Source organism: Paenibacillus sp. 1011MAR3C5 (assembly GCF_003591485.1).
In the GTDB taxonomy this organism is placed as follows: Bacteria; Bacillota; Bacilli; order Paenibacillales; family Paenibacillaceae; genus Pristimantibacillus.
The window spans coordinates 922747-980417 of the sequence record NZ_QZCF01000001.1 but is presented as its reverse complement, the minus strand read 5'-3'; the positions used below and the strand labels follow the sequence as shown (position 1 = coordinate 980417).

The 57671-nt window shown below is 49.3% G+C and carries 46 protein-coding genes (1 of these 46 running past the window's edge); 39 read left to right on the top strand and 7 right to left on the bottom strand.

Annotated elements, in window-relative coordinates; genetic code table 11:
* Positions 1-64 precede the first annotated feature (64 nt).
* From D3P07_RS04450 to D3P07_RS04375, 15 genes are all read left to right on the top strand, one after another.
* Positions 65-6016, top strand: coding sequence for a glycosyl hydrolase family 8 (locus tag D3P07_RS04450; RefSeq protein WP_182914175.1), 5952 nt, complete (start codon positions 65-67; stop codon positions 6014-6016).
* Between the two features lie 954 nt (positions 6017-6970).
* A complete protein-coding gene (locus D3P07_RS04445) occupies positions 6971-7594 on the top strand; it encodes a TetR/AcrR family transcriptional regulator (protein WP_182914174.1) in 624 nt (207 codons plus the stop codon).
* Positions 7595-7640: 46 nt separating this feature from the next.
* On the top strand, positions 7641-8522 hold the full coding sequence (locus tag D3P07_RS04440) for an alpha/beta fold hydrolase (protein ID WP_259391337.1): 882 nt from the start codon (positions 7641-7643) through the stop codon (positions 8520-8522).
* 171 nt (positions 8523-8693) lie between these two features.
* Positions 8694-10526 (top strand): sensor histidine kinase, encoded by a 1833-nt coding sequence (locus tag D3P07_RS04435; protein WP_119798844.1) that lies wholly within the window; start codon positions 8694-8696, stop codon positions 10524-10526.
* Between the two features lie 36 nt (positions 10527-10562).
* Entirely contained in the window at positions 10563-11891 is a 1329-nt protein-coding gene (locus D3P07_RS04430; protein ID WP_119798843.1) for a response regulator transcription factor, read from the top strand.
* Between the two features lie 96 nt (positions 11892-11987).
* Positions 11988-12911, top strand: a complete 924-nt coding sequence (locus D3P07_RS04425) for a carbohydrate ABC transporter permease (RefSeq protein ID WP_119798842.1) — start codon at positions 11988-11990, stop codon at positions 12909-12911.
* The gene (locus tag D3P07_RS04420) at positions 12908-13777 is read left to right on the top strand and encodes a carbohydrate ABC transporter permease (RefSeq protein WP_119798841.1); all 870 of its coding nucleotides are present in this window, start codon (positions 12908-12910) and stop codon (positions 13775-13777) included. The genes D3P07_RS04425 and D3P07_RS04420 overlap by 4 nt, the downstream gene beginning before the upstream one ends.
* A 146-nt stretch (positions 13778-13923) precedes the next feature.
* Positions 13924-15363: an ABC transporter substrate-binding protein gene (locus D3P07_RS04415; RefSeq protein ID WP_119798840.1), complete on the top strand. Its 1440-nt coding sequence runs from the start codon at positions 13924-13926 to the stop codon at positions 15361-15363.
* A gap of 116 nt (positions 15364-15479) precedes the next feature.
* Positions 15480-18224: a discoidin domain-containing protein gene (locus D3P07_RS04410; protein WP_119798839.1), complete on the top strand. Its 2745-nt coding sequence runs from the start codon at positions 15480-15482 to the stop codon at positions 18222-18224.
* A 335-nt stretch (positions 18225-18559) separates the two neighbouring features.
* Complete coding sequence (locus tag D3P07_RS04400) at positions 18560-19303, top strand: ABC transporter ATP-binding protein (protein WP_259391336.1); 744 nt, start codon at positions 18560-18562, stop codon at positions 19301-19303.
* A complete protein-coding gene (locus D3P07_RS04395; RefSeq protein WP_119798836.1) occupies positions 19300-20058 on the top strand; it encodes an ABC transporter permease in 759 nt (252 codons plus the stop codon). Before D3P07_RS04400 ends, D3P07_RS04395 begins: the two co-directional genes overlap by 4 nt.
* Positions 20059-20075: 17 nt before the next feature.
* Positions 20076-20813 (top strand): response regulator, encoded by a 738-nt coding sequence (locus D3P07_RS04390; protein ID WP_310732521.1) that lies wholly within the window; start codon positions 20076-20078, stop codon positions 20811-20813.
* Positions 20813-21787: a sensor histidine kinase gene (locus tag D3P07_RS04385; protein ID WP_119798835.1), complete on the top strand. Its 975-nt coding sequence runs from the start codon at positions 20813-20815 to the stop codon at positions 21785-21787. The genes D3P07_RS04390 and D3P07_RS04385 overlap by 1 nt, the downstream gene beginning before the upstream one ends.
* Before the next feature lie 179 nt (positions 21788-21966).
* The gene (locus tag D3P07_RS04380; protein ID WP_119798834.1) at positions 21967-22737 is read left to right on the top strand and encodes an ABC transporter ATP-binding protein; all 771 of its coding nucleotides are present in this window, start codon (positions 21967-21969) and stop codon (positions 22735-22737) included.
* Entirely contained in the window at positions 22712-24637 is a 1926-nt protein-coding gene (locus D3P07_RS04375) for an FtsX-like permease family protein (RefSeq protein WP_182914173.1), read from the top strand. The genes D3P07_RS04380 and D3P07_RS04375 overlap by 26 nt, the downstream gene beginning before the upstream one ends.
* Positions 24638-24729: 92 nt before the next feature.
* On the opposite strand, the gene D3P07_RS04370 is transcribed toward D3P07_RS04375, so the two are convergent.
* A complete protein-coding gene (locus D3P07_RS04370) occupies positions 24730-24945 on the bottom strand; it encodes a hypothetical protein (protein WP_119798832.1) in 216 nt (71 codons plus the stop codon).
* A 224-nt stretch (positions 24946-25169) separates the two neighbouring features.
* On the opposite strand from D3P07_RS04370, the gene yunB reads away from it, so the two are divergent.
* On the top strand, positions 25170-26243 hold the full coding sequence (gene yunB, locus D3P07_RS04365; RefSeq protein ID WP_259391335.1) for a sporulation protein YunB: 1074 nt from the start codon (positions 25170-25172) through the stop codon (positions 26241-26243).
* Between the two features lie 140 nt (positions 26244-26383).
* On the opposite strand, the gene D3P07_RS04360 is transcribed toward yunB, so the two are convergent.
* Positions 26384-27415: a M23 family metallopeptidase gene (locus D3P07_RS04360; protein ID WP_119798993.1), complete on the bottom strand. Its 1032-nt coding sequence runs from the start codon at positions 27413-27415 to the stop codon at positions 26384-26386.
* A gap of 285 nt (positions 27416-27700) precedes the next feature.
* On the opposite strand from D3P07_RS04360, the gene D3P07_RS04355 reads away from it, so the two are divergent.
* From D3P07_RS04355 to D3P07_RS26860, 6 genes are all read left to right on the top strand, one after another.
* Positions 27701-29248 (top strand): RHS repeat domain-containing protein, encoded by a 1548-nt coding sequence (locus tag D3P07_RS04355; RefSeq protein WP_119798831.1) that lies wholly within the window; start codon positions 27701-27703, stop codon positions 29246-29248.
* A 23-nt stretch (positions 29249-29271) separates the two neighbouring features.
* The gene (locus D3P07_RS04350; RefSeq protein WP_119798830.1) at positions 29272-35439 is read left to right on the top strand and encodes a S8 family serine peptidase; all 6168 of its coding nucleotides are present in this window, start codon (positions 29272-29274) and stop codon (positions 35437-35439) included.
* A 26-nt stretch (positions 35440-35465) separates the two neighbouring features.
* Positions 35466-36107: a HEAT repeat domain-containing protein gene (locus tag D3P07_RS04345; protein WP_119798829.1), complete on the top strand. Its 642-nt coding sequence runs from the start codon at positions 35466-35468 to the stop codon at positions 36105-36107.
* A gap of 667 nt (positions 36108-36774) precedes the next feature.
* Positions 36775-37989, top strand: coding sequence for a polymorphic toxin-type HINT domain-containing protein (locus tag D3P07_RS04335; RefSeq protein ID WP_119798827.1), 1215 nt, complete (start codon positions 36775-36777; stop codon positions 37987-37989).
* Positions 37990-38052: 63 nt separating this feature from the next.
* Positions 38053-38385, top strand: a complete 333-nt coding sequence (locus tag D3P07_RS04330; protein ID WP_147384476.1) for a YxiJ family protein — start codon at positions 38053-38055, stop codon at positions 38383-38385.
* A gap of 539 nt (positions 38386-38924) precedes the next feature.
* Positions 38925-39065, top strand: coding sequence for a hypothetical protein (locus tag D3P07_RS26860; RefSeq protein ID WP_182914172.1), 141 nt, complete (start codon positions 38925-38927; stop codon positions 39063-39065).
* Positions 39066-39501: 436 nt separating this feature from the next.
* Here the strand turns inward: D3P07_RS26860 and D3P07_RS04325 are convergent, their stop codons facing one another.
* Positions 39502-39708: a helix-turn-helix domain-containing protein gene (locus tag D3P07_RS04325; RefSeq protein ID WP_119798825.1), complete on the bottom strand. Its 207-nt coding sequence runs from the start codon at positions 39706-39708 to the stop codon at positions 39502-39504.
* Between the two features lie 152 nt (positions 39709-39860).
* On the opposite strand from D3P07_RS04325, the gene D3P07_RS04320 reads away from it, so the two are divergent.
* From D3P07_RS04320 to D3P07_RS04305, 4 genes are all read left to right on the top strand, one after another.
* Positions 39861-40295, top strand: a complete 435-nt coding sequence (locus D3P07_RS04320; RefSeq protein WP_119798824.1) for a resolvase — start codon at positions 39861-39863, stop codon at positions 40293-40295.
* Between the two features lie 11 nt (positions 40296-40306).
* Positions 40307-40558 carry a hypothetical protein gene (locus D3P07_RS04315; protein ID WP_119798823.1) on the top strand — a complete coding sequence of 84 codons (252 nt, stop codon included), beginning with the start codon at positions 40307-40309 and terminating at the stop codon, positions 40556-40558.
* Between the two features lie 382 nt (positions 40559-40940).
* Entirely contained in the window at positions 40941-41897 is a 957-nt protein-coding gene (gene lipA, locus D3P07_RS04310; protein WP_119798822.1) for a lipoyl synthase, read from the top strand.
* A 28-nt stretch (positions 41898-41925) separates the two neighbouring features.
* Positions 41926-42627 carry a YutD family protein gene (locus D3P07_RS04305; RefSeq protein WP_259391333.1) on the top strand — a complete coding sequence of 234 codons (702 nt, stop codon included), beginning with the start codon at positions 41926-41928 and terminating at the stop codon, positions 42625-42627.
* 35 nt (positions 42628-42662) lie between these two features.
* On the opposite strand, the gene D3P07_RS04300 is transcribed toward D3P07_RS04305, so the two are convergent.
* Both D3P07_RS04300 and ylbJ read right to left on the bottom strand, forming a co-directional pair.
* Complete coding sequence (locus D3P07_RS04300; RefSeq protein WP_119798991.1) at positions 42663-43460, bottom strand: NAD kinase; 798 nt, start codon at positions 43458-43460, stop codon at positions 42663-42665.
* A gap of 89 nt (positions 43461-43549) precedes the next feature.
* The gene (gene ylbJ, locus D3P07_RS04295) at positions 43550-44647 is read right to left on the bottom strand and encodes a sporulation integral membrane protein YlbJ (protein WP_119798821.1); all 1098 of its coding nucleotides are present in this window, start codon (positions 44645-44647) and stop codon (positions 43550-43552) included.
* A 398-nt stretch (positions 44648-45045) separates the two neighbouring features.
* On the opposite strand from ylbJ, the gene D3P07_RS04290 reads away from it, so the two are divergent.
* Both D3P07_RS04290 and D3P07_RS04285 read left to right on the top strand, forming a co-directional pair.
* Complete coding sequence (locus D3P07_RS04290; RefSeq protein ID WP_182914171.1) at positions 45046-45423, top strand: globin domain-containing protein; 378 nt, start codon at positions 45046-45048, stop codon at positions 45421-45423.
* Between the two features lie 14 nt (positions 45424-45437).
* Complete coding sequence (locus D3P07_RS04285) at positions 45438-46148, top strand: DUF2225 domain-containing protein (RefSeq protein WP_119798819.1); 711 nt, start codon at positions 45438-45440, stop codon at positions 46146-46148.
* A 17-nt stretch (positions 46149-46165) separates the two neighbouring features.
* Here D3P07_RS04285 and D3P07_RS04280 read toward each other — a convergent pair whose 3' ends face one another.
* A complete protein-coding gene (locus D3P07_RS04280) occupies positions 46166-46396 on the bottom strand; it encodes a hypothetical protein (RefSeq protein ID WP_119798990.1) in 231 nt (76 codons plus the stop codon).
* Positions 46396-46560, bottom strand: a complete 165-nt coding sequence (locus D3P07_RS04275) for a YycC family protein (RefSeq protein WP_119798818.1) — start codon at positions 46558-46560, stop codon at positions 46396-46398. The genes D3P07_RS04280 and D3P07_RS04275 overlap by 1 nt, the downstream gene beginning before the upstream one ends.
* Before the next feature lie 139 nt (positions 46561-46699).
* On the opposite strand from D3P07_RS04275, the gene D3P07_RS04270 reads away from it, so the two are divergent.
* From D3P07_RS04270 to D3P07_RS04220, 11 genes are all read left to right on the top strand, one after another.
* Positions 46700-48484: a M3 family oligoendopeptidase gene (locus D3P07_RS04270; protein WP_119798817.1), complete on the top strand. Its 1785-nt coding sequence runs from the start codon at positions 46700-46702 to the stop codon at positions 48482-48484.
* Between the two features lie 421 nt (positions 48485-48905).
* Positions 48906-49541: a helix-turn-helix transcriptional regulator gene (locus D3P07_RS04265; RefSeq protein ID WP_119798816.1), complete on the top strand. Its 636-nt coding sequence runs from the start codon at positions 48906-48908 to the stop codon at positions 49539-49541.
* The gene (locus D3P07_RS04260; protein ID WP_119798815.1) at positions 49538-50338 is read left to right on the top strand and encodes a pyruvate, water dikinase regulatory protein; all 801 of its coding nucleotides are present in this window, start codon (positions 49538-49540) and stop codon (positions 50336-50338) included. The genes D3P07_RS04265 and D3P07_RS04260 overlap by 4 nt, the downstream gene beginning before the upstream one ends.
* 35 nt (positions 50339-50373) lie before the next feature.
* Positions 50374-50772 (top strand): nucleoside-diphosphate kinase, encoded by a 399-nt coding sequence (ndk, locus tag D3P07_RS04255; RefSeq protein ID WP_119798814.1) that lies wholly within the window; start codon positions 50374-50376, stop codon positions 50770-50772.
* A gap of 172 nt (positions 50773-50944) precedes the next feature.
* Positions 50945-52096, top strand: coding sequence for a P-loop NTPase family protein (locus D3P07_RS04250; protein WP_119798813.1), 1152 nt, complete (start codon positions 50945-50947; stop codon positions 52094-52096).
* Entirely contained in the window at positions 52083-53318 is a 1236-nt protein-coding gene (locus D3P07_RS04245) for a TadA family conjugal transfer-associated ATPase (RefSeq protein WP_119798812.1), read from the top strand. Before D3P07_RS04250 ends, D3P07_RS04245 begins: the two co-directional genes overlap by 14 nt.
* Positions 53302-54156, top strand: coding sequence for a type II secretion system F family protein (locus D3P07_RS04240; protein ID WP_259391332.1), 855 nt, complete (start codon positions 53302-53304; stop codon positions 54154-54156). The genes D3P07_RS04245 and D3P07_RS04240 overlap by 17 nt, the downstream gene beginning before the upstream one ends.
* Before the next feature lie 87 nt (positions 54157-54243).
* The gene (locus D3P07_RS04235) at positions 54244-55119 is read left to right on the top strand and encodes a type II secretion system F family protein (protein ID WP_119798811.1); all 876 of its coding nucleotides are present in this window, start codon (positions 54244-54246) and stop codon (positions 55117-55119) included.
* A gap of 27 nt (positions 55120-55146) precedes the next feature.
* The gene (locus tag D3P07_RS04230) at positions 55147-55335 is read left to right on the top strand and encodes a Flp1 family type IVb pilin (protein ID WP_310732520.1); all 189 of its coding nucleotides are present in this window, start codon (positions 55147-55149) and stop codon (positions 55333-55335) included.
* A complete protein-coding gene (locus tag D3P07_RS04225; protein ID WP_119798809.1) occupies positions 55307-56044 on the top strand; it encodes a TadE/TadG family type IV pilus assembly protein in 738 nt (245 codons plus the stop codon). The genes D3P07_RS04230 and D3P07_RS04225 overlap by 29 nt, the downstream gene beginning before the upstream one ends.
* A gap of 19 nt (positions 56045-56063) precedes the next feature.
* A protein-coding gene (locus D3P07_RS04220) for a hypothetical protein (protein WP_119798808.1) crosses the window boundary here: on the top strand, positions 56064-57671 show its 5' portion. The gene runs 612 nt beyond the window's last position; 1608 of the gene's 2220 nt are visible here — the first part of the coding sequence; it begins with the start codon at positions 56064-56066; its stop codon lies beyond the right edge, outside the window.

Below are 57671 nucleotides of genomic sequence, written 5' to 3'. Positions count from 1 at the left end.
GGGCACACGGGTACCCAGCATTTGTACCCAGCATTTGAACCTCATGAGAAGAGGAGGAATCAAGTTGTTTATACCAGTGAGATACGCTCATAGAATATCACGGGCAATAGCTATCATCATGGTGTTAATCATGATTGCAGGAACGATAGGCGGTTCGGGCTTCGGTATGAATCGGGCTTATGCCGCTCCTGCTGCGGATGAAGTGTATACGATAGCAGAGTGGACGGGGGCGGCGCTAGGCGCCGATCCGGCCCGCCCGGCAAGCGGGGGCGTCAACCGTGCAGATGCTGAGCTGACCATTGTGGGCGGTACAAAGTATGATCCGGGTCAGCCCGGATATGTAGAATGGCGGGACGGGGTAGGAACCAAGTATTGGCTGGCTGCCGTGTCTACCAAAAACTTTGAAAATCTGACATTGTCCTCGTGGCAGCGGTCAGGCAATTCCGGGCCGAAGGATTTTGCAATCGAGGTCAGCACGGATAGAACGACCTGGACCAAAATCAAAGAGTTGGAGCTGCCTCCATCGAGCTCATGCTCCAACGACAAGTGCAGGCTGGTTGATGAAGCGCTGCCTGCCTCCCTTGCTAACCAGGACCAAGTCTACATCCGCTGGGTGGTCTCATCCACGAATGTAGCTAATCCGGATCGGGGAGAGATCGGAGAATGGGGTGTCAGTACGCTGCATGATGTCGTTCTGAAAGGGAAGGCAGTAGATGGCGCGGTCATCATCGTGGATGAAGAAGCGCCGTCCGTTCCCGCTAATATAAAAGGAACGGCCTTGACCCATCAGTCGATTGCCTTGTCATGGGATGCGTCTACGGATAATGAAGCCGTAACCGGCTACGCAATTTATCGCGATAATGTGAAAGTAGGCGATACTTCGGGCACAACGTATACCGATTCGGGGTTGAAGCTGGGGACTTCTTACTCCTACGAGATTAGCGCTTATGACGCCAGAGATAACGAGTCGGGCAAAAGCGCTGCCGTAATCGTGAAGACAAAGGATAAAGCGGCGGAGACGCTTGCTGCATGGTCCAGCTTTCTTGCTGAGGAAGGCCAAGCAGGCATTCATAAGTCTACGGAAGGCGTTTACAGCAGCGCAGCTACTCTACGCGCCGTAGGTGGACCAAGCTATGAGGCGGTGACCAACTCTCCCGAGGAGAACAGCGTGCAATACCAGGGCTGGGACAACGGAACAGGGTCGAAATATTGGATGGCGGCTCTCCCGACAAAAGGGCATGTGGGAATTAAAGTGTCGTCCAAGCAGCGCTCTTCGGGATCGGGCCCTGCCGATTTCAAACTGCAATACAGCGTTGACGGTACAGAATGGAAGGATGTACCGCAGACACAGCTAAAGCTTGTAAACGGCAGCTATGCCACAGCTGCTCAGCTCATCGAACAGCCGCTGCCGGCAGAGGCGGACGACCGGGATATGCTCTATATCCGCTGGGTAGTCACGTCCACGACGCCGACCAATACGGCGAGCAACGCGGCTGTGGGAGCATCGGGCTCCAGCTACATCAGCAATGTGGCGGTCAAAGGAGATTCGAATGGCGGGGAAGTCGTAATTCCAACGCTTGCGATTCTGGCAACGCCAGCACATCAGGCCATTAATGTGGATCCGACGACGCCTCTTAGCGTTCAATTCAGCAAGGAGATTGCCGTAACAGGCAACGGCCAGGTGCGCTTGGCGGATTCCAAGCAAGCGGCTGTGAAGGATGTAGCTGCTGCGGTTGACAGTGCCAAGCGGGATACGCTTACCATAACCGCGCCTGCACTTACTTACGGTGAGACGTATACGGTCACGATTCCTAAAGAAATGATAAAGGGCGCCGATGGCGTTCCGTTAAATCAAGATTATGTATGGAGCTTCCAAGTGGCGGAGTCGCCGCTTAAGCCTAAGCTTGTGACGATGTCGTTCAACGGCGACCCGCGCACCAGCATCGGATTTGCCTGGTATACGGATTCTTCGACGGGCACCGTTGCCGAGGTTGCTGAAGCAAGCAAGGTTCAAGGAGGCATCTTCCCTGCGGACGGCACGCTTGTGTTCGAAGGAACAGAGGATGTTGTAGAGACGTATATGATCGCCGCAGATCGGGCGACCAATACGAAGACGAAATTCTACAGCCATAAAGCTATTGCGGACGGCCTCAAGCCGGGGACGACGTACAAGTTCCGTCTCGGCAACGGCGAGGAAGGCTCCTGGAGCAAGATCGGCACCTTTACAACAGATGCGGCCGAGCATCAGGATTACCGGTTCATCGTAGGCGCGGATTCGCAAGCGTCCACGCTGACGAATTTTGAGCCATGGGCCGATACGTTCAAGAAAGCTGCCGACTTCATCGGCGATCCGAAATTTATTATCGTAGCCGGGGATCTGGTGGATAACGGCGACTTGGAGACGCAATGGCAGTGGATGCTCAGCGTAGCCGAGGACACCTTGCTGAAAGTGCCGTATGTGCCTGTGCTTGGCGGCCATGAGGTGAACGACTATGACGGCGATGTCACGACTGACAGCAATAATTTCTACCATCATTTCAATGTGCCGCAGCAGGTCGTAGAGGGCACGCATGAGGGCTCTGTCTATTCGTTCGAATACGGCGACGCCTTGTATATGGTATTCAATTCGCAATTCGAGGGCGGTCTGGCTTCCGACGGCAAAAGCATTGATTGGGAAGATCCGGAATTCCGCGCTCAGCTCGATTGGATGCGCAATATGGTAGCGAAGTCGGATAAGAAATGGAAGTTTGTCACCTTCCATAAGAGTCCATACGCCTCCGGCGACAACTCTTCGAAGTACGAAGACGCCCGCGTACAATTCTACCGCCAGCATCTGATTCCGGTATTCGATGAGCTGGGCATCGATATGGTATTCGAGGCGCATGACCATATGTATATGCGTTCCTTCCAGATGTACGGCAACGAGGTGGTGCCGCGTTCCGCTCTCACATTCGATGCTAACGGCAATGCGGTTAATCCTAAAGGCACGATCTACTTGATGCCGAATGCACTGGGCAATAAGTTTTATCAGAAAGCGGAGTATCAGTATGAGTTCGACGAGAATTGGAATGCGATTGTGAAGCTGGACGAGGACGGCAATCCGGTTCTATACGATCATTTCTTCGCGGATGTGAATGAACAGCCATCCAAAAAGATGTTTACCGATGTCTCAATCACGCAAGAGGTGCTGTCCTTCAAGTCGTATACGGCTGCCGTTGACGATGAAGGGAAGGCAGGCACGGTAGGCAATGGCTTGATAGAATACGACAAGTACGGCATTAAGAGAACCGACGTGAAGCCGGCTGTGCCAGAGTCGGTGGAGTTGAAGCTCGACGGGACAACGGTAACCCTGACCTGGAACACGCCAGCGACCAGCGACGAGCCGGTCAGAGGCTTCCGAATCTACGAGAAGAACGACAAGGTGCTGACGCATTGGAGCGAATATATTCCTGCGAAGGCTGGCCAGAAGTCGTACAGCTTTGAGGTGAAGGGACTGAACCCGGCCAAAAAATACGACTTTATCGTCAAAGCTGTTGGGGCTAGAATAAACTCCGACGCGGTCGAGGTGACGACCATCGAAGGTCCCGTGGACGAAGAGCCGCCATCCGCGCCTACTGGGCTGAAAGGAACTGCGGTCTCGGAATATCAGGTGAACCTGTCATGGACAGCATCTTCCGGCAATGTGGAGGTTAGCGGCTACCGGGTGTACCGGGATGCGGTGAAGATCGCTACGGTAGCGGGGAACGTCACGTCTTATATCGATATCGGATTGACACCGGGCAAGACCTATCGTTATAGCGTCAAAGCCTTTAGCCCGGAAAATATCGAATCGCTCGCCAGCAATAGTGCGGAAGTTAAAACACTCTCCGGCAAAGATGGGGAAGGTCCGTTCAAGCCGTTCCCTCAGCACACCGCTTATGCGGAGGGCAGCATCAAGCCGAATCATGTGACGCAAGAGCAGATGGATGCAACGGTGCTGAAGCTGTTCAAGGAATGGAAAGCGAAATACTTGAAGACGAATCCATACAATACGACAACGACTGAAAAGTATGTGTGGTATGCCGATGGAAGCTGGTTTGAAGAAGAGACGGAAGGCGACATTACCTTCATGCCCATTACGGTATCGGAAGCGCATGGCTACGGCATGCTGATCCTGGCATTAATGGCTCAGAACGACGAAGAATCGAAGGCTGACTTTGACGCCATGTTCCACTACTTCAAAGCCCATCCGAGCGAAATCAATCCTGCGCTCATGGCTTGGAAGCAAGGCGATACAGGCTCGGCAATCCTAAGCGTCAGCGGCGTAGATTCCGCAATCGACGGGGATTTGGATATCGCGTATGCCTTGCTATTGGCCCATAGCCAGTGGGGCAGCAAGGGAGATATTAACTATCTCGAAGAAGCCAAAACGCTGATTAACGCCATTATGGACAGCGAAGTGAACAAGTCCGATTGGACGCTGCGTCTGGCGGATTGGGCAACCTCGGGCAAGTGGGGAAGCGCGACAAGGCCATCGGACTGGATGCTGCAGCACTTGAAAGACTTCCGCGTGGTAACGGGCGACAAGCGCTGGGATCAAGTCATTGACAGCACGTACAGCATCCTGAACGGGCTTTATCAATCGCATAGCAAGGATACGGGACTTATCCCGGATTTCGTTATTCGCGATGGTGAAGCCTTTATCCCTGCGCCGCCTGGATTCCTGGAATCGGAGAATGACGGCGATTACTATTATAACTCTGCAAGAACGCCATGGCGCCTTGGAACGGACTTCCTTATTACAAGGGAGAGCAGAGCCAAAGACCAACTGAACAAAATGACAGAATGGATTCGCAAGAAAGCGGGAGATAAACCTGCCAACATCAAGAGCGGGTATACCTTGGATGGTACAACAGAGCTTGAGGAATGGTCCGACCTGACCTTTACCGCGCCCTTCATGGTAGGAGCGATGCTGGACGCCTCCAATCAGAAGTGGCTGAATGATCTGTGGGATTACAATGCAGCGCCTTCTACGGAGGATACGGTATATTTCAGCAATAACATTCGTTTGCTCAGCATGATCGTAACATCCGGCAACTGGTGGACGCCTACGATTGTGGACACGGAAGCGCCGACTGCAGCGGTCATTGATCAGGCCAGAGCTGCATCATCCTCGACGATCGAGCTGAGCTGGCTGCCGTCTACGGACAATCTGGGCGTAGCGGGCTACAAGATCTATCGTGATGATGTGGAGATCGCAACGACGACCGATACGAAGTTCAGAGATACGAGGCTGAAATCGAACACGCAATATGCGTACATGGTTATTGCCTATGACGCAGCGGGCAATCAATCGAAGGCCAGCAACCTGCGTTTGGTCAAGACGCCTGTCGCAAGCACCGATCCAGACCCGGGCCCGGGTACGGAGCCGGGAGGAAACACGGACCCTGGGGAGGAAGGCGAGGGACCGACGACTCCTGTCGATCCGAATACGCCTGTATTGGGCGATATCACCGGGCATTGGGCAAAAGGGACGATCGAACGCGCAGTTGCGCTTGGTCTGATTACGGGATATCCGGACGGTTCTTTCCGACCGGAGGGTCAAATTACGAGAGAAGAATTCGCTCATCTGATTGTGAAAGCTTTAGGTCTTAAGGAAAATCAGGCGGCACCTGGATTCACCGACGAGACTTCCGTCAGCGGCTGGGCGAAGGAGTCGGTGCAGCTGGCTGTGAATGCCGGCATTATTCAAGGCTACGAGGATGGCACCTTCCGTCCGAAAGCGCTCATCTCTCGCGCTGAGATGGCTGTCATGATCGGCAGGGCATTACATGCGGCGGAGCAAGCGAATGCTCAAACCTCGTTCGCCGACAATGCCAGCATGCCAAGCTGGGCGAAATGGGCTATTGATGCCATGCAGAAGCAAGGCATTATGGAAGGGAAAGGCAATGGCAAGTTTGCCGCAGATGACAAGACAACCAGAGCTGAAGCGGCGAAAGTTATCTTGAAAGTGTTTGAACTGCTTAATAAGAAATAATTCACACGAAACTGAGGAGCAATGGTTGTGCCATTAGTTGTAAGATGGGGCGTCCATCAGTCATCTAACGATACTTTTTGAGATAGCCTCAGTGTGAGCCGAGAGGAAAGCTGAGCTGCAAGCCGAGAAAATCGGCTTAGAGCATTCGTGGCCGCGCCCCGAGCGTCTGCAAGCCGAGAAAATCGGCTTAGAGCATTCGTGGCCGCGTCCCGAGCGTCTGCAAGCCGAGAAAATCGGCTTAGAGCATTCGTGGCCGCGTCCCGAGCGTCTGCAAGCCGAGAAATCGGCTTAGAGCATTCGTGGCCGCGCCCCGAGTGTCTGCAAGCCGAGAAAATCGGCTTAGAGCATTCGTGGCCGCGCCCCGAGCGTCTGTAAGCCGAGTAAATCGGCTTAGAGCATTCGTGGCCGCGCCCCGAGCGTCTGCAAGCCGAGAAAATCGGCTTAGAGCATTCGTGGCCGCGCCCCGAGCGTCTGCAAGCCGAGAAAATCGGCTTAGAGCATTCGTGGCCGCGCCCCGAGCACCTGCAAGCTGTAAAACACGGCTTAGAGCTACTCCGCAGCTGCTGCCAAACAATAACTTGCGACTCATAAACCAACAAAAACAGGAGCTGTCTCAAAGGTCATTTATGAATTTACAGCCCCTACGGTAGATAAGATTTCAAGCAAGAGAGAAGCCTTCAAACCCACTTTTCGGTGGTTTTGAAGGCTTTTTCATTCAACGTTTGAGAATGACTTATCCGTTGCTTCCCTCGTGGTACACTGACCTTTCTTGTTGGGGGGGGAGTTGTTTAGGGAGTTGTTTAGGGAGCTGTTTAGGGAGCTGTTAAATAAGTATAGGAATAATAGTTCTAGCTATTAAAATCCATATTATAGTATAATATGAATGAACGTTCATTCATATCCTCTAACTGTCTTAAATGTCTAATATCAATACTTGATGAGAGGAGCATCTTCATGTCTATTCAGAGCGAGCAGCTCCAGCAGTTTTTCAGGCACAGCTTTGAGGAAGGCGCCAAGGAGCATGGCGTTCGGCAAATTATGCTGCATGCGGTCGATGTGTTCTCGCGCAAGGGCTTTGCCGGGACCAAAATTAAGGATATCGCCGAGAGCGCCGGCTTCAGTCAGGGCTATGTCTACAATTATTTCAAATCCAAGGATGAGATTTTCACCCGAATCGTGGAGCAGGCTGCGGACGGAGCGGGCAAAGCTGTCGAATTCGCTGCCCGTCTGGAGGGGACCCCGATGCAGCGGATTACATGGCTGACGGAAGCGTTCCTTGCGCCGGACAGCCTTGTCATGCAGCATTGGCGGCTGAACCTGCTGCAGACGGCAGCGGTGGACGCCATTCCCGAAGAGGCGAAGCGGATTGCCAAGGAGAAGATGGGCGAGCCCTTCAAGCATTTTGTGCCGATGGTCGTAGAAGGACAGCAGATGGGTGAGATAGCGGATGGGAATCCGCTTATGCTGGCGATTGCTTATTTTTCGTTTATCCAGGGGCTTGGCATCTCCCGCCTTCAGACAACCGGCGAGCTTCCATTCCCGGACGCAGATGTGGTTTTGGCTTTTATGAGGAAATAGCTCTGTTACAATACGCGCTTGCGCAGCGAAAGGAAGAGACTCACGAATGATGAAGGTGTTCAAATCCGAACAGGCTCGCCGGAAGGTGCTTGCATCCTATGACGAGCTGATCGCGATGTGGGGCGTGGAGACCGCGTCACATCATATTCCCTCGAAATGGGGAAGCACGCATTGCCTTATTGCAGGAGACAAGGCGAATCCACCGCTTGTGCTGCTGCACGGCGTGGGCGACAACTCGGCGGTGATGTGGGCGCTTAATATGAAGGAACTGTCGAAGCGGTACTTCTGCATCGCGGTTGATACGCTTGGCGGGCCGGGCAAGAGCATGCCTAACGAGCGATATACGAAGGAGTCCTTTCGCCAGACGGAATGGCTGAGCGAGGTCATTGATTTTTTTGAGCTGGATCAGGTGTATATGGCGGGTGTCTCGAATGGCGCGTACATGGCTTATCGCTATACGACGGAGCACCCCGAGCGTATACGCAGAACGATGTGTCTGGAAGGCGGGATTGTGACGAGTCCCATCAAGTCGATGATCTCAACACTGCTGCTGATGTTCCCCGAAATTCTGGTTCCAACGGAACGCAATATGCATCGCATCGTTAGAAGGCTGAGCGCGCCGCAGTCGGATGTGTTCGACCGGTACCCCATGTTGGCCAGCCACCTGGTGCTGCTGATGAAATCGCATAACCAGCAGGCGATGTTCCCGCATAAGGTGGAAACGTACGATGAGGCGAAGGGAGCGGCGGTGAGGGACAAGCTGTTTTTTCTGCTTGGCGACCAGTATCGTGTCGTGTCGAAGCGTACCGTGGACTTGATTAGTAGAGGTCAATATACCCACCGAATGCTGGAGCAGACAGGACATGGCATCAATCACGAACGGCCGGAAGAGGTGCATGAGGAGATATTCCGCTTTCTGGCGGATTAGGAAAAGGGATGGAATTAAGCGCTTAGGTGTATTTCTACGATTCAGACCTCACACAGGTTGGAAGAGCGTAGAATTAGCTACACTGTAAGCGCTGTTTTTTTGCTATAGTACATGTATAACCCTATCCGGAATAGGACATTTGAACGATCTTAACTTACAGGAGGAGCCGGCATGCGCGGAAACCCGATCAACCCGCTTACGAGGCTGAACATGAAGCAGCAGTTGGTCTTGTTGTTCCTTGCGATGGTCAGTCCTGTGTTCCTGCTGCACTGGTATGGGAATTATCAGGCGGAGAATTTACTTAAGAATCATGTGACGAACGCTTATGTCGAGTTGATTAAGCAGAATCATACCATCATTAACCGGGATATCGAAACGGTCAACAAGGTGACAGCTACCATTATTCAGAACCCGACGACGCAAAGGCTCGTTCCAAGCGGCAAAGATGCGGTCATTGAACGGGTCAGAAAATTCGATAGCGTCGATCGCATGCTGAATAGTTATTCCATTCCTATCAATGGCGGCGAAGCCGTCTATTATTCCCTTTATATTTATGATCCGAATGATTACTACTTTTTTGCGCCGAAACGCCAAATTATGCAGACGGGCGTTTATTTTTTCTCTGATAAAACAAAACCGGCCTGGTTTGATTATGCGATAAGCAAGCGAGGCTCAGGTTATATGGATATTATTGAATACAATTTTGGACTCGCAAAAATCAATACGCTGGCTTACATACGAGCTGTGGGCAATGTGAACAACGGGAAGGAATTTCTGGGTGTGCTCATCGCGACGCGGATGGACTATAAGCTGGCTGAATCGCTTCGCTCCGTCTCGCTGCCTGGCGGGGTCATCTCCTATGCTGATTCCGGCAACCGCATTCTAAGCTCGACGGTCCCGGGGCAGAACGGCAAGCTGCTGGAGCTGCCAGAAGACTTGCTGGATGGCCTGAGCCTGGGAAGCCCCAGGAAGGAAGCATTCATGGAGGAGTTCCGTACCCATGAGATGATTACCTCTGATTCCATCTATATTGCGAGCCAGAATGAGGCAATCGGCCATAAGCTGGTCTATCAAATTCCGGTTCAATCGCTGCTCAAGCAGCAGAATGAGCTGAAGCGGATTATTCAACTGATTACAGTGGCCTACATGCTGCTTGGCTCAGTCATCATGGTCTACTTCTGGCGCTCGCTGATGACGCCGCTCCAGAAGCTGGCTCAGTTCGTCCGCACGTATGAACCGGGCAAGCTTGTGCCGGAGACGCCGCTCAAGCGGCGGCGCGACGAGGTCGGCGTCCTGATGTCGGCCATGTATGATATGGCGCGAAGGCTGAATGCGCTGATTCATTACAAGTACAACATGGACCTCAAGGCGAAGGAGTCTCAGCTTCAGCTTCTCTATCAGCAAATTAATCCTCATTTGCTGTACAACACGCTGGAGAGTATCTATTGGAAAAGCACGCTGGAGGGCAATACGGAATCCGCAGAGATGATCAAGGAGCTGTCGAAGCTGATGAAGATTGGCCTTAGCAGAGGGCGGGAGCTCATTCGGCTGGAGGAGGAGCTTGAGCATGCCAAAGCGTATGTCAATCTTCAGCAAATGCGTTATTCCTACGAGTTCAAGGTGATTTGGAACATACCGGATGCTGTGAAGATGATTCGCATTCCGAAGATTTCGCTGCAGCCCCTTATCGAGAATGCAATTATTCATGGCGTCAAGCTGATGGGCGATGATGGCGAGATCCGGATATCGGCGGCGCTGGAAGGCGAGCGGGTGACGATCAAGGTGGAGGATAACGGCTACAAGGAAGTCAACATTGCCGCAATCGACCAGCTGCTGAATGATGAGAAGGCTGACCATAGACTGGGATACGGCATCCGCAATATCCATCAGCGAATTCAGCTTCACTTCGGCAATTTGTTCGGACTCAGCTACCGCAAGCGAGAGGAAGAAGGCATGGCTGCGATCATCGTATTGCCGGCGACTTATGAGGAGCCGCTTGATTAAGACTCACACAGATCGTGCAGGAAAGGGAGGAAGACGATGTACAATATTCTGATTGTGGATGACGAGCCGCTTATTTGCGAAGGATTGACCGCGCTTCTATCCTCATCCGGCATTCATATCAGCCATATCTATAATGCGCATAGCGGCTATGAGGCGCTCGATTATTTGCGCATGGAAAATATAGATTTGCTGGTTACCGATATACAGATGGGCTCGATGAGCGGTATCGAGTTAATGCAGCAGGCGAAAATCATCAAGCCATGGGTGCAGGTCATCGTCATATCGGCCCATGAGACCTTTCAATATGCGCAGCTTGCGATCCGGCTGGGAGCTCGTGATTACTTGATCAAGCCGCTGAATAGCGAACAGTTCATGAGCTCGGTTCGCCATGTGCTGCTTCATATGGATAAGACGGTGCGCGACCAAGATGAGCTGATGTCGGACCTCAGAGAGCACTTTCATATGCAGGAGCCGCTGCCGGGCCGGACAGCGCTTATGAACCGGCTGCTAGCCGCGGACACGCATGACCGCGAGGCTGTTGTCGAAGAGCTGAGAAAGCAATACGATACGAACCTCGAAGGGTCTTATTATGCAATTGTAAAAATGAAGCTGGATTTTGCCTCCGACAGCCGCGGGTTGTCGGAGAGAGACGAGCTGCTGCTTCAATATGCGGCGCTTAATATATCCAACGAGCTGCTGGACTCGGAATGGGACCACCAGTCCTTCTATTCGCCGGATCAGGCGATCTGCATCGTCATTCAATGGAATGAGGAGCGTTACGGCGACTCCAGCGTTGACAAGGTCAATCAGCTGGAGATGATCGGAAGGAGCCTTCACTTCAATGTCCATAAGTTTCTGGGCTTCCATGCCGTCGTTGGCATCAGCCAGATTCTGAAGGGCAGCGAATTTCTGGGTGAAGTACATGCGCAAGCGGACAAGGCGATTCAGTGGAGCCGCGAGTACAAGGATCATTATGTGTTCTATTACGGCGATTTCAAGTGGGGCGTGCAGACTGAGGAAGAACCGACGGAGGATGAGATTGCCGCGCAAAACAATATGATTGTGGAGCGCTCCAGCAAGTATATTCATCAGAACTATGCCCAGAAGGGGCTTACCTTGAATGAAATTGCGCAAAAAAACCACGTCAGCCCCAACTACTTGAGCTATTTGTTCAAGAAAAAAACAGGCTACAATCTATGGGAATACGTGATTAAGCTGAGAATGGAGGAGAGCAAGCGGCTCATCCTGTCTACTGACCTGCGCCGCTATGAAATCTCGGAACAGGTCGGCTACGAATCGCCCGAGCATTTTAGCAAAATCTTCAAAAAATATTTTGGAATCAGCCCAAGCGAGATGAAAAAGTAAGATTGCCTATCATCCGAATAGATATGCACATGTTCTGGGATACCCTCTTTATCTACAATAAATAGTAGATTAACTAAAGGAATGAGGGACCACGCAATGGAGCAAACAACGGCTGTTCCAATCAGCAAGACAAAGCCGCAGACGCAGCGACCAGGAAGGTACAAACGGTATGTATGGGGATTTATCTTCATCCTGCCGGCTATTGTCATCTTCACGCTCTTTCTGTGGCTTCCAATCTTTAAAGGGGTGTTAAACAGCTTCTACGAAGTCGACTTTGTCAAAGGCAACACCTTCATCGGCTTCGACAATTACAAGACCATCTTCACGGATCGCGATGTCATGACGTCCGTGAGAAATACGCTCTATTATATGGGACTCGCACTTGCGATCGGGTTCTGGGTGCCGATCCTGTTCGCGCTGGCGATCTCGGAGATGCGCAGATTCCAGGGATTCGCCAGGGTTGCGGCGTACCTGCCGTATGTCGTTCCATTCGTCGTGCTATATGGCGTCTGGAGATGGTTGTATGACCCGGTCGGCCCGATCAACGCCGTGCTGAAGAGCATCGGCCTGAATCAGATCAACTTTATGGTTGATCGCGCCTGGTCGATGGCGTCTATCGTCATCATGGAGACATGGCAGAGCTTTGGATCTGCGATGCTGATCTATCTTGCCGCCATTCTCGCTGTACCCCGCGACTGGTACGAGGCAGCCGAGATTGACGGCGCCGGCATCTGGCACCGCATCCGCTACATTACGCTGCCTGCCATTCGCAATCAGATTTTATTGCTGCTGATGCTGCAGCTGATTGCAACATCGCAGGGCTTCCAAACCCAATATGCGATGCTGGACGGCGGTCCGAACAACGCTACGTTGACCTACGCCCTCCTCATTGTGCGCTACGCATTCGTAAGACAAGATTACGGAGTCGCCTCCGCCCTCGGTGTGCTTATGTTCTTTGCCCTTAGCATACTCGCGATCGTTCAGTACCGGATCAACAACAGAGGGGGAGTTAAATCATGAAGGCGCAGGAACGCACCATTATTTCCAATTATGACTTGAAGAAACCGGGTACTCGCTGGGGCTATTATTTAATGAACCTGCTTGTGGTTATCATGATGTGCTGCATGGTGTATCCGATTCTTATCTCCATGCTGAACGGCCTAAAGGCCAATTCCGAGGTCAACTCGTTCCCGCCGACCTTCTTCCCGAAGGAATGGCATTTCGAGAACTATATCAAGGCATGGAACTATATTGACCTTCCGATGTACTTCAAAAATACAATGATGATTTTTGTCGGCAATATGGTCGTAACGGTCATCGTGCTTGGACTTGCGGCTTATGCCTTGTCGAAGATGCTGGTGCCGATGAAGTCGGCGATCTATTATTACTTCCTGATGACGCTGTTCATCCCGGCAACGACATATATGATTCCGAACTTTATCAACCTGAAGGATCTTGGCTTGATGGGCTCCTTCGCGGCAATCTGGCTGCCTGCGGGCGCCAATGCGTTTTTCTTGCTTCTGCTGAAAACCTTTATGGACGGCATTCATGTCGAAATCTTCGAGTCGGCCCGAATTGACGGAGCTTCGGAGATCAGAGGGTTCTTCCAGATTGCGTTCCCGCTGTCGATCCCGATCTTCGCAACGCTGTCGATCTTCGTGTTCGCGACCGCCTGGAACGACTGGTTTTGGCCAAGCTTTATTTTAAGTCAGGAGAACAAGCCGCTGTCAGTTGCGATCCGGGATTTCGTTCTCAATGCGCGAAGATTGGACCTGAATATCAGATTTGCAATTTTGACCATTGTTATGGTTCCGCCAATTATTATTTTCCTATTCTTCCAGAAGTTTATATTAAGAGGCCTGTATCTTGGCGGAGTTAAAGGGTAATTGCAGATGATTTGTCATTATGTGCGCGAATGTGACAGAACGTAAATCTGCACATGATCCGAATAGGAATACACATCGCCCTAGTGAATGCGCCTACATTATGATGAGCGTGTAAGCTAAAATTGAGAAGAAAAGGGGATTTTCAAATGCGTAAGATTTCGATGATGATTGCGGCAGTTCTTGCATTCACTCTCATTCTGGCGGCATGCGGCAAGAGCAACGGCGGCAACAACACTCCGCCTAGCCCAAGCCCGAGCAGCACTCCTTCGGATACGAACAGTGCGCCTCCTGCCGAGGATGATATCACTCAGAAAAAAGTATCCATCAGTATCTATTACCCGACTCCTGACCGCGTAGAAGACCGCGCGCTGGAAGATGACAAGATCAAACGCTTCAACGAAGTGTTCCCGAACGTAGAAGTAATCAAGAGCGACTGGCAGTACAACCCGAACGAAATCGGCATCAAGATGGGGGCGAACGAAGCGCCAACGTTGTTCAACACGTACGCTTCTGAAGGCAAGTTCCTCGCGGAGAAAGGCTGGGCGGCAGACATTACCGACCTGTTCAACGCTTACGAGTACAAGGATCAAATGAACCCTATTCTGCAAGACCTGTTCACGGTTAACGGCAAAGTATACGGTATCGCTCAACGCGGCTATCCGACGGGCGTAACGGTTAACAAAAAAATGCTGGATGACAAAGGCATTGCGATCCCTTCGTTCGACTGGACTTGGGATGACATGCTGAATACGGCAAAAGCAGCCTCCGATCCGAATGCCGGCATCTCCGGTATCGCACCGATGGGCAAAGGCAACGAATCCGGTTGGAACTGGACCAACTTCCTGTTCACGGCTGGCGGCGACATCCTGAATGTAGAAGACGGCAAAATAAAGGCAATGTTCAACTCCGACGCTGGCATGAAAGCACTCGAGTTCTACGACAAGCTGAAGTGGGAAGCGAACGCCATTCCTCAGGACTGGGCACTTGGCTGGGGCGATGCGGTAGGCGCATTCGCACAAAGCAGAACGGCTATGGTTATCGCAGGTCCGGACGGTCCGGTCGATCAAGCGCTGAACCAAGGCGGCATGACGCCAGATGACATTCTGGTCTATCCGATCCCTGCTTACGAAAAAGGCGGCAAGCATTACGGCGTTCTGGGCGGCGACTTCCTGGTTATCAACCCGAACGCTAGCAAAGACGAGCAAGCAATCGCATTCTACTATGCAACATTCGACTACTTCTCCGATAAAGGTCTGGAGTCGCTGGAGAGAAACATCCAAGAACGTCAGGATCAAAACAAATTCTACGTACCGGCGGTATTCCAATACTTCAAGCCTGACGCTGAGTACGGCGCGAAAGTAACGGCTCTGTTCGACAAGTACGACAACGTGTACCAATACGGTGAAGAAACGATGAAGCTGATCGACGGCAAGGCTGAATCGCCATACAATACGCAAGACTTCTACGGCGCGATGACGAATGTGATCCAGGAAGTATTCTCGAAGAAGGGAGTAGACATGAAAGTCCAGCTCGAAAATACAGAGAAGTTCATGCAAGAGAAATTCTACGATACAATCCAACCTTAATCATGACCATGCGGGGTTGTCCCAAGGTAGATGCCTGCATCTACGGGGGCAGCCCCGTTCTGCTTCTCCTTGGATTTTAAGGGGGGGGCCTAGCATAGGAAACGGGTGGTGGTTACATGTCGAAGCTGGCGCTGAATACAAGATGGCTGGCGTTATGGATAGGCATTGTCATGGTAGTCGCGATTGTCTGTGTTCTCATCTTCTCAGGCTTGCTGAGCGGCGGAGGTAAGGCGAAGATGCAATTGAATGAAGAGAAAGGCTTACTCATTGTGAGTAATAAGCACTACGAAATGGCCTTTTATAAGGAGAACGGCGGTATTGCTTATGTGAAGCAGCAAGGAGCTTCGGAGCAGCTATCTGCCGGCAACCAGACATTGTGGTGGGCAATTCTGGGTGATGATACGTCTGTGCAAAGCTCAAGCGCAGAGTCCTTCACTTATGAATGGAAGAAGCGTGAAGGCGAGCTGCAGCTGCGCTACAGCGGTCCGCTGGAGGTAGACATCGATGTTCGGTTCGGAGATGACGACCGGATCTATATGACGGCGGCACTTGCGAACAAGACAAGTCAGAAGGTGAGATCGTTCCGCTTCCCTTATGAGATGAAGATCAACCAGAGCGGCGTGCAAGACGCGATTCTGCCGATGCTGCCAGGCGCCAAGCTGAAGAACGCCTTCTTCCAGGAGAGCAATTCCTTCTCTGACCAGTATCCGGGCGTCATGTTCGCATCGTATCTGGCGATGCGCACGAATGCAGGCAATCTGGCGATGTACGATCTGGGTGACGAGACGACGCTGCTGACGGAAATTGGATACAAGCATCAAATTAATGATTCCGGCAAAACCTCGTTTGTACATAATTATCGGACATGGATTGAAGCCGATCAGAAGTGGAGCAGCCCGACTGTCGTGCTGGAGATTGGCGGCGACTATACGACTTCCATTGCCAGCTATCGGGAGCTGAACGGAATTGGCGAGTACCGCTCGCTTCAGGATAAGCTTGGCGACGATGCGGCCAAATACTTCGAGCTTCCGCTGTACAAGACAGATATATCGGCGATCAAGGATGCGTCTTGGGACAATCTGACGACAGGCTTCATTGACAAAATGAATTACAATGGCATGATCCATCTGGTCGGCTTCCAGACTGGAGGCCATGATGAGAATTATCCGGATTTTATCCCGCCTGATTCGAAGTGGGGCGGTAATGCGAAGTTCCAGCAATTCGTGAAGAATGCGCAAGCAAAGGGCAATATTGTCGTTCCGTATACGAATATGAGCTGGTGGGGCGTAAGCTCGCCGACGCTGGATCGATTGCCGGAAGGCACGATGCTCGCCGACATCATGGTCGAGAAGGAGAACGGCTCTGTGACGCAGGAGGATTATGGTCCGCATAGCGGCTATGTCGTTAATCCGGGGGATCCATTCTTCCGCGAACGGACGGCCGAAGAGCATCGGAAGCTGATTGAAGATGCCGGCTTCGACGGCATATTCGAGGATCAATGGGGCATCCGCAACTCGCCGTATGTGTTCAACAAGGCGATTCCGGAGGGCACCGACCCGTCGACGGCTTATTTCAAGGGCGTACGCGATTACTTTGAGGCACTGAAGCATCGCATGTATGTCGAGGATGGCACGGATGTGCTGGCGGACGATTCTATCGGGTTCATGGGATCGACTTATCTCTGGGATATGCTAGGCTACCGCAAAAATACCGCATCCTATACGGAATATTATCCGTTATCGGGCATGCTGATGAGAGACAAGGTGATGTTTTATCATCACAATCTTGCTGGTGAGACGATGACGGACGATCAGGATATGCTGCGCTGGAATTTAGCGATGGGCTATAACTTAAGCGCCGACTTCTATAACGGTGTGACCAGTCCATGGGTGGATGCGATCGGCGTATTCCAGAAGCATGTGCTTGCCGGCTATACCGACCAGCTCGTTCGGGACTATGAGCAGCTAACAGAAACAGTAACGCGGACAGACTTCGGCACGCATCAAGTGGCGACCAATTGGAGCAAGACGGATGAGTATGTGCTAGATGAGCATACGACGCTGGCTGTTGGCGGATTCGACGTGCAAGCGAAGGACGGCAGCGTCAGAGCGGGTAATTACTCCCGTTATAATGGACTGGATCTCGATGAGGGCGAGCATGATCTGGTTGAGGTTCGAGGCAAGGAATCGATCCGAATCTATCAGCCGATTGGCTCCGATACGACACTGAAGGTGAAGACAGGCGACAAGTGGCCGCATGTCTCAGCCATTGCCTATCAGGCGAACGGGACCAAAATTGCCGATCTGCTTGTAAAAGAAGAAGGCGAGTTCGCTATATTTGATTATGTAGCCTTAATTAAAGATCAAAAAGTCGGCTATGTCGAGTTGACCAGCGCGAAGGAAGCCAGCCAAGCAGCGGAGACATTCCCGAAAGTGAAGGCGGAAATCAATTTTGCGCTTGGCAAGACGGTAACCGGCACGTCGGTGACGGATGAAGCGTTCGATCCGAAGCTAACGGTCGATGGCGATCCGTTCACGTATTGGGAGAGTACTGCGAAGAAATTCCCGCAATCCTTAACGGTTGATCTTGGCGAAGAGCATGCTGTCAGCAAGATCAAGCTTCGCTTGCCGCCGCAGGACGCTTGGGAATCGCGCACGCAGGATATTGAAGTGCTAGGAAGCGCAGACGGAACAACGTTTACTACGCTAGAGCCTTCGGCGTCTCACATATACGATCCGAAGACGGGCAATGAGGTTGAGATTGTACTGGATGCACCGGCGAATGTCCGCCATGTTCGGGTCACGATCACCTCGAACAGCGCGTGGCCGGCAGCACAAGTATCTGAATTCGAAGTGTACTAAGCAAGAGAGAATCCCCAATGAGAATAAGTGAACATGAAACAGCCCTTTGCGGAGTTGATCCGGCAAAGGGCTATTTGGCATGTCGTATGCGAATAGCAGGAGCCAGCTTGTGTTGTGACCTGGAACCAGTCGAATTCAGGCATGGTCTAATAGAAGGAAGGTCAGAACGTCATGTGTCTTGTTCGGCCAAGCGTCTCTACGCAGAAAATTGGAATCAGATCGATGGTACGGCTTATGCCGAGGCGGTAAGAAATGAAGCGGGGCAGAAGCAGGTTCCCCGAGCTGATGTGTTCGACAGTCCACCTGTGATAATATAGCAGCAGGAGATGAGAGATTTGAGCGCATTATTTGAAATAAGAGGCTTAAGCAAGCGAATTCCCTCCACCTATGAGAGCTCCGGGGAACGCGTATTGCTGAATCATATAGATGCCATAATCCGGGAGCCGGAAAGCATCGCCATTATGGGCGCTTTGGGGCAAGGCAAGAGCACGATGCTGCGGATATTGGCTTGCCTCGATTCGGCGGATGAGGGAGATATGTCTATACGCGGCGCCTCTTGCAGCAGTATGGAGCCAGCGAAGTGGAGGAGGCAGGTTTGTTACGTCGCACAGCACGCCGTTATGCTGCCGGGCAGCGTGGAGGATAATTTGCGGACGGTGAGCCGGCTTCATGGGACGGCGTATGAGCAATCGCTTGCAGAGAGGCTGATGGAACGAAGCGGCCTTGCCCATCTCCCGATGAATGGGCCAGCAGAAGAACTGTCGGGCGGCGAGAAGCAGCGGCTGGCACTCATCCGTGCTCTGCTGCTCCGGCCTACCGTTCTGCTGCTGGACGAGGTTACCGCTTCGCTGGACTCCATAAGCTGCAGGCTGGTAGAGGATATCCTGATTGACTGGCACAGCGAAGAAGGATTGACGCTAATCTGGGTGACGCATCAAGCGGAACAGGCAAGCAGGGTTGCTTCTCGGACATGGACGCTGGAGGACGGTCGGTTAACGGACAGCGGGCGAGGTCTTCACGGCGATTCGGCGGACGATAAGGTGCGGGATGAGGCTATAGGGAGCGTGAGCGAGCGATGACGCTGCTGGCGTTGAGCTGTACGCTTATCTTTGTGTTCATTACGATGTTTATCTCCTTCTGGAAGAGGCTCGGCCTTGAGAAAAGCATCGCGATCGGCAGCATACGGGCAGCCGTTCAATTGCTTGCAATCGGCTATGTGCTGCAATACGTATTCAAGACGGATCATATTGCCTTTATCATTTTAATTATCGTTGTGATGACGCTTGTGGCCACCTGGAATGCATCAAGACGCGGCGCGGGCCTGAAGGGCGTCTTCTGGCGGATTGCGCTTACCATTGCGTCAATGGAAGCGTTCATGATGCTGTTCTTGATCGGGCTGAATCTGATCGAGCCGACGCCGCAATATATCATTCCGCTTAGCGGCATGACGATTGGCAATGCCATGATCGTATCCGGCTTGTTCACGACGGCGATCAAGCGCGAAGCAGAGACCTCGCGCGGGGAGATGGAGACGCTGCTGGCCCTTGGCGCAAGCAGCACGCAGGCGATGCAAGGGCCGATGAAGCGGGCGGTCAAGTTCAGCATGATCCCGACCATCGACAGCTTGAAGACGGTAGGGCTGGTGCAGTTGCCCGGCATGATGACGGGGATGATCATCGCAGGAGCCGATCCGGTGGAGGCCGTGCGGTATCAACTGCTCATTCTGTTCGCTCATACTGGCTCCGCTGCGATGACGAGCATGCTTCTAAGCATGCTCTATCAAAAGCTGTTTTTTACGCCGGACGCGCGGCTGCGCAAGATCGAAAGAAGCTAGTCTTGGAGCGGGTGCGAATGCCAACCAAGCTGCTGAAGGAGGAAGCTATGAGCTATACGATTCTCATTGTCGAAGACGATAGGAAAATTGCAGAGCTGCTCAGATCGCATATTCAGAAATATGGGCATACGGCGGTCGTTGTTGAGGATTTCGGTCAGATTCTGCTGCAATTTCAGAGTCTGAAGCCTCATCTCGTCTTGATGGATATTAATTTGCCTAGCTTTGACGGTTATTATTGGTGCCGGCAGATCCGGACTGTATCTACGTGTCCGATTATCTTTCTTTCTGCAAGAAGCGGGGAGATGGATCAAGTGATGGCGATCGAGAACGGCGGCGATGACTATATGACTAAGCCGTTCCATTATGAAGTGGTGATGGCGAAGATCCGCAGCCAGCTCAGACGCGCTTATGGCGACTATGCCGCATCGACGGAGGAACGCGTGATGGAGCGTGAGGGACTCGCGCTCCATCCGGAGAAGATGGAGCTGCGGCTTGGCAGTCGATCGGTAGAGTTGACCAAAAAGGAAACCGTGCTGATGGAAGCGCTGTTGACGGGGTTCGGCAAGCTGGTTGGACGCGAGACGCTGCTGGAGAAGCTGTGGGACGATTATGCGTATGTGGACGACAATGCGCTTAGCGTCAATGTAACCCGCCTGCGCAAGAAGCTGTCCGACCTCGGCATTCAGGAAGCGCTGGAGACGGTGCGCGGCACCGGCTACCGGCTCAATCCGAGTTGGCTGGGGGATGCGAAGTAATGCGGCTCTTTATAAGAGAGCATATCCCGCTTGTCCTCTTTGTTATGCTGCAGCTGGCGGTTGTAACGGTCGTCTTTTATTTGGATGGCTATCGAAGCTGGAAGGTGGCAGTCTATGCGGCACTACTCGGGCTCTGCTTCTTTGGCGTATATTTGGTCTATCGTTATGCTACTCATCGCAGCTTCTACCGGATGCTGAGCCGGCAAGATCAGCCAATAGAAGAGATGACGGACGTAGCGGGTTCAGCACCGTTGCCCTCAGCCATGCGGGAGCGGCTGGCGGAGCAGTATAAGAGCTACGATCAATTGCGGCTGGACGCGGAACGGAACCGGGAGAACCATGTGACGTTCATCAATCATTGGGTTCACCAGATGAAGACGCCATTATCAGTCATGGAGCTGATGCTTCAGGAGGATGACAGCGAGCGAAGCGCCAGTATGAGAGAAGAGACGGACCGCTTGCGGAAAGGGCTGGAGATGGTGCTCTATATGTCGCGGCTGGAGACGTTTGAGCAAGATTTTACGGTCGAGCGCATCGGGCTGCGCGAACTGGCGAATGAGGTCATTCTGCATAATCGGAGGCTATTTATTCGCAGCGGCGTCTTTCCCAAGCTGGAAGTGGAAGAAGAGCTGACGGTATATGCGGACCGGAAATGGCTATTCTTTATGGTAGAGCAGCTCCTCTCCAATGCGGTCAAATATTCGGCGCCGGGCGGCGCCAGTGTCATCATTGCTGTCTACCGCGACGACCGTGGAACTGTGCTGGAGGTACAGGATCAGGGCATAGGCATTCCGCAGTCTGATCTGAAGCGAATCTTCCATCCCTACTTTACCGGGGAGAATGGCAGACGCTTCAAGGAGTCGACCGGGATGGGACTTTATTTGGTCCAATCGGTCATGGATCGGATGGGTTACCTCGTAGAGGCGGAGTCCAAGATTGGCGCAGGTACGGTTATACGGCTAGTATTTCCTTAGTACAGCTATTTAGAGAAGAAGCGGATTCATTGGAATCCGCTTTTTTGTATGGTAGAGTGCGATCGAATAGGCATGTCTCTAACCTTGCAATAATGTAAGGTAGGTGAAGGTGTTGTTCATGGGATATCGGCTTCCAGCCGGCTACAATTGAACTATCAAGAGAGCAGGAGTGGATGGCGATGAATGTATTGGAAGTCAAAGGCTTGAATAAAATCTACCCCGGCAATGTGCCTTACCGAGCGTTGAACGATATCGATCTGACGATAGCCAAAGGAGAGTTCGTCGGCATTATGGGGCCGTCGGGCAGCGGCAAGACGACGCTGCTGAATGTGGTTTCAACGATTGACCGTCCTACTTCCGGCCAGGTGCTGCTTAATGGGGCAGACCCGTTCCGCTTGCTGCCGGAGGGGCTGGCAAGATTTCGCCGGCGGGAGCTCGGATTCGTCTTCCAGGCCTTCAATCTGCTGGATACGATGACGGTCATGGAGAATATCGTCCTTCCGCTTACGCTGGATCGGAGCAAGGTGGACGATATGCTGCAAAGAGCGGAGCGGATCGCGGAGAAGCTGGGCATTGCAGGCATTCTGAATCAACGGACCTACGAAATTTCGGGAGGCCAGGCGCAGCGTACCGCAATTGCCAGAGCACTGATTCATCAGCCGCAGCTTGTGCTCGCCGACGAACCGACAGGCAATCTGGATTCCAAGTCGGCCCGCGATGTGATGGAGCTGATGTCTGCATTGAATAAAGGCGAAGGCGCGACCATGCTGCTCGTCACCCACGATGCGATGGCAGCCAGCTATTGCGACCGCGTCGTCTTTATTAAAGACGGGCGAACCTATAGCGAGGTTCACTGCGGAGACAACCGGAACGCTTTTTATCAAAAGATATTGAATGTATTGTCGCTGCTTGGAGGGAATGGACATGAATTTCCGACAGTTCGCGTATAGAAACGTCATTCGCAAGAAGCGGACGTATGCGGCTCATTTTCTAAGCAGCGCCTTTTCAGTCATGGCTTTTTTTATCTATGCTGTGCTGCTTTATCATCCCGATCTCCAAGGCCAGCTTACGTCAAGCAGCGCAACAGCCTCGTATCTGGCGACGATGGGACTTAAAGTTTCGCAATATTTCATATTTATCTTCTCTTTCCTGTTCCTGCTTTATTCTACTGGTGCATTCCTGAAGGCGCGCAAGAAGGAATTTGGCATTCTGCTCGTGCTGGGCATGACGGAGAAGCAGCGCATGAAGCTGACCTTTGCCGAAAATATGCTGATTGGACTCGCCGCCATTGCCTCGGGGATTGGCGTTGGACTCCTGTTCACCAAGCTGATGCTATTGGTGAGTGCCCGGCTGCTGATGCTGGAGGAAGGACTGCGCTTCTATCTACCGCTTGAAGCGGTATGGATGACAGCGGGCGCCTTTGCACTATTGTTCCTGGTTGTATCCATTCTGACGATACGGGTCGGGCGGCAAACCAGCGTACTGGAGCTAATCAAAGGTGACGAAAAGCCGAAGCCCGAGCCGAAAGCTTCGATCTGGCTGTCGCTGCTTGCGGTGGTGCTCATTGCGGCGGGCTACGGCATGGTGTTCTTTTTCGTTAACTATTCTGCTTTTTTCCTGTGGCTGCTTGCGCTGGCCGTCGGCTGTGTAGTGGCGGGTACTTACTTCTTGTTCACGCAGCTTAATGTCTACGTGCTTCGGGCGCTCAGAAGGCGCAAGACCGTGTTGTTCCGCGGCATCAATCTGATGTCCTTCACGGATATGGCTTACCGGGTCAAAGATAATGCGGTGATGTTCTTTATGGTGGCGACGGTGATGGCCGCAGCCTTCTCCGGAATCGGGGCATGTCTATCCGTCAGCGATCCCGGACGAACGGAGAGACAATATCCGTATGCCTTCACCTATGGGTATCCATCGGAGCATGGCGGAAGTGCCGATGAAGCGGTAGCCCGTATTGACGAATCGCTGCAACGGGAAGGGTATGCTTTTCAGAGATCGAAGCTTGATCTTGTCTATGCGGGCAACAGCAATTATGCCCTTGTATCGCTGACCCAGTTCAACGAGTTGGCTGCCATTAGAGGATTGGGGACCTATGAGCTCGATGCCGATGAGCTGCTGATCGCTTCCGGCGTGATCTCCCGGAATAGCGGCAGGTATGACGATGAACCCGTGATACAAGCCGCCACGGAAGTAGTAAAGGAGAACGGGCAAGGGGTACTTCGGCTGAAAAAAAGAGTGGGCGATAACATTATCGCGCTGTCGGACGATGTGATCGTATTGCCTGACGTAGAGCTCAAACGGCTCAGACAGGAAGGCGCAAAAGCAACCTCGATCATGTACTATGCTGTTCCGGAATGGCAGGAGACACTGGAGCTGGCAAGAAAGCTTGAGTCTGAACTGACAGACGGATTCGCGGGAGCAGGACAAGGACCATTCTCGGCGCTTTCCATCGATCATTACCATGAAAGGCAGCTTAACGGCATTCTGCTTATAATAAGCGTATTGGTCGGAGTCGTTTTCTTCACCTTTGCGGCAAGCTTTATCTATTTCCGGCTCTACGCCGACGTGGACCGGGACGAGAAGCAGTTTGGCATGACGAGCAAGTTGGGGTTGAGTCCGAAGGAGCTCGGACAATTGGTCACGCGGCAGCTGACGGTTATGTTTTTCCTGCCGTTCATGCTGGGCATGGCCCATAGCGCAATCGCCTTTATCAATATGGCGAACTTGACGAAAACCTCCATGCTGACGAACGGCTTGATTATATATGGTGTGTTTTTCGGGATACAATTGCTGTACTTCCTATTGATCCGGTGGCGCTATTTGAATCGAATGAGAAGGAAACTGGCTTGAGGGTTCGGATCTTACAATTTCGATTACGTGAAAAGGCCGTCCAAAGACTGCATAACGCAGCTCGCGGACGGCCTTTCGGCATGTATAGGTGCTTATCGCTTTCGCAGATCGAAAAACTCGCAGGCCGATCTTTGATGATACATGAGATCGCTCACGGTAGATTGGGTCACGACGGTATTCTCGTCGAACCGTACGATAACGGAGCTCGCATCTACGATGTGATTATCCTGAAATACCCGGATACGCGTCCCTTTTTGCAATGCTTCTTCAAAATCGGTATCCGTCAGCAGCCTTCGGTTAAGCGACATGTTCGAACTCCCTTCTTAATGTGGCGTATCGCCTGTCATTATTCCATGATCTATAGTCTAGCGCATGATGTGCTTTCGAACAACAAGGGCTAGTCAGTCGGGGCGATTTTTCACGGTTGCAGCCATTAGAAGAGAAGGGATGTTAGTCCAGGCTCGCCTTCTTTTTTGTCCAAACCCCGCATAAGTATGGAAGAGCGCAGGACGAGCGGACGGGAGGGATAGAGATGGCGAAGTGGGGAAGGCGAGGCTTTCGACACGGGCTGTTCCGAGGCTTGGGAGGTTTTCGCAAGGTGAAGACGGTGACTTGGGGAGGTCCACGCGCCAAATCAGCGCCCGCCAAGTCAGGCGGAGCGAAATGGGGCTCGGGCGGAACGAAGCTGAACGGCATGAAGTGGGGCGGCAAGCCAGCCTCCGGAGGCAAAGGCGGAGGTTGGGGCAAACGACCTTCCCTCTTCCAGCCCCGCCGCAGCGGACGGAAGGCGCAAGTGTCTTCCTGGGGGACGAAGCCCAAGGATGCGCGTCCTCGGCGCCGGATACGCAAGCGCACCATACTATTGCTGATGCTGGTATTTATGCTGTTGTTCACGGTGCCGTCGTTTATCTTTATCGAGCGGAATTTGCGTCCGCCTCTAATGAATATTGCCAAGGTCCGGGTGAAGCAGGTCGCCACCCAAGCGATTAATAAAGCCATTACGGAGCAGGTTGCCCGCAAATCGGACTCGGAGAAGCTAATTGACTGGAAAATGAACGGAAATGGGAAGATATCGGGATTTATGCTGAACTATACGGAACATATGAGTATTACATCCGAGACGATCGAAACGGTGCAGAGCACGCTGAAGGAGATTAAGGACATACCGGAGCATATTCCGATTGGTCATGCGCTTAATAGTGCGATCATCTCCTCATTCGGTCCTCGTGTTCCTGTCAAATTCGAGCCGGTCGGAGCGGTTAAGGTCGAGCTGAGCACAAGAGAGCGCAACGCAGCTATCAATATGGTGCTGGTCGAGGTCTACATCAAGGTAGTCGCGGAGGTGTCCATCATTATTCCGTTCGATACCGAGCCGGAGCTGGTGGAGACGGAAATACCGATCTCCTATTTGCTCGTTGTCGGCGATGTGCCGATGTATTATTACGACAGCTCCGGCAATCCGGTCGGAGAGAATGCGCCGCAAGCGCCTAACATATCCGTTCCGATCTCGCCGGGGACGGGAGTCTCCACCAGTCCAGGTGTCGAAGAAGGAGAGAAGAAGGCGGAGGACGGACATTCCCCGTTATTACAGATGCAGTCCGAATAATGATCCTGAGACTGAGCCAAAATCGAACAATCCCGCAGGGGCTGCCAGCCCCTGCGGGATTGTTGTGTTGGAGCATCTATTCGCTGCCTGGTTGCGTAAAGGCAGTGCGAGGAGCATGAGGACCCGAGCGTGCATAGGCTCTAGCGTCTTCGGCGCTGGCGTTCTTGCTGCTCCCACCGTCTCAGCATCGGATAGGGGTCGAAAGCCCATTCTACAAGCCCTCGGTCGCTGTAGATGCCATAATGCAGATGCGGAGGAAACTTGCCGGAGGTGCCAGGCTTCCCGTAGCCGGAGCTGCCGACCCAGCCGACGACTTGTCCCGGCTCCACGATATCGCCGACCGCAAGCTTCTTGTCGAAGCCGGACAGGTGAGCGTAGTAATGGTAATGGTTGTTCAGATCACGTATACCGATACGCCACCCGCCGAACCGATTCCAGCCCTTAATCTCGATGACGCCATAACAGGTGCTCCTTACTGGTGTGCCGTGCCCGGCGAACAGATCGGTGCCTTCGTGGCTGCGGCGCCCGCCCCAGCCCCGCTTGGCGCCCCATGTATCCTTGTAGGAGTAATTCGTGCCGACCGGCAAAGGAAAGGCGTGCTGGTATAAATCAAGCTTGCCGTATTTCTTATAGACGGATGCGAACTGCTCAATCCGTTGCACGGCGCGGCTGTTGCGGTAATAATCCCATAAGCCGATGGGGAAGCGTATGTCGCTCGTTCCTTTCGCCGAGGCGAAGCTTACCAGGGAATAGAGCAAGTCAGTATCGCTGCTGCGATCAGCGAGGCCGTTGCCGTCCCCGTCTCGTCCAATACCATTGAACCATTGGATGGATAGCGGGAAGTTGTCGTCGGAGTAGGGGTTAAGCACGCCTGCCCACCGTGCCTGATCGATGAAGACGCCGACTGTCTGGCCGAGTTGCGGTCTGGCCTTCGGCTTCGCCTTCGAAATCGTTCGTTCATACTGATCGACCGCGGCGATCCAGTACCACTCCACGTTCGTTACACTGCTCAGGCTGTCGTATAGCTCGCGCCGCACATCGTATTGATCCTTGACGGGAACAGCCCCCGGCTCCTCCATGCGGCTTGCTGCTGCCGATACCGTCTTCCCTGCTACGGCTGCAGGAACTCCCGGACTTATAATAAGCGACAAAGCCGTCACAGCGGCCGTCATCGGAATCCACACCTTCAATCTTCTCACCCTTTCAGAAGCATGACGGACATAAAGGTATGTTTTGCGGGTGGAGTGGATTTTATCCAGAAAATGATTTTAGGGCTAGGATAAGGTGATTTTTGATTGTAGAACATTTGTTCGCCTATAGAAAAATATAGGGGGAAATAGCAGTTTATCCTACCTAAGAACTATTGGACGGGATTTATATAGGATATAGACTTAAATTGTAATATATTATCAAATATAATAGAAAATAATAAAAATATGAAAGGATGTATTCTTGTGATGTTTAAGAGGAAACAAAGAGCGTCGTTTACTGGTGTCTCCAAGAAAAAAATCGTTATCTTGATTATGATTATTTTCTTATTTACTAGCTACTTTCAGAGCTCGCAAAGTATTGCCATCAGCGAAAATATGAAAGGGATTGAAAGTGCAAGCGAGGTAAAAACGATTAAAACGGCATCCATCCAGGGAAAAGAAAGCGCTAAAAAAATGGATGTTGAACAATTACGTGCAGAATCGATTGAAAAATCACTTCAAATGCTTAAGCAGGAGGATAAGAAAAAGTATTTTCCCAATAAGACTTTAGTACAGAATAAGCAAGTGGAGAAATACATCATAACTATATCAGATAGTCGAGACTTCTTAATTTCTGCTATTGACTGGTCTTTGGAAAATCAAATTAAAGTATTGGAATTGCCCACTATCAAAGATGATTTTTCCGCTAAAGAACGGAAAGCTATGAGTGTTGCCAGTGAGAAAGGACTCCTATTTATTAGTTCCGATATAATTGTTGAAAAAAATGAGCTCGGAAAAGCAATAACAATTAATAAAGATGATCTTGCTCAAAAGGTTTCTGAAAAAGCACTGATTAAAAGTTATTCTGTCGAGAAAGATAAAGTCGTATCAAGAAAATATAATTTAGTAGATGGAACATCAAGTCTAGACGTAATACTTATGATGCTATCCATGAATTTAAATATGAACCAATTACAACTTAATAATTTGCTTGAAGTAACCTCAAATCCAATCGGAAATATAGAGAATAACGAGTATGAAGTAAACACATCAAGAATCTTAGAATTTATGTTGTTGATGAAGAACGCTCCGAAACAATCGATTGAATCCAATATGCCATCCCAGTCACTTGTTACCACTACCAACGCAACCCTGCCTTCAATTTCAGCAAGTAACATAACAACAAACTCAATAACCTGGAACGTTGCCTATATTAACCCCAATGCCTATGGGAATAGATTGGAACTGTACAATTTCACAACAAACCAATGGACTGATATTTCTGGAACTTATTACACCAAAAATGGTTCTTATACTGCATCTAATCTCTCGATTGGAAATACTTATAGAGGAAGACTTACATATTTTCAGAATGATGTATGGATAGTTGTTGATAAAATTGTTACTACAATTGCGACAGGACAGCCGACGATAAATGTCAGCAATGTCCAAAGCACATTTGCCGGCGTTAACGTGAAGTATCCTGCAAATGTAGTGTACGGTAATAAACTCGAATTATATCACTATGCTAGTGGTCAATGGACAACTATCGTGAGTGATAAAGCTGCGAACGGTACTTATACGATTAACAATTTAATACCTGGGAATTATTATTTCGTTAGAATGACTTGGTATGACAATGATTGGAAAATAAAGGATGTAAATTTCACAACTTCATCAAATAATCAATTATTAAGTATTAAATATGAGTATGATTCTAATGGACGGCTCATTTACATTAAGGATTCTCAAAATAATATTATTGCTTCTTTTACTTATGATGATAACGGGAATATGAAATCCGTACAGAAATAAAAAGAAAATATAGGAGGATTCGTATGAAGAAAGTACTAATCTTTGCACTGACTTTTTTAATGCTTATTACAAGTGTTCCTCAGACATATGCTGAGCCGAGATTGGAAGAACAAGCAGCTCAGGAGCAGATAGAACAATATTTAATTAAATTCAAAGATGTTGAAGCGGGAATCGATAGTTTAGACCCAGGAAGTATTGTGAAAATATTTGATCATGTTTCAATCATTAACGTCATATTATCCCAGCAACAATACCAAGAGTTAACGGCCAATGAGAATGTTGAATTTATTGAAAAGAATAAAATCATTCAATTGACTGCTTCTCCTATTGCGGAAAACGAGCGATTGCTACCCGCTAGCGAGAAGGTAGATCAGATTACGACTGATACTATCAATGTCCAAAATAATTCAATATTAACTAGCACTCAGGAAGAGCTATTAACGAATAATGCAGCCGCACCATCTCCAATTAAAATAGCTGTGCTAGATACAGGTGCAACTTCTGAAGAACAAGTTGCAGGAGGAGCATCATTTATATCTGATGAAGACAAATACCTGGATAATCATGGACATGGGGGCGATGTCATTGCTGCGATAAAGCAAAATTCCCCTGAATCTTTATTGTATGCGCTTAAAATATTTGATCAATCAGGTGTTGCTTCATATAGTCAAATAATTGAGGCCATAGAATGGTCTATAGATAATGAAATAAATATCGTTAATATGAGTTTTAGTCATTCAGACTATTCACTAGCGTTGGCAGAAACAATGTATATGGCAAGTGAGGAAGGGATTTTACTCATTGCGGCTGCCGGCGACCAAGCCACCGATACATTGGAATTTCCTGCCGGTTATAATACGGTTATTGCAGTAGGTGCAGTGGATGAAGAGCATCAGCTTATGCTCCAATCGAATAGAGGAACTCATCTCGATTACGTAGGCTATGGCATAAGTGGAGAAGGTGGACAATATGACGGTACAGGCATAGCGGCTGCGAATGTCACAAGTATAACAGCCAGGTATATGGCGGCTTTTCCTGGACTAGGTTCATCTGAAATCAACGAAATAATGCGATCAAACACTCTGAAGCTGACGCCAGCCGAATTATTTGGTTATGGTTTCGCACAATTCATAATAGCCACAGATCCACTGGAAGGTGTGGATGAAGAACTGCCTTCACTTCCATTTCCCGAAGATGAGCCCGTTCAAAGTGATGTTCCAGAATTTGAAGGAACCGCAGAAGAAAAAAGCTATCTTCTAAAAAAATATTTGGAGTTAGAAGCGATTAGAATTCAGAAAGAAACCTCTGATCCATACTCTGAGCAGAAAGTGATTCAAGAACGTGCGAGGCTAAATGATGAATATCTTGAAAAAGAAAAATTATTTACAGCATCTTATAAAGCAACAGAATCCAGTGGCTTGAATAATCTTGATGGCGAAACACTGGTTCCTGTAAACATATCGGATTCGGCTGAAAGTGAAAACGAGTCCATTTTCGGCGACGATTTCTATTTGAATAGGGAGAATCCTTCACCTAATGAGATTACAGACAAGAGTATTCTTTCTGAAAAAATCTTAGAAGAATCTACAGCTCGACATGATGAGGAAAAAACAAGTTCCACAACTGAAGATGTCAAAGAAAGAGAAAATAATGAGGATACTGAGAAAAACTCAAGCGGTACAATGAATAAGCTAAGTAATCAAAATACTAATGAACCAAATATAGTGGCTCCTCAAATGAAGATAGACGAAGCCCCCTTCTCTATAGAGTTATATAATGAGAATGTATCTATGTTGTCCGGCTCGCTAAGCATAACAGAAACAGATTTTACTCTGCCGGGCAGAAACGGGCTTTCATTTAGTCTAACACGTACTTATGATACGAGTAGCGCACAGCATTTCGATATGTACTATGCATATAATTACCGAACAAAATATTCGTTCGATTACTCGTACACAATCTCTGAAGCACCTTCATGGATCCCTAGAACATCTGAGGGAACGATGTCCAGATACACACGTGCAGAAATCGATGATTTATACAGCGTCGTAACAAGCGGTAGGTATAACGATAATTATGAGACGTTTAAAACCGTATATCGAGCAACCTCGGGCATTTATTCCAACCCAGAAACTAGCTATACCAACCATACAAAAGAAAACCCGATAAATAAGAAATTCCCCATTGGTCAAGGTTGGACATGGAACATCCCCTATGTGAAAACCGAGGGAAGCAAAAAATATGTGAATGTTCCGGATTTGGGAACTTACGAAATTTCTGGATCTACGCTTGTGAATTATCCGTGGTCCGATTGGTCGTATGCCTATGATACCTCAGTGACGTATTTGGGTAGAAAGTCAGTAGGGGTACTAAAGTCGGTATTGGGTAACAAGATTTATTTCGATAATGATGGAAACGCTATATATATTCAGGACAAGAACAATAATTATATTGGTTTTGGATATAGTGAAATAGCGACATATGGTACGGTACTTACTTCGGTTAGCGATGCCATCGGAAATACGATCGTTATCGAATACCCTCAAAACAAAGTGCTTATTAAATATAATAATAGTACGGTTACCTACGTCAAAGGAATTCTTGATGGCAGGGAAGTATTGAATCAAGTTATTGATCAGGTAGGTCGTCAAACCACTTACAGTTATGCAACGAGACAAGCTACGTTCCAGCTTGCGCCAAGTGGAGGAAGCAAATCCAATAATTACAATTTACTAACGAAAATTGTACATCCAACGGGTTTACGAACAGAATATACGTACGAATCATCCTATGTTCGAAGAAAGTGGGGAAGTTCAACATCGTATAATGACGTTTACAGGTTAGCTTCACGCAAAGATGTTGTGACCTTTGCTAACGGGCAAACGAAAGACTTTAATTTATCCACATTGGTCTATCAAGGAGATATGGGAAGTCAACATGGAAGCAGTCACACGTTTTCGACTAAATTATTCGATCAACAGCTAGAATCGACGCATACCTTCAACAAGAAATTTATTAACTCGGATACGGGATCAGCTTATTACCATACCAAGTCAGCGATTAAAGATTTAACTACTAACGTAAGTAAAGTCACGGATATGACTTATGATATGACGAAGACAAGGACGAACCCGCTTTCAGTTGCAACGTATTATACGAATGCGGCAGGCCAATCCTCGGCGAATCGGGCAACCGAAAGTTATGTCTACGATAATTACAAAAACGTTACTAAGCATTCCAATTCGTTGGGAGCTGTCAACGATTTTACCTATGATTCCAATCGTAGGTTAAAAAGCTCGATTGAACGCTTTAGTGCTGCTCAAGCTTTATATACGGAGATTGTGAGCCGTACGGCCCAAGGCGATCCGAAAGAGGTCATGATTCGAGCGAACTCGGCGACAGGAGCTATTTTGCAAAATGTGGTTTATTCCTACGATGCCCATGGGAACGTTACTGAAATACAGAATAAAGAGCAGAATCGCACCAATACCATAAAGGTTGAATATAGCACAGCTAATGGCTATAATAGCGCTTTTCCAACCAAAATCATAAAATTGTATACGGATGTAAACGGGGTTGCGAATCAACAGGAGCTTCAAGCATTATATGACAAACCTACCGGCTTAATTCAAGCTTTTACAGATGGGAAGAAAAACACGTCCACATATACGTATGATAAACTAGATCGTTTGACGAAAGTGACGCAACCAGACGGCACGACGGTCACACAGCAATACCTAGATCTTCAGAATCAAATTACACATGAAGATGAACTGAAACGAAAATCCTACGTCAAATGGAATCCTCTAGGCCTCCATATGGAATCAGGGATTTATGTTGCAGGTGTTATGAGACCGCAAGTGAAAAATGAATATGATTCGAATAGTCGAATAATTTGGGCTGAAGATGCGACCGGCTTACGTACGACGTTCAACTATGATCGCTGGGGACGAGTTCTAACGGTTGCGAAATCCGGAAAGGTGCAGACTACGCAGTCGTTTGACGATTTCCTTGCCACTTCGGTGATAACCGACCCAACCGGGTACAAGGTCAGGGAGTCAACTGATTCTTATGGACGTGTCATTAAGCGAGAGGATGGACAGGGGAATCAGTTCACTACAAAATGGACGGGGACATATGATTGGGCACATCGATTGCTAACCCAACAGGACGGGAAAAATTTTCTGACAACTTACGGTTACGATCCTCTAGGAAGATTGTTGTCCGTGAAAGCTCCAAATAACCAGCTGTTCCAGTATAGTTATAACCGGTCTGGCAACATGATTCAAATGACTTATCCTGACGGTAAAATCGTTAAACATGACTACGATGAGATAGGAAGATTAATAAAGACGACGGATCCGTTGAATAAAGTAGAGAAATATACGTACGATGGTAACGGGAATGTCTCTGCTTTCATCAATAAGAAAGGTCAACAAATCAACTATCTGTATAACAATAAAAGAGACTGGCTGGAACAAAAGAGCGGCCCTGATCAAACTATTCGTTTTACCTACAATTTGGATGGTTCGAGAAAGACGATGCAGGATAATGGCACCCGAACGACAAAGTACTTCTATGAACCGGATACGGGATATTTGGATTATATCGAGTATCCAGATACCAAAAAAATAGATTATGGTTATGATGTAGCCGGAGATCTCGTACAAGTCATATTGCCATTCTCCGATCGGGTCAACTATCTCTATAACGATGAGAAACAAATTAAACAAGTGAATTGGAATAATGCCAAGCAAGTGGAATTTAGTTACGTATACGGGAATATGATTGATCAAATGAAATATGTCAATGGGCTCACCCATGATTATAATTATGCAGATGGGAAGATGACCGAGGTATGGCATCTGAACGGTACTAATCAACTCAATAAATACATCTACAGCTATGATGTGAATGGCAACATCAACAAACGAGTCGAAAAGATCTTGAATAAACCTGAGGAGACATATACATTCACATACGATTCGATGAATCGGCTGCAAACATCATCGCTCTTCAATGAAAGCTATACGTATGATGGTCGAGGAAATAGGCTTACCTTATCATCAGATAGCGGAATTTATATTCCTGCAGGGAATGCATCCTATGAATACGACTCGTTTGACCGCCTTGTTAAATCCACGAAAAATGGAACTGTCATCGAATATAAATATGATGGTGATGGATTATTAGTGGAACGAAAGGAAAATAATATAACGATACGCTATTATTATTCTGATCAGCTGTTAGTTGCAGAAGGAATTGTGCAAAGCGGTAATACAGTAACGGAGAAAGCGAGTTATTTGCAGGATAATGGCCCATTATTGAGAGAGGATGGCTCGGGCAACAAGTATTATTACATGAAGAACGGGCATGGCGATGTCATAGAGCTTCGATCAGCTACCGGAGCCGTTCAGAATAGTTATAAATATGATCTATGGGGAAATACACTCCAGGCGGCAGAACTCGTACCCAATCCATTCCGATACACCGGAGAGCTATGGGATAATAATGCTGGGTTACAATATCTTCGGGCCCGCTGGTACGATCCAAGCTTGGGTAGGTTTATCAATGAGGATACGTATAAGGGTGAAATGAATAATCCGATGACGTTGAATCTGTATACGTATGTAGTCAATAACCCGCTGATTTACATTGATCCGTCGGGAAACAAACATCTTCCGCAAGGCTCCGGTGGAGGGGGAAGATCTCGGCACGCCCTGTCTGGTGGCGGTGGTAGTCCTACTCCTCCTGTATCAAAATCAAAGAGCAAGGCTTCTCCGAAACCTAAGTCAAGTAACTCCAGTGATGCCTTACGCCAAGAGATCCTGAGAGTTAAGCAGTCAAGTGCTAAGGGAAAGGGGAATGTTACGAAATTACCGAATCAAGGTATAGTGACTGGAAATGTCCAAGGAGCACCTAAAGTTGATGCTGGAAAACAAGGGAAACATGTCTATGGACATAATAACCACGACCCAAATAAGACCTCATGGGGGAGGGGACAAGATGGAGTCAACCTGACTCAAGAAGGTTGGATGAAAGGTACACCAACAAGTAATTCTGATAAAGTAAGAGTTTGGGATACAGGAAAACCAATTGGGCCTAATGGAGAAACTGGTGTTCGAGTTCATATGGATGGTAAAGGTAATATACACGGCTATCCAGTGGACCCGAAACTGTATCTTCCATGAGGGTAAAAAGGAAGTGTTCGTGTTCTATGGATATTTCGTATCTATTGAAAAGTGAATTAAAACAGTTTTGGGACTGGCTCGGATTAAGCAGTCAAGAATATGAATTACTGGGTACTATCACAAATAGCCATGAGTCTATGTATCCACGTTGGGACGAACTAATAAGACTGACCTGTATTGCAATAACCAATTTGGAAATGGGTGAGACATCCCAAATAGATTTAATATTAGAAGTTATGGCATTAGATAATGAGGAAGAGGCCATACTTATTGAATGTGAAGAGCAATTAACCAATTCTGGTTTAAATCTACTTATAGAAAAAGGATGTTCATTTCCATTTCGCAATGCAAGGTGGCAAATTGCCGAGTTAATTGGAAGGAAGAAAAGTAGAGAATTCGAAAATTACTTGATAGCATTAACTAATGATGATAGTAAATATGTTCAAAGAAGAGCCTTATTATCCTTGGTAAAAATCAACTCTCAGTTAGCAAATGAAATATCTTTTCAAAAGTTAGAGGATGATAATGAAATGATAAGGCTAGTTTCTATCAGGATATTAAGCCAAACATCTTCTGACTTCTTGAAAGAAGCTACCAAAAAACTAGCTAGTGACTCGAGTTTGTTAATTAAAGAGGAATTAAATAAGATAATGTGTAATGAGGAATAATAGAGGTGCTTATTTCTTCTTGATAAATTGCAAACGCGTCAAACTAGTTTGAAGAAATTAATACTGAAGTATGTAAATGAGACAAATATGCCTGATAAGTACAAGAGATAACGATGTGGTATCAAACTAACCTTGACTGGCTTCTGCCTTTCAAGGTTATTCTTTTGGTGGGGCTCATTAGTATCGAACGATACTTCCATTTAACCCACACAATAACATTATTAAAATTTTTTAATAAAGGTAATTTAAGGAAATTAATCGAATTCATCTTCGTTGGTATCACGGAATCATTAAACTTTACTTACGACAAGATAAACTGATTGTCAACTCATCATTATTGAATGAAACTTATGCGTACGATGAGCGAAGCAACTGCCGGACAGCGACCTAAATATTAAGAAAGCCATATGAACTATCACTATAATTCGCTGAACCTTTAAAAAGATAAGCAGGAACGGAGCTATTGTGGAATATAAATATGACAGCGACGGCTTATTGTTGGAACGTAAGGGAAATAATGTAACAACACGCTATTATTATTCTGGTCAGTTGTTAGTTGCAGAAGTAATTCTGCAAAGCAACAATACAGTGACGGAGAAAGTGAGTTATTTGCAGGGAAATGGCCCGTTATTTTACAGAGGATGGGTCCGGCAACTAATGTTATTACTTGAAGAACGGGCATGGCAATGTCATAGAGCTTCGATCAGCTACCAGAGCCGTTCAGAATAGCTATAAGTATGATATTTGGGGAAATACACTTCAGGCGATAGAACCCGTATCTAATCCATTTCGGTACTCCGGAGAGCTATGGGACAACAGTGCGGGATTACAATATCTTCGGGCCCGCTGGTATGATCCAAGCTTGGGTAGGTTTATCAATGAGGATACTTATAAAGGGGAAATCAATAATCCGATAACGTTGAATCTTTACACTTATGTCTATAACAATCCATTAATTTATACGGATCCCTCTGGTCATTGTGGAGTGAAAAGTTGGGTAGATGCTGGAGACTGCGTAGTTGATTTTATTCCAGTAGTCGGTGGCGTGAAGAGTGTCCAAGAAGCTGTAACAGGCAAAAATGTAGTGACTGGTGAGAAATTATCAGCAACTAATAGAGTAGTTGGCCTCGTAGGTGTCATACCGGGAGGGAAGTTAGCTGCTAAAGGTGGCAAAGGAATTGTTGCAGGGATAAAAAAGCTATTTAAATCTTGTAATTGTTTTACGGCCGGAACAAAAGTACAAACAGATGAAGGGGAGAAACCGATTGAGGAGATTGCGGTCGGGGATAGGGTTCTCGCTAAGTCTGATGAAACTGGAGAAGTAGCGTATAAAGAGGTTGTGGGGCTGTTTCAAAAGCAGGCTGATGAAATCTACAATGTCCATGTTGGTGATGAAGTTATAGAAGCTACTGCTGAACATCCGTTTTGGCTTGATGGCAAGGGATGGACGGAAGTTAAAGATTTGAAAGTTGGAGACTTGCTTGTTTCGAGTGATGGTTCTAAACTGGAAATAGATAAGATTGAGAAAGAGCCGCGTGAAGCAACGGTTTACAATTTTGAGGTTGCTGATTTTCATTCGTACTTTGTGTCCAATCTTGGTATTTGGGTGCATAACTGCAATTTAACAAAATGGAACAAGGGTAGCTTTGATACTCTAGAAAATTCAGCAGAATATCATTTTAAGAAACACGGAGCATCTGTAGGGGCGGAAAATTTGGAGCAGTATGTAAGAAAAGCTGAGGAATTTGCTAGGACTGTGAAAAAAGGCTCAACAAAAAGCCCTGTTTCAGGAGCAGTAGAAGGAACTACTCGATACAAAAAGAATGGAAAATATATCGATATTGCTCCCGACGGTACGATTGTTTCTTTTGGCAAGACTTAATGGTTTAAGACATGGAAGGAGGAGCTTCTACTGAATTACAAAGGGGCATTAGCAGAACTATTTGTGACACAATTGAGTAATCCATTTCCTTATGAAGACATTGCTAAGATGAGAGAAGATTTTAAAGAGGACTTCTCTCAAACCGATGATAGTTTTAGTGCAGATTTTAATGATTATTGTTCGGTCATTGCAGGGACGATTACTTATATCATAAACAATAATGTAGGGGGCATACCTGAAAGGCAGGTAGTTCTATTACACAAGGGATTCTTTGAACGATTTGAACACTATAGCTTCCTTGAGGAAAAACTAATTCATTACTCACTTCTTTTTAATGAGTACCTTTCTCATGAAAAGACGAGAAAATTGATATTGGACTTTTTGAAAAATCAATAACCTTCATTCGACCACAAGCGAGTATCCGTCGCTTGTGGTTTTTAATTTATATAATTCCACCCAGTGCCGAATGAATCGGGTGGTGCGTTCCGAAAGAACTTAACCCTCATCACCTCCATGTGATAATTCACCGAAACCACTGTACGCACATACAAAATGCTTGAGAATATAACCCCTTTGTCTTAATCTGTATCCTCGACATAGCCTTAAAATCATCAGATACCACCGCATTTGGATTCTAAAACCTTGCCTTCGCTTTCTTGCGTTTTTTTCAAAAAGTAATGAACGTACAAAAATTCATAATTGTCCTAAGATGAAGCCGCAACTTTGGACTAAGGTAGACCGACCACTATAGCAAGGAGAGATAATATTTGAATTTCCTCCGCAACGATCCGTCAATTTGCCCCGATAGTTACTGTGCAAACGCAATTTGGTGACGACCAGTTTACATATACAGGTAAGGAAACGTTCAGGCTAGCCACCTTACCCTCTAAATTATAGACGGAAATTCGTTTAAAAATTTCCGGTGGGGGCTGAACATGGAAGGTGTGAAGGTATCAATTGACCGCATTGTAGTGGATTTTACAAACGTGTATTGGACGTTCCTTAAGCCGCTTCGCCAGTGGCTTTGTTACTACTACAACGCCGCATTTTACGTTAAGGACAAGGGATTTAAGTAGCGAGTACGAGTGAGGGAGGGTAAGAATTGGGTATATCTCTCGTATCAACTCGTTTATGCCCGACTAGCAAGGAAGCATACGCTTCGGCTAGAATACCCACCCGATTCTCTGATTCACTTCCAGGCTTGGATTTCGGAGATTGGAAATAATGCTACGGACATTCTACATGTTCGTTCCGAAGTGGCGTTTGACATTCCTTTGTCTTAATCCGAACTGTTCGTTCTGTCGTTGACTGGGCGGAAAAGAAAAGGAACGTATTACTCAAACGAGCGTTATCAACGGCAAGTTGCCGGATATTGCAGGGTCTATGACAAGCGATTGGACTTGTTGCAACGGCGGGGGGTAGCCATTGAAGGAGAACTAACGAGGTTTGGAATTGGTGCATAAGCCGGATGACAAGATACCGATGGACAAGCTTGTCCAGTATCCACCGCAGTTAGTCATCCTCCATGATTATTAATTCGTGAATATGAACGTTCAACGCCTTGCAGATTTGCTCAAGAGTACTGATATAAATTCTATCTGTCGTTCCCCTGCATAGAGCATTTATTGTACCGGGACGCATATCTACCATCATCGCAAGTTGTCGTTGAGATATACTCCGTTCATCCAAAAGTTCCTGTAATCTGATTTTGATTTGCATAACCGTACCCTTCCTACGCTGATATATATAACAATATATCATAATTTAGTAAAATACACATTGCATGTGACGCTGTAACGTCATATAATTGAGTTGTGACGCTGTAGCGTAACATTGATTGTGATTATCATAATGGTGGAGGAGGAATCAGCATGAAAGTCATTGGTCATAAGAAAGACTCTAGCGTTTTTTTAATCAATGGACTTATGGAATTACTCGATGCGTACCAGCGCTTTGAAATCTCAAAGAAATTGAATCGAGGACGCAATAAGAAAGCAAAGCAAGGCGGTTATTCAGTTGGACGTGCGGCATTAGGCTACAACGCTAGTAAAGGACACAAAGCAAATGAAACCAATCTGAACGAAGCTTTAGCTTTCCAACGCCTGTTTGAACGCAAAGAGCTGTTTCCTGATTGGTCACTATCACAATTGGTCTTTCAGTTGAACTACGATTGTTTTACAACACAGCAAGGAAAGCGATTTACAAAATTGCAGGTCAACAGAATCCTAGACCGTATATCATTCTACCAAGGACTTTATCTACATGGTGGTATTCAAGCTGCTGGGCCTCATCAAGCCATAATATAGGCGGTGGGTATATGAGCGAACAAATGAACACGTATAATCGCTACATCGAGCAGGAAGATACGATTTACAAGCGGTTAGAAACATTGGAGCAATGTCAATATGCGATATTACACTACATCTTTCGGGATGGTGAGCAGTTCAATAAGTTAATGGTTAAAGAAGTGTTACTGGGCATCAATCAATTAGAAATAGATGTTCGATTTGAATTACTACATCTACGACTGGAGAAAGCTTTTCTAGCATATGAAATGAAACATAACTAACGCTGTGTTATAACGTTAAAAAGGAATTTAAGAATGAGGAACAGACACGCTACTTACTTTGTTAGCGATTTGGGGATAAACATAACCATGATTTATTAGTAAGACATAGCCTTATGGTTGGCCCATGATATTCGATAGGATGAATGAATTGTCAGCCAAACTCCATAATGTAAAGTACGGTTATTACGTAATCTCATCCTCATACGGTTTAAATGGATGGGTCCTAGCCAAACACATCTCAATTTGCGATAGATCGCATTCCGATAAACTATAGATAATCGTCTTTGCGTGCGGGCCTGGTCATACTTTTTATGTACAAAGCGTGTTATAATGTTGGCAATGCCGTAAACTTATAACTGAATGTGAAAGCAGGGATCGACACATGACACAACGCGAAAAGCTTGAAAAGCCGGACTGGCTTCGCATAAAATTGACAACAAACGGCAACTATGCCGAAATTAAAGATATGATGCGCACGAAGACGCTACATACGGTCTGTGAAGAGGCGCGCTGCCCGAATATTTACGAATGCTGGACGAATCGTACAGCTACCTTCATGATCCTTGGCGACATCTGTACGCGCGCTTGCCGTTTCTGTGCGGTGAAGACGGGGCTGCCGACGGAGCTTGATCTTCAAGAGCCGGAGCGCGTAGCCGAGGCTGCTGAGCAAATGGGCCTTCAGCACTGTGTCGTCACATCTGTTGCGCGGGATGATCTCGCTGATGGCGGAGCATCGATCTTCGCCGCTACGATCAAAGCCATTCGTAAGCGCATGCCGTTCTGCCGCGTGGAAGTGCTTATCCCGGACTTCATGGGCAACTGGGATGCTTTGCAGGTCGTGATGGACGCGAACCCGGACATCTTGAACCATAACATCGAGACTGTTGAGCGCTTGTCCGACCGCGTACGCGCGAAGGCGAAATACAAGCGTTCCCTGGAGCTGCTGAAGCGTGCCAAAGAAATGAAGCCGAGAATTCCGACGAAATCCAGCATCATGCTGGGCGTAGGCGAAGAGTGGGATGAAATTCTGCAAGCGATGGATGATTTGAGAGCGGCGGACTGCAACATTTTGACTTTGGGTCAATACTTGCAGCCGACTCCAAAACATATGCCGATCAAGCGTTATGTTCATCCGGACGAATTCGCGAAGCTGAAAGAAGAAGGCAAGAAGCGCGGCTTCCGCCACGTGGAATCGGGTCCGCTCGTACGCAGCTCGTACCATGCGCATGAACAGACGGATTCCGCACATGCGGCAATGGCTGCGGAAGAGCTGATTCCGCCGAATTACGGCCTGGAATCCACAGGCTCCTGCGCTAGCGCTAGTGCTGGCGCCAAATAATTGACCGACGCTGAAGTGAGGTGTAACCATGGCTTTGATTCATATTGGAGGCAAATCGTACGAGCTTATTCATGAGAACCGAAGCGGCTGGAATCCGGAAGCCTTTCGCAATCGATATAGCGAAGTGCTTGAACGCTATGATTACATCATCGGGGATTGGGGCTACAACCAGTTGCGGCTAAAGGGTTTTTTTCGTGATGGCCATCAGAAGGCCAGCAAAGAGAGCACCTATTCAACAGCTGCAGATTATATTAACGAATATTGCAACTTCGGCTGCGCTTATTTCATTCTGGAGAAGAAACAGGGTGCTCGCAGGGAACCAAGCGAAGAGGATGTGGATCTGGATCTCGAGTATGGGGAAGATGCTGTGCGCCTTGAAGCCGGCGACCTGAGAGCCGCGGTAGAATCCGCCGCTGTCTCGGCTTCCGCAGAGACGGCTTCCGCCGCTGAAGCACCTAAAGCAGCGCCAAGAGAGCAGCATCCGCATCGTCATCGCGGGGGAAGCGGCAATCCACGCGCAGAGAGCGGCAACCGTTCCTCAGGCGGTGACGGACAGAGCCGCCGGAAGGACTTCCGCAACAAAAATCATCGGGGCAACCATGACCACAAAGGCAAAAAGCCGGTGAAAGCGGCAGCAAGCGAGTCTGCTGCAGCATCAGAGCAGTCGCGGAATGCTAATCCATCCAATCAAAATCAAGCCAATAAAGAGAAAGACGCCGGACGCTCATAAGAGCGTACCGGCGTTTTTTGTCGCATAACAACAGCTTATCGAACATCGTAGCCCAGGAATGCTTCTCTCACGCGATCCCAGAACGGGAATGGGCGATGTCTGGCAAAGCTTACTTTGCGGGAAGCAACGCTGCAGCGAATGGAACGAATATCGCTATGGGTAATGTTCACATGGTCGATGCTAAGCTGAATGCGTTGTTCTTTTTTGGAGATGATATCGCAGTGATGATGCTTCGGCAACAGGACCGACGATCCTAGCGTACGGAATACCCGGTTGTTGATGGAGGCGATCTCCGCGATCTGAAGCGATTCGATGGAGGGGTGAACAATGGCGCCCCCCAAGCTTTTGTTGTAGGCGGTACTGCCCGATGGAGTAGAGATAACGATGCCGTCACCGCGGAACATCTCGAACATCTCGTCATTAATATTAATTTGAGCGACGAGTGTACCGTCCACGCCTTTCAGCGTAAATTCATTCAGCGCCAAATAATGCAGCGTCTCCGTGCTTGTCTCGACCTCAATCTGGGCCAGCGGGTATCGGACCATGCGAGGTGTTTCCTCCGCCATATGGCGGACCAGCTCCTCCAGTTCATCGGCATTCCAATCCGCGTAGAAGCCCAGATGGCCTGTATGGATGCCGACGAATGAAACATCGGCGATACAATCAATATATTTATGAAACGCCTGAAGCAGCGTTCCGTCTCCGCCAATGGATATGACGATGTCAGGATGAGTCTCATTCAGGGTGAATCCACGGTCAGCTGCGAGAGCATGGAATTGTTGGGCTAACGACTGGGACAGTGAGTCGCCCCTGTCGATAACGGCGTATTTCAACGTCATCATTCTCCTTCCGAACATTCGATCATACCACTGATCATATCGGAAATTGCCGCTAAATTCAATGAATCACTCGCGTTACCGCATTAAAGGCCAAGCCATCCCCATAGCGCATAGACGAGCGCCATAGCCAGAAATCCATGCACCAGTCTTGCGATCATGAAGGGACGATAGCGCAAATCCGTACGGCTTAGCAAGCTCGCAATCTGGGCATGCACCGACAGTCCGCCCCAGGATAGCACCCATGCGGCAATCGCGACCTGATGCATAAGTCCAGTGCCAGTCGTACCCGCTGCACGGGAGCCAAGCGTAACCTCGAACAAGCCAAAGATAGCAGCGTCGGCAAGTGGAGTCGGCAAGCCGATCAAGCTGAAAAGAAGCCGCAGCGCTTCCGCGAGCGCCTCCACGACCCCCGCATGGGTGAGCATCTCCATCACAACGGAGAAAAATACGACAAGACCGCCTACGACAATCATCAGCTTCAATGCGGATTGTATGGAGTCCTGGAGCAAGCGTCCCATACCTCGTCCGTCCAGCAGACGAGCTTCATGCATGGCTTTCAAGGCGATGCCTAGCCTACTGCGCGAGATTCGGCGGCTGACCTTGCCAGAGGTAGAGGCTGTATCCTTGGGACTTGGCTCTGTGCGTTCTTTGATTGGTTCCTTGCGGGCATCATGAAACCTCATGAGCAGGCCGATCAGAAAACCGCCGCCATAGTGAGCAGCGGCCAGAATTGGGGCTACAGCGGCGTTTTGGAAAAAGCCGACCGAAACAGCTCCGATCAGGAAGATGGGGTCGGATGTAGTGGTGAATGCAACCAGGCGCTCTCCTTCCGCTCTCGTGATAAGGCGCTGCGCCCAAAGCTGCGCCGTAAGCCTTGCACCAACCGGATAGCCTGATATGTATCCCATCGTTACAACAAACCCTCCAATCCCGGGAAGTCGGAACAACGGGCGCATAAGCGGGTCCAGCAACTTGCCGAAGAAATGAACAATGCCGAAGCCGAGCAGCAGCTCGGAGATGACGAAGAATGGGAAGAGGGCGGGAAACAGTACCTCCCACCAAATGGAAAGCCCGCGAAGCGAGGATTGGAGCGTCTCGACCGGGTACACGGCCATGAGTAGGGCGATAAAGAGCGCGGATAGCGCAGTGACCGATAAGGGATGCAGGAAAGCACGCAGCATGCAGGCCGCCTCCTTCGATTATGACCTGTACAGGCTCTCCTATTACGTATATGTCCAAGCAGGTCTTTCCATCACCGCAAGCGGAATATAAAAATGAGAATTGTTAAAGAAAACGTTTGCAAATCGGGTGTTATTGGGGTCGCTTTATGGTACAATAGAATCATAATACACGGTTGGAGTGATGATCATGAGTATTATCGCCGGCATTCTTGTCTGCGCTTTTGTCTATGTCATCAAAGAATCGATCTCTTCGCCCAGCGAAGAGGAATATGAAGCCTAACTTGTAGCAGTAGTCCATCGATGAACGCCCGTGTTTTTTGCAGCGGGCGATTTTTTTTACCTCAAGGAATTACGGAAATATAATTCCTAATACCTACACAATGGAGTTGGAAATGACGATGAATAGGAATATAAGCCTCTATGAAGCAGTAGGGGGAGCCGAAGGAATCAGGTCTATAGTCGAGTCGTTCTATCCGAAGGTACAAGCACACCCGCTTATAGGTCCGCTCTTTCCAGAAGATATCGATCCTGTCATGGAGAAGCAATATCAATTTTTGACACAGTTTTTTGGAGGTCCAAGCTTGTTTTCAGATCTGCACGGGCATCCCATGATGAGAGCTCGGCATATGCCGTTCAAGATTACGCCGGATCATGCAGCCGCTTGGCTGGAATGCATGGGCAGAGCTCTGGAGGAGGTAGGGCTTGAGCGCGAGCTGCAAGCCGTCGTGCTGGATCGTTTGTCTGGACCTGCGCATCACTTCGTCAATTCAAATTAAGGAGACGTGAAGCCATGGAGCCGCTGTACGAGTCCAAGATCTCATGCATCTGCTGTGAAACGATATTTCAGTCAACTAGAGTCCGCCCAAGTTTCAAGAGGGCGTCTGCCGTGGATTCCGATTTTTGCGGTCATTATGATAATGGCGTCAATCCGGATTTTTATGTTGTTCGCATATGTCCAAGCTGCGGGTTCGCTTCGACAGAGAACGGCTTAGATAAGCTAAACGATACTCAGAAGAAAAATTATTATGATCGTATCGGCAATAATTGGAAGGGGCAGAGCTTCAACGGAGAGCGGACTGCGGAGCAGGCTATGGCAAGCTACAAGCTGGCTTTGCTTACAGCTCAGGTTACAGGTGTCAAGGATCGCGTCATCGCCGGCCTGCTGCATCATATTGCGTGGCTGTACCGCTATGAGAAGAACGTGGCGGAGGAGCAGCGTTTCTTGAAGTTTGCTCTGGAGGCGTACGTACGCGTATTCGAGCTTGAGGGCGTTTCCGTTAATAATGCCAAGCTGATGTATTTGATGGGGGAATTAAACAGGCGTATCGGCGAGCTGAATGAAGCGGTAAAGTGGTTCTCTCGTGTCGTAAATGATAAAAAAATTATGGATGCCGCTATGATCCGCGCCAGCCGGGAGCAGTGGCAGCTTATCCGGCAGGAAGCGGAAGAGAATCGGCTCGGCAAGGCGAAGCCGGCATCGCAAGAGGTCGGCAGCGCATAAGACCGCTTCGCTGAACATTAGCGCAGCGGTCCGTCTGTGAGTAGATAGTCTTGATCCGCATCAATGATAGTTATTTTGTTGCGGCAGCATGGGAATACCATAAGTCGTTTCTTGCCGTCTTGAATGTCGGGAAGCTCCGATGGCTTCAAGGGCAGCAGAACGTTGTCCGTATCGCAGAAAGGACAGTTGGATACATAGAGATCCCCCATGATCCGCTCATAAGGCCATGCATTCTGGAACGGAATCATCATTCCGGCTTCTCCCCGGCGGCATCGGCTTCTTTTTTGGCCAGCTCGGCCAGCTTTTGAAGCAAGATATGCTTAGGCATGTGCATCAAGTGCTCAAGCGGGATATTGAGTTGCTCGGACAGCTTGATGGCGGTCTCGGGCGATATTTGCAATGGTTTAGACATGGTGTTGTTCCTCCAATCAGGATATACTACTGTTATACACCGCCGGGCAGGTTTCTCGCAAATTATTTGCGGACGCCGCTCGGTTTTTTCATCGCTGCGTTACATAAAACGAGGAACAACCATAAGGAGAGTGACAATAATGAACAGTTATCCAATTAGATGGGATATGGATGCGATTTACCCGGGAGGCTCCGCTTCCGAAGCGTTCGCGCAGGAGCTTGCAGGTATGGAGAGCGGGATTGCGCGCTTGAATGAGCTGTTGAAAAAGGAAGAAGGACATCACGTACAATCGATTAAGGAAATGACCAGTATTGCCCAAGACGTGCTGCTGAGCCTGAGGCAATCGGATTCCTTTGTCGGCTGCCTCATCGCGCAAAATGTACGGGATCAGGCGGCTGTCGGGTTGAATGACAGAGTGAAAACCATCTCGGCGAAATACGCTGCGGCGATGACCCGTTACGATAATGTGCTCAGAGGCATACCGGATGCGGAGTGGATGGCAATGCTTCAGGATGAGACGCTGGGAGCGATCGCTTTCAATCTGAGCGAGCGGAGAGAGAAGGCGAAGCTGAAGATGGCGCCGGAGCTGGAAGCGCTGGCGGGCGATCTGGCAATTGACGGGTACCATGGCTGGGGTGACAACTATAACGTCATCGTATCACGCGCTCAATTTCATGTCGAGGAGGCATCTGGCGAGAAGAAGGTGCTGTCCGCAGGGCAGATGTCCAACCGTCTCTCGTCCAGCGATCGCGTTGTGCGCCAGGAAGCTTTTGCAGAGTGGGAGCGGGTATGGTCCTCGCTTACCGATCTCAGCTCCGATACGCTTAATCGTATCGCCGGCTTCCGCTTGAAGCTGTATGAGAATCGCGGGTGGGACGATGTCTTGCAAGAGCCGCTGGCGATCAACCGGATGAGCGCGGCCACACTGGACGCCATGTGGGGAGCTATTGAGGAAGGCAAGAAGGCGCTTATCCCTTATCTGGAGCGAAAAGCAAAGCTGTTTGGCCTTGAAAAGCTGGATTGGCATGATGTGGAGGCGCCGATCGGTTCTTCTGCGCGTACGGTGCCATACGAAGAGGGCGCTCGCTTCATCATCGAGCAGTTCCGCGCATTCGATCCTGCGCTTGCGGAGTTTTCCGAGAAGGCGTTCGCGGATGGATGGATAGAAGCAGAGGATCGCGCTGACAAGCGTCCAGGCGGGTTTTGCACCTCGTTCCCTAAGAGTGGACAAACACGCATCTTCATGACGTATTCGGGTACGGCATCCAATATATCGACACTCGCCCATGAGCTTGGCCATGCTTATCATCAGCATGTCATGAACGATCTGCCTGCCATGTCTCAAGAATATGCGATGAACGTGGCGGAGACAGCCTCTACGTTCGCCGAGATGATCGTATCCGACAGAGCGATGAAGGCGGCTGCGGATGATGAGGAGAAGCTTGGGCTGCTGGAGGACAAAATTCAGCGCGCCGTTGCTTTCTTCATGAACATCCGGGCCCGCTTCCTCTTCGAGACGCGCTTCTACGAGCGCCGGAAGCAAGGCTTGGTGACCGCAGAAGAATTGAACAAGCTGATGGAAGAGGCGCAGCGTGAGGCTTATATGGATATGCTCGGCGATGCCCATCCGCAGTTCTGGACGTCGAAGCTGCACTTCTACCTGACGGATGTGCCGTTCTACAACTTCCCGTATACGTTCGGATACCTGTTCAGCTCGGGGTTATACGCTCGTGCGATAGAGGAAGGCCCTGAATTTGCAGAGAAATATGTGGCGCTGTTAAAGGATACCGGTCGGCTGACGGTTGAACAGTTGGCGCAGAAGCATCTTGGCGTGAATTTGGAGGAGCAAAGTTTCTGGAAGGACGCGGTCGCCCTCACGGAAGATGACGTGCGGCTGTTCCTGGAGATGACGGAAGAGAAATAAATAGAGGTGCCCCGGTAGTGAATCATTCGCTGCCGGGGCTTTTTTGTGATATGGGCAGCTTATATCAAGTTGATTGAAGGATATGTTGTACAATATATTTGAATATGATATCTTATTTAAGGAGATATTTTCATATAAACATATATTATGAGTCATATAGTGCATGTTCAAAAAGTTCGTTTTCAGCACATGAGCTTATGCTACCGATGATGCGTTTTTTCAAAACGCTGCAGAAGATGGGTTGAAGCTAGGAAATGAGGAGCGGAGCGTAGTGGAAGCTGCGTGAGCACCGGAAGTTCCGGCTGAATGCCATATTCGATGTCGAGTAGGCTTCCTGATCTGCTTCGTGATCAAAAGTGGACTTTTTGAACAGCCTCATATAGGAAAAGAGGGGACCATCATTCAGCTATCTTCAAGGCAATTGGAGCTCATTGAGCTGGTCAAGAAGCATTCGCCCGTAACGGGGGAGCAGTTGGCCGAATATTTGGGCGTGAGCCGTCCGACGCTTCGTTCGGATCTGTCTCTGCTCGTCATGCTCGGCATGCTTGATGCGAAGCCGAAGGTGGGTTATTTCCTCGGCAATACGTTCCGAGCGAGCCATGAGCCGCTTCAGCGGTTTAACCGCATGAAGGTGAAGGAAGTGCAAGGCGTGCCGGTCAATATTCCGGATACGCTGTCCGTTCACGACGCCGTTATTACGCTCTTTATGGAGAATGCGAATACACTAATTGTCGTCAATGAGGACAAGCGCTTTGCGGGTATCATCACCCCAAAGGATCTGCTCAAAATTACGTTAGGAAATTCGGGAGCCGCGACGATTCCTGTTAGTATGGTCATGACCCGGTATCCCAACGTGGTAACGCTGACTCCAGATGAATCTGTCATGGAGGCGATCAGCAAACTGTCGCAGCAACAGGTGGATTGCTTGCCGGTCATTGTGCCTGAAGATGAGCCGGGAATCAATCCGATTGTAACGGGATGGGTGTCGAAGTCTAATATCGTCTCGCTCATGTCAGATATTGCGACAGCTCAGGAATTGGGGGACCAGAGAATATGACACAGCAATATATTTATGTCTGTTCCGACGCGGTAGGAGAAACGGCAGAGGCGGTTGCCAAAGCTACGTTAAGGCAATTCTCATCTGAGGATGTGAAGATCAAGCGGTACAGCCATCTCAGGACCGAAGATGAAATCGCTCGCATAGTCGCCGAAGCTGCAGAAACGGGCAGTTTTATCAGCTATACGCTCGTACAGCCGGAGCTTCGGGAATGGATGAGAGAAGAGTCGGCAAGGCACGGCGTTCGGGCCGTGGATGTGATGGGGCCGATGATGCAAGCGTTCGTCGATACGTTCGGCAGCTTCCCGAGTCGCGAGCCGGGTCTTCTGCATTCGATAGACGAAGCTTATCATCGTCGTATCGAAGCCATTGAATTTGCTGTCAAATACGATGACGGCAAGGATGCCAGAGGTTTGGTGCAGGCGCAGGTTGTTCTGATCGGCGTGTCGCGCACGTCGAAGACGCCGCTTAGCGTCTTCCTGTCGCACAAAGGCATCAAGGTCGCTAATCTGCCGCTTATGCCAGAGGTTAATCCCCCGGAAGAGCTGAAGCAAGGGCCTGGTCGCTTAATTGTAGGCCTCACGATGCAGCCGGAGCATCTGCTAGAGATCCGTTCCGAGCGGCTCAAGACTTTGGGACTGCCGGCTTCCGCGCAATATGCCAGCCCGGAACGAATCCAGGAAGAGCTGAACTATGCGGCTTCTGTGATGGCAGGTCTGAATTGTCCGGTGATCGACGTGACGAATCGCGCAATCGAAGAAACAGCGGGTATCATTATGGAATGGTTGAACAAATAATTGGCTATACCTATATATAGACGGAGGGTTCAAACATGGAAAAAACATTTGTAATGGTAAAACCTGATGGGGTATCGCGCGGCCTGGTCGGCCGGATTGTTGCCAGATTTGAAGAAAAGGGGTTCACGATTAAGGATGCGAAGCTGACGCAGCTGGATCGCCAGTTGGCAGAATCCCATTATGAGCATCTCAATTCGAAGCCGTTCTTCGGCGAGCTTGTGGATTTCATCACGTCGGGACCCGTGTTCGCGATGGTGCTGGAGGGCAAGGATGCGGTTCAGAACGCCCGCTCCATTATCGGCGCGACCAATCCGACGGACGCGATTGCAGGAACGATAAGAGGCGATTATGCGACGGATGTTGCGAGCAACATTATCCACGGCTCGGATTCCTGTGAAAATGCGGAGAGAGAGATCGGTCTCTATTTCCACTAAGAATGGTTGACGGTTCAGACAAGTTATGGTAAATTCTATAGCAAGTCAATAAGAAACCACGGAAGCACCGTATAAGGCTGCAGGTAACTGCGCCCTTTGCGGTGCTTTTTTGCGTGCCTTTATTGGGGATTTCTGTATACCCGTGGATGAAGAATCGAAAGGAGGATGTACATTGAAGAGAAATCAACTCGCTATTGTGGTCAAGGAGAAGGAGTATACGAGAAGGATTGCCGATTACATTCGCGGCAGCTCCTTCGGAGAGCGATGGCAGGTGTCTGCCTTTACGCATCCGAATGCGTGCAAGCAATTCGCCAAACAAGGGTATGCCATTGATCTTATTGTGGCTGAACCGGATCTTCTTCGAGAACTGCAGCCGGAGCTGTCCCACATTCCTTCTATAACGCTGGTTGCGAGATTGGGAGAGACGAATGGCCAGCCGGAGCTGCTGCAATACCAAGCGTTGCCGTTGCTGCTGCAAGGCATATCGGATCAATTCGAAGCGATGGGTCATAAGCCCATGCGAGGGCCAACATCGAATCCGAATGGCAACGGTGCGCTGGTACTGACCGTTCATTCCGCCTCCGGCGGTGTGGGCAAGACGACGCTTGCCTTGCATCTGACTGGAGCGGCGAGCGCTCGTGGACTTCGAATGCTGTATCTTAATTTGGAGAGATGGAATACTTCCGAGCTCTGGCTTCAGCCAGGCGGGGAAGCGGCATGGGACGGAGAGGGGCTGTCGGAGCTGCTGTACGCGATAAAATCAGGCGCATCATCTCATGTGGCATGGCTCGCACAGCATCGGAAGTTTCATCCGCAGATGAAATGCGACTATCTGCGAGGTTTCCGAAATCAAGAGGACCGGGCATCCCTGCTTCCTGTTGATGCGGCGGCCATGGTCGAATCGATCGCGCAGAGCGGCCATTATGACGGAGTCGTCGTAGATATGGACGACGGTATGGATGAGCTGCATTTTGAATTGCTTATGCGCGCAGACCGGAATTTGTGGGTCATATCGGAAGAGCGGTCTGCGCTAGCGAAGCAAACGCTTATGCTGCAGTACGGCAGGCAGAAGTTCGGTGAGGCATTCGAGAAGATTGCGGCACGCTCAGAGGTCGTCTGCAACGGCATGAATGCGGAGCTTGGAAACCCAATGCCTACTGTGGAAGTCGCACTTGCGCCTGTAGCACTGCCGCTTGTGAGGGAATGGAGACGGGGAGAGCTTCACCCCGTATGGTCTTCCTCTTCATATCGTGCGGCGGCTGACCGGCTATGCGCCCATCTGCTTGGCGGAAACGAGGATTTGCGTATACATGCTGTCGGATGAACTGATAAATACACTGCGTGGCAAGATACGGGATGAGATTGATTTTCGCGGCGCAATGTCGGACGAGGAATTAATGAACAAGACAGAAGCGGCCGTATTCCAGTGGTGCGAACGCCATCCCATGACAGCGACCGAGAAGGTCAAGCTTGTCAGAAGACTCTATCACTCTTTCAGAGGTATGGATGTTCTGCAGCCGCTTATGGATGATCCTGCTGTAAGTGAAATTATGATTAATAGCCACACAGAGGTATATGTGGAGAGGCATGGCGTCATGACGCTTATGCCGGGAGCGTTCGAGAGTAAGGAAAGGCTCGAAGATTTAATCCAGTCGGTCGTTGCCGGAGTGAACCGGGTCGTCAATGAGTCATCTCCTATCGTCGATGCAAGACTGAAAGACGGCTCGCGCGTCAATATCGTCCTGCCCCCGGTTGCCTTGAAGGGACCCTGCATGACCATACGTAAATTCCCGGATAAGCCTATGACGATGGACAAACTGATCGAGCTCCAATCGTTGACGGTGGAAGCAGCTGAGGTTCTGAGAGAGCTGGTGGAAGCCAAATACAATATGTTCATTAGCGGCGGTACGGGTACGGGGAAAACGACATTCCTTAATGCGCTGTCTCAGTACATTCCTTCAGATGAGCGCATTATTACAATCGAGGATTCCGCAGAGCTGCAAATTCGGACCGTCCCCAATCTGGTTTCACTGGAGACTAGGAACGCGAACACAGAAGGGAAAGGAGAAATCTCCATTCGAGATTTGATCCGTTCCTCCCTGCGGATGCGGCCTAATCGGATCGTGGTTGGAGAGGTTCGGGGCGGGGAGGCGCTGGATATGCTGCAAGCCATGAACACTGGGCATGAAGGCTCCGTCTCCACAGGCCACTCGAATAATTGCCAGGATATGATCAGTCGTCTGGAGACGATGGTTCTTAGTGCGGCGGAGCTGCCGCTCAGCGTGATCCGCGGCCAGATTGCATCGGCAATCGACATAATGATCCATTTGTCGCGTTACCGGGATCGGTCACGGAGAGTTGCCGAAATTTCCGAAGTGACAGGGATCGAGAACGGTGAAGTTAAGCTGAAGCCTTTGTTCCAGTTTCGAGAGGATGGGGAGAGCAGCGGCCGCATCATCGGCACGCTGGAGCGTGTAGGCGAGCTGAGCCGAACCGAAAAGCTTCGTATGGCCGGAAAGGAGATGGCGAATGGGAGAGTCGGTTAAGCCGCTTCATGTGCATAAAAGCAAAAGCTCCATTCGCCGCCTGGCGGAATGGATGGGCTGGGATGGGGTTTTGAACGCTTTGCCAAACCCGTCGCGCCTCCCTCGCTATACGGAATATCATCTCAATCACAGAGAGCTGGCGTTTTCCGTAGTGGTTGGAAGTGCACTTATTTTCGGAGCTGCTTATCTGTTCTATCAATCCGTTCCTTTGTCGCTCATCATCTCCATATGTGGAGCTGCGACTCCCAGATGGAGGCGCAGATCGCTGCTTGAGGGGCGCAGAAATCGCCTGAAGCTGCAGTTCAAAGAAGCATTGTTTTCGTTAACCTCATCGCTTGCTGCCGGCCGCTCCTTGGAAAATGCGTTTCGCGGGGTGTTGGAGGATATGAAGCTGCTTTATTCCGATGAAGGAACAGATATGTTGAAGGAGATTCAGATCTTGATTCATCGCTTGGACAATTTCGAGCCGCTTGAGGGTGCGCTGCGAGACTTGGCGGACAGGGCGCAAGTTGATGAAATCACACAATTCGTCGACGCCTTAACGACTTGCAAACGTTCGGGAGGGGATCTGCTTGAAGTGATGCGACGCACATCGACCATCATTGGCGACAAGCTGACCGTGGAAGGAGACATTAAAATCCTCCTTGCCCAGAAGCGATTCGAGTCTCGCATTATGATGGCTGTGCCTTTTGTGTTTCTGGCTTTTCTTGGGCTGGCGGCATCGGATTATATGTTGCCCCTATACAGTGGTCTGGGATATGTCATTATGACGGTACTGCTGCTTTTGCTGCTCGTTTGCTTTTGGATCATGGACCGCATCATGCGTATCGACATTTAGCATAGGCTTCGAAGTAAGTTTGCTTCGCAAAACTAAGTTTAAGCTTTCGAAGTAGTTTTGCTTCGCAAAACTTTTAGGAGGAACAACATGGCACTTTTTGCGGCTTTGCTGCTTACGGCGGGCTGGGTTTTTCTTATCGGCAGGTCTGCACTGAGGCGCATCCCGCGATTGTTGAGGCAGAATCGAGGAAAAAAAGGGGATGCAGCTCTAAGTGCTCTGCTCATTCAGGAGCCGTTCTTGCGTGCTTGGGAGAAAGCATGCGAGTGGGATGCCTTCCAGCATATGCTGAACAGCTATCATGGCAAGCTGATGATCTTGAATGGAGCTTCCTGGACGATTGAGAGAACAAAAGCAGAAGCTGCTAGTTCGGTTGGAACGGGATATGCGGCACTTGTAGGAAGCTGCTGGCTTTCATGGATGATCGGTGAAAACTTCATTCTATTTGCTGGTGTGCTCGCATTTGTCGCGCTGGCCTTTCGTCAATTTGCCGAAGCTGGTAAGAAGCTGGAACGGCGCAAAAAAGCGATTATTACGGGTTTGCCAGACCGGATGAGCAAGTTAATGCTGCTGGTGAGCGCTGGAGAGACGGTACAACGAGCGTTCGTACGTTGTATGGAAGGCATAGACAATCTGAATCATCCTTTAGACAAGGAGTGGGGTGCGGCTGTGGCAGCGATGAACAACGGACAATCCTTCAGTGTTGTATTGGAGAGATTTAACCGCAGCTGCGCGGTTCAGGAAGCCTCGCTGTTTACAACAGTGATGCTGCTGAATTATCGGAAAGGCGGTGAGCATTTTGTACTCGCGGTAAGGGAGCTGTCTTATTCTCTGTGGGAGAAACGGAAAGGACTTGCCCGCATCAGCGGGGAAGAGGCTTCGTCCAAGCTTGTATTTCCGCTGGTCGGTGTGATGTTCATTATGATGATTATTGTAGCGGCGCCAGCCTTGCTAGTGATGTCCTAACTATATTGAATACGGGAGATGTTGAACATGAAAGCAATAGCAGATCGTATGAAGGGTTTTTGGCGCAATGAGGAAGGTATTGGTACGTTGGAAATTATTTTGATTATCGCGGTCGTTATTATTATCGCTTTTATCTTCAAAGATTGGATTGTTAAACTGGTTAATTCTCTGTTAAAGAAGGCAGACAGTGAAGCCCAACAAATCTTTGACCGTTAAATCCCGCTTCCGTAAGTGGCACAAGGAAGAGAAGGGCAGCTTTACGCTTGAGGCGTCGATTGTCCTTCCGATTCTGCTCGCTATGGTACTCTCTTTTCTGTTGCTGGGCATGTACCTCTATCAGAAAGTCATCGTCTTTTATTCGGTCTCCGCGATATCGGAGCGAGCGGCTTTTAGCTGGGATAATAGCTATCGGGATGCCAGAACCGGTATCCTGACCAAGCCTGTGTATGATAGCTTGTATCGCCGCTTAGGCTCTGATGGCGCTTTGGCGAGCCTGTTCGGCCTGACAGGGGATGAAAGCCGCAGAAGCGTCTCTCTGCCTGAGGAGATACAAGAATCAATTGACTCCGAGAACAGCGATTTAACCAAACGCAAGTTGGCGAATTCAGCCCAATGGCTTGCGACGGCAGGTTTAGGCTATAACGGCACCGTTCAATATGCGGGAGATGGGATAAGCCGGTATGTGGAGACCTCTCTCCGTAAGCCGATCCGGCTGATGCCTTTTGAGAGCAGCTGGATTAGGGGGGAGCCTGATGGTGAAGCCAAAAGCAGAATCGTTGATCCAGTCGAATTCATTCGGAGCGTCGATCTTGCAAGGTACTATAGCGCTAAGCTGAAGACTCACTTTATGGGCAAATCTACGGCGGAGAGCAGAGCGGGCGACATCTTGCATTCATACGGCAGCAAAGGCAAGGGTGGAACATGAGGAGGCATAAATTTGTCAGATGAAAAAGCTGCTGATTCAAGAAAACGGTGTCGTAACGATCTTGTCCGTTATCATTATGGCTTCCCTGCTGCTCTTCTTCTCTGTGCTGATCGATTACGCTCGGATTGCAGCCTTCCAATTGAAGACAGAGAACGAAGCCCGTACGGGGATTCGTTCTGTACTGTCGGCATATGATGATTCGCTCTACGAGAAGTATGGATTATTTGGGCGCGGAGGAACGGAGGGCAAAGCGATTTTTACCGAGGTGCTCGGAGGAAGCGGAGCTAAGTATACAGGACTGGACACAAGATCGCATTTCGATTTTATTGTCAGCCAACTAGAAGAGGCTGATGTGCAGACAGCCTATACGCTAGGACAGCATGACGTATTCGCGAGACAGGTACTCGAAGAGATGAAGTACAAAGCTCCGGTTGATTTTACGCTGGAGGTTTTATCGAAGTTCACTTCGTTGTCAAAGGCGCTTAAGGAAAGCTCGGGAGCCGTTCAGACGCTGGAGGATCTACGCAAGCTGTATGAGAAGCGGGAAGAGCTGCTAGAGAAGGCCCTAAGCTTGCAGGAGAAGGCTGTGACGACCCTAATAGACAACGAAGCTGTTGCAGCCATTCCGGCAGGGAGCGGTTCCTCAGGCAATTCCGCTGCAACCTCCTTGAGCCTGGCGGACCGTTATGCGAGTTTTGCTCGGCAGGTAGAGCATGACGCATCATTGCCCGAGGATGAAGAGCCGGCCTATTCCTATTCTATTGCGTCCTACCGGCACAGCGTATCCCAGATGCAGAGCAAGCTTCGGACGGGAGGCGGCAAGAGAGAGCAGCATGACAGCCTTCTGGAAGATGCACTCCGCAAGATCGAGCAATCAAGAGAAGTGAATGCCCAGATGGAGCGTATTGTCGAAGAGTCCAAAAAAGCGACAGTCGGCGCGTATGACGAGGTAGCGGGCGCGGATGTGGCCGGATCAGACGACTATGCGCTTCCGAATGATACGGTCCGGGATCTGGAGGAGATGCGGAAAAGCGGCGAAAAGCTGCTGCGTTCATCTGAATGGTTTCAGGGGTACAAGCAGGAGCTGCTGGCGCAAAGCTCGCGGGGGTATGCCGCAGCGAGCGAGATCGATCAATTGATCAGTCTTTGGAGCACAGCTATGTCATGGCCGCTCTCTTCTTCACGGCAAGCCTCCTTGCAGAATGGTTCATCAAAAGCCGTCTCGGTCGTCTCTGCTTATGAGCAGGATTACGGACCTCATGGAACGGTAATGAAGCAGCGGCGGGAAAGTGTGCTCGACAGCTCAGTCAAGAACAAGCTGTCAGAGCAAAAGGCAAAAACAAAATCATTATGGAAGCAAGCCAAAAACATGCTGGGCGGCTTGTCGGGGACGTCTGCCATGCCTGAACATCAAGAACAGTTCGCTAAAGTGAAAGAGCGCTATCAGCAAAATCTGCTTTTTAATGACCAGGGAGGAGAGACAGCCGGGCCTCGTAAAGTAACACAGGCAGCAGATGCGGAAGATGCCGCTAAGGAATCGTCTGGCTTGATGGACAGTCTCTTTTCGGGGATGTCGGACATGCTGCTGGATGGCCGCGATTACTTCTATTTTGGAGAATATGCCGCG

Bases quoted from the DNA above. Each gene is read 5' to 3' on its own strand.
- D3P07_RS04445 (WP_182914174.1), top strand. From the start codon at position 6,971: ATGTCTATTCAGAGCGAGCAGCTCCAGCAGTTTTTCAGGCACAGCTTT.
- D3P07_RS04440 (WP_259391337.1), top strand. From the start codon at position 7,641: ATGATGAAGGTGTTCAAATCCGAACAGGCTCGCCGGAAGGTGCTTGCA.
- D3P07_RS04435 (WP_119798844.1), top strand. From the start codon at position 8,694: ATGCGCGGAAACCCGATCAACCCGCTTACGAGGCTGAACATGAAGCAG.
- D3P07_RS04430 (WP_119798843.1), top strand. From the start codon at position 10,563: ATGTACAATATTCTGATTGTGGATGACGAGCCGCTTATTTGCGAAGGA.
- D3P07_RS04425 (WP_119798842.1), top strand. From the start codon at position 11,988: ATGGAGCAAACAACGGCTGTTCCAATCAGCAAGACAAAGCCGCAGACG.
- D3P07_RS04420 (WP_119798841.1), top strand. From the start codon at position 12,908: ATGAAGGCGCAGGAACGCACCATTATTTCCAATTATGACTTGAAGAAA.
- D3P07_RS04415 (WP_119798840.1), top strand. From the start codon at position 13,924: ATGCGTAAGATTTCGATGATGATTGCGGCAGTTCTTGCATTCACTCTC.
- D3P07_RS04410 (WP_119798839.1), top strand. From the start codon at position 15,480: ATGTCGAAGCTGGCGCTGAATACAAGATGGCTGGCGTTATGGATAGGC.
- D3P07_RS04395 (WP_119798836.1), top strand. From the start codon at position 19,300: ATGACGCTGCTGGCGTTGAGCTGTACGCTTATCTTTGTGTTCATTACG.
- D3P07_RS04390 (WP_310732521.1), top strand. From the start codon at position 20,076: ATGCCAACCAAGCTGCTGAAGGAGGAAGCTATGAGCTATACGATTCTC.
- D3P07_RS04385 (WP_119798835.1), top strand. From the start codon at position 20,813: ATGCGGCTCTTTATAAGAGAGCATATCCCGCTTGTCCTCTTTGTTATG.
- D3P07_RS04380 (WP_119798834.1), top strand. From the start codon at position 21,967: ATGAATGTATTGGAAGTCAAAGGCTTGAATAAAATCTACCCCGGCAAT.
- D3P07_RS04375 (WP_182914173.1), top strand. From the start codon at position 22,712: ATGAATTTCCGACAGTTCGCGTATAGAAACGTCATTCGCAAGAAGCGG.
- D3P07_RS04370 (WP_119798832.1), bottom strand. From the start codon at position 24,945: ATGTCGCTTAACCGAAGGCTGCTGACGGATACCGATTTTGAAGAAGCA.
- yunB (WP_259391335.1), top strand. From the start codon at position 25,170: ATGGCGAAGTGGGGAAGGCGAGGCTTTCGACACGGGCTGTTCCGAGGC.
- D3P07_RS04360 (WP_119798993.1), bottom strand. From the start codon at position 27,415: ATGACGGCCGCTGTGACGGCTTTGTCGCTTATTATAAGTCCGGGAGTT.
- D3P07_RS04355 (WP_119798831.1), top strand. From the start codon at position 27,701: ATGTTTAAGAGGAAACAAAGAGCGTCGTTTACTGGTGTCTCCAAGAAA.
- D3P07_RS04350 (WP_119798830.1), top strand. From the start codon at position 29,272: ATGAAGAAAGTACTAATCTTTGCACTGACTTTTTTAATGCTTATTACA.
- D3P07_RS04345 (WP_119798829.1), top strand. From the start codon at position 35,466: ATGGATATTTCGTATCTATTGAAAAGTGAATTAAAACAGTTTTGGGAC.
- D3P07_RS26860 (WP_182914172.1), top strand. From the start codon at position 38,925: ATGGAAGGTGTGAAGGTATCAATTGACCGCATTGTAGTGGATTTTACA.
- D3P07_RS04325 (WP_119798825.1), bottom strand. From the start codon at position 39,708: ATGCAAATCAAAATCAGATTACAGGAACTTTTGGATGAACGGAGTATA.
- D3P07_RS04320 (WP_119798824.1), top strand. From the start codon at position 39,861: ATGAAAGTCATTGGTCATAAGAAAGACTCTAGCGTTTTTTTAATCAAT.
- D3P07_RS04315 (WP_119798823.1), top strand. From the start codon at position 40,307: ATGAGCGAACAAATGAACACGTATAATCGCTACATCGAGCAGGAAGAT.
- lipA (WP_119798822.1), top strand. From the start codon at position 40,941: ATGACACAACGCGAAAAGCTTGAAAAGCCGGACTGGCTTCGCATAAAA.
- D3P07_RS04305 (WP_259391333.1), top strand. From the start codon at position 41,926: ATGGCTTTGATTCATATTGGAGGCAAATCGTACGAGCTTATTCATGAG.
- ylbJ (WP_119798821.1), bottom strand. From the start codon at position 44,647: ATGCTGCGTGCTTTCCTGCATCCCTTATCGGTCACTGCGCTATCCGCG.
- D3P07_RS04290 (WP_182914171.1), top strand. From the start codon at position 45,046: ATGAATAGGAATATAAGCCTCTATGAAGCAGTAGGGGGAGCCGAAGGA.
- D3P07_RS04285 (WP_119798819.1), top strand. From the start codon at position 45,438: ATGGAGCCGCTGTACGAGTCCAAGATCTCATGCATCTGCTGTGAAACG.
- D3P07_RS04280 (WP_119798990.1), bottom strand. From the start codon at position 46,396: ATGATTCCGTTCCAGAATGCATGGCCTTATGAGCGGATCATGGGGGAT.
- D3P07_RS04275 (WP_119798818.1), bottom strand. From the start codon at position 46,560: ATGTCTAAACCATTGCAAATATCGCCCGAGACCGCCATCAAGCTGTCC.
- D3P07_RS04270 (WP_119798817.1), top strand. From the start codon at position 46,700: ATGAACAGTTATCCAATTAGATGGGATATGGATGCGATTTACCCGGGA.
- D3P07_RS04260 (WP_119798815.1), top strand. From the start codon at position 49,538: ATGACACAGCAATATATTTATGTCTGTTCCGACGCGGTAGGAGAAACG.
- ndk (WP_119798814.1), top strand. From the start codon at position 50,374: ATGGAAAAAACATTTGTAATGGTAAAACCTGATGGGGTATCGCGCGGC.
- D3P07_RS04245 (WP_119798812.1), top strand. From the start codon at position 52,083: ATGCTGTCGGATGAACTGATAAATACACTGCGTGGCAAGATACGGGAT.
- D3P07_RS04240 (WP_259391332.1), top strand. From the start codon at position 53,302: ATGGGAGAGTCGGTTAAGCCGCTTCATGTGCATAAAAGCAAAAGCTCC.
- D3P07_RS04235 (WP_119798811.1), top strand. From the start codon at position 54,244: ATGGCACTTTTTGCGGCTTTGCTGCTTACGGCGGGCTGGGTTTTTCTT.
- D3P07_RS04230 (WP_310732520.1), top strand. From the start codon at position 55,147: ATGAAAGCAATAGCAGATCGTATGAAGGGTTTTTGGCGCAATGAGGAA.